Below are 57,671 nucleotides of genomic sequence, written 5' to 3'. Positions count from 1 at the left end.
ACTTTTATGATGGGGAGGTTATTTTCATTATCAAAAGGAGCGAATGGCTCAGGAAGGACCAAGTAATCAACAGTATCTTTATCTCTCAGATAATTGATTGAAACGTCGTAAAACGGTGAAAAATAGTCTTTGAGGCTTGTGTCTCTTTGATAAAGAACACCTGGAGTTAATGGTGTGTAAGATAATCCATTGCTCAAAACTAAGACAAAACAAATTCTTTTCATAAAAAATCACCTTTCCATTCGATTAAATACTAGCGTCATCTCAACAGTCAAGGATTCGTTATTCATTTAATAAATCCATTTTAATAGACAAATGGATAAAATAGTGAGCAATAGAAAAATAATTCAGTTGTTGGGTAGAAGGGAACCAACAATCACAAGTTGTTCCTTTAAAAAACAAGAGATAGGAAAATACCAAGAACAATTGTGGTTAAGATTTCTAGAGCTCTTTCCAGAAACAAATTGTTGCTTTTTAAAAATATTGTTTTCTTTTTATAAGGGAACCAAAATGACTGGTTTGCGTAGTCTGGCGGGTACACGAGATCTAAAATACCACTGATTAACAGTAATGGAATTGCTTCGAAAATATTGTCATGGACGGCTAAATAAATATAGTATGTTAACAAAGAAATTTGAGCGATCCGTAGATATCTTAGGCTGGTAACTGTATGGTTCATCAAATCATCCTTTCGTAAATGATTATCGCATATTGAATGATTTAGTCAAATTAAAATTATAAAATATTTATTTATTTTAATATTGAAAAATATTTTTTTGATTTACTAAACAATTTATAAATATCCTAAACAGAGGATATTTGATGAATTATCAAAGGGGATTTTCAGCTATTTATTTTAGAACGTCTTAGAGAGGATTCGTTTGAAAAGAGTTTCAGGATAATAAGTTAGTCTATTAAATCATTAGCAAAGTATGCACGTTGGGCGAAATTAGTAGATTAATCAATAGCGATTTTTTTAGATAATGGTTATTTTGCTAAAACAAAAAATTACCAATTTTGTCTTTAATGCTTTAAGAGCAAAATATGCAATGATATACTAAAATAAATAACCTTAATGGAATAGACACTAAACGGAGACTCTAAAATATGACCAACCAACTAATCATAGAAGATCATCATTTCAAGAAAGGTGAGCTATCTAGCATAACGACGGCATATATCGATCAGTACCCAGTCGTTTACATACTCTACAACCGAAATGAAAAGAAAAGACCTGTTGCGTACATTGGTCAAACGGTTCAAGTGAACAAACGCTTGAAGCAGCACTTGAATAACTCTAAGCGCAGAGAAATTAAAGAAGTCTTGCTGATTGGTCATGAAAAATTCAATCAATCAGCGACCTACAATATCGAAACCAATTTGATCAATCACTTCATTGGGGATGAGCAGTTTCAGTTACAAAACGTCAGTCAAACAAGACAGGTGCAGATGCATCAGTATTATGAAAAAGAGTATTATGATGAAGTGGTCTTCCAAGAGTTATGGGAAGAATTGCAAAGACGGCAATTGGCGAAGCACTCAATCGATACGATTCGCAACAAAGATGTATATAAATTATCTCCTTTTAAAGAACTGACGCCAGAACAGTTAGATATAAAACTTGAAATCATTGAGTACTGTAAACAAGCGATTCAGCAGGATGAAACACAAAAAGTCTTAATGATTGAAGGAGAAGCTGGAACGGGAAAGAGCGTCCTATTGGCATCTCTCTATAACACCCTTCAAGACTATACAAAGTCAGAGTCTGTATTAAAAAGCACCGATAACTATTTGCTGGTCAACCATTCAGAGATGTTAAAAACCTATCATACAATGGCAGAAAGTCTGCCAAATTTAAAAAAGAATCATATGTTAAAGCCAACTTCCTTTATTAATAAAACAGATAATCAGAAGTTGCGTCCAGACATCGTTATTGTGGATGAGGCCCATTTGCTTTTAACGAAGAAAGACAGCTATAACAGTTTTCACTATGAAAACCAACTAGAAGAGATTATCAAGCGAGCAAAAATCACGATTTGCATTTTTGATCCGAAGCAAGTATTGAAAATCAAAAGTTACTGGGATCAGGACAAACTGGATCAGTTTCAGAAAAGGTACAATGCTTCTCGCTTTCAGCTAAAAGATCAATTAAGAATGAAAAGTAGTCCACAAATAATTCAATGGATCGATGATATCGTAGAAAAACGTGTAACACCGATTCCAGAATCAACAGCATCTTTTGAGCTTCAGATTATGGAAACCCATGATGCGTTGAAGAATAAAATCTTTTCTCTCGATAAAAAGGAGGGTCTGTCACGGATCATCTCAACATTCGATTATGTTCATAAGAAAGACGGAGCTTCATATCTTGTAGATCCTGGTGGGATCAACCTGCCATGGAATACGACCGATACGAAGCGAACATGGGCGGAGCGACCAGATACAATCAGTGAAGTCGGTTCAATCTACACCGTCCAAGGCTTTGATTTAAACAATGTAGGAGTTGTCATTGGTCCTTCTGTTGATTACGATCCAGAGACCGACCAGCTTGTCATCGATATCGATAAATATGAGGACAAAGGGGCGTTTACGGGACGTGACGATATGAACCAAGAATTGACGAAGAAAGCCAAAGAAACGATCATCCTTAATTCATTGAATGTATTAATGAAACGAGCAATCAAAGGGCTTTACATCTATGCAATCAATCCCAATCTCCGCCAAAAACTCTTAACCCTACAAAACGAAAGGAGCCAGTCCTACCATGCAAAACCAACCCTCGTCAATGGAACGGATCAATAAATTCCGAGATGATCGCAATTGGCGACAATTCCATAATGAAAAAGATCTAGCTATTTCTATCTCCATCGAAGCCGCCGAATTGTTGGAGATTTTTCAATGGAAAACACCTAAAGAAGCCACTCAAGATTTCGAACATCTAAAAGAAGAAATTGCCGATGTTCTGATTTATTCCTATATGCTGGCAGACAATTTGGGTCTTGATATTGATGAGATCATCAAAGAAAAGCTGGAAAAAAACAACATGAAGTATCCGGTGAAAGAAAGTAAAGATTCGAAAAAGAAGTATAATGAATTGTAATAAAAAGAAGCAAGGACGCTGCAAGTTCTTGCTTCTTTTTTTGATGGAATAGGAGCAGCAACGGCTTTCTGAATTCATCTCGATTGGTTACGAACGCCAAAAATCTGTCATAATTGAGAAAGTTGAAGATAACTTCAAATTGGTTACAATTTTTCGGAAATTTGAAGTTAACTTCAAATATGCGCAATTTTTGATAAAAAATGAAGTTAGACCTAGTATCTGCTAGAGCAAAAACAAGATTATCCTATCCGAAAATGAAGACAAGATCATCGGTAAAAAATCGGCAACAATGAAGGCCGTTTTCTATCAAAAATATTTCTCCCCAAAAACCTAAAAACCTATTGCCCCCCAAGCCCACTTACTGTATAGTAAACAAGAATATTTCATGGAAATAACCAAAAATAACTAATTAAAAAGACTTTGTTATTGAAAATTGCGATTAAACGATGCTGTAAACGGAATGTAAGAAGGAGAAAACAATGACGTATTTAACAAACAATTTTGTGAATTGCATGATCACTTTAGGGTTTATCTTCATCCATCTATTTTCAAATGTTATCTCATCCAGAAAACTAAACGTGCAATACATGAGCTCCTTTGCCGCTGGGGTAGGAATCTCCTATGCGATCGTTCATCTATTGCCCCATTTGGCTTATTTTCAAACGGTGTTGATCGATGAATTTGGCTGGGATTCGGGGATTTTTTATAGTCATGGGGTCTATGGCATCGTTTTGTTTGGCTTAGTCTTCAGTTACGTGATCTACAAAATCGATGAGCGGACGTTTATGGTGTTAGAAAAGAAAGACATCACTAGTGCCAAAAACGCCTTTTTTTGGTCGGATATCGCTTTTCATGTGATCTACAATATTATGATCGGCTATATTGTGATTGCCAATACGCTATCAGAGCGTTTCTACATTTTGACCTACTTTATCGCTTTTGGTTTGCACTTTCTCATGAACGATTGGTTGCTCTATCACCATCATGGTGCCCTTTATAACAAATATGGCCGCTTTGTGCTTTCCTTCAGTATTTTCGCGGGAGCGGCGTTTTCTCTCTTTGTATCATTGCCCTACTATTTGGTAGTCATCATTGAAGCCTTGATCACTGGGGCTTTGCTGGTGAATATCATCAAATTTGAGTTACCCAATGAAGGGGAAGGCAGTATTCGTGGGCTATTGGTAGGCACGATCTGCTCTGGAATTTTGTTTGTATTTGTCTAGCGCGAAAAGGAGGACTGAATCATGGATGATTCGGTCCTCCTTTTTTGATAAATACGCAAAAAAATCAATATTTTATGCTTAAATCCGACGAATTATAATAGATTTTATATTTTATGACCATTATTTGCAATTTTATTGTCGTGTTCGCTTGCTTTTCTGAAAAACATTCTATAGAATGTAAGCGAATAGAAACCAAAAAAATAGGCACCTCGTATCTCTGCGCCAACAGATTTACGAGGCCCTGATCAGTCACTCACTATAGACAGTTGACCAATCAAGTTGCCATAATTGATCGCCAAAGGCATCAACGTGTTTATTGTACCCGATTTCCTTGTCGATTTCTAGTAGATTCAGGCAGGTTTTTGGGCAAAAACCGTGGGATGCTGGACGCTTATTTTGCTATGCCAAAGGCATTGGACAATCTTGTCCAATGCCTTTTTTTGTCGTTTGAAACGGTTCATGCGCAGGATCGTTTGCGGCAAATAAAAGATGTGAAAATCAGTTGAGAACAGTTGCATGGAAAATAGGCAGTCATAGTTGAGAAATCCAATGCCTTGCGTTCTTACTGTTGTTCATAGCAATAGCGTTCTGGCAATCAGCACTTCAATCCTAGGTTCTTGAAGGTGGCAAGCCTTGGTTTCTATTCACACTTCGAAAAGATACCTGAACGCACTCTTTCAGCGATCTTTTAAGGTTAAGGAGGAAGCTTATGAAGGATTCGTTAAAGAAATTTATGGAAGAAAAAATGCTGCCATGGGGAATGAAAATTGGCGGTGAAAAGCATCTAGTTGCCATCCGTGATGGACTTGTCACCACGATGCCTTTGATCATTATCGGTTCCATTTTTGTTATTTTATCCAACGTTCCATGGGAAGGCTTTAACCTATTTGTTACTAGTATTTTTGGCGGGGAATGGCGCAGTAAATTAGACTTTGTCGTCCAAGTGACCTTTGGTGTGATGGCGCTGTTCAATTCCTTTGCTATTGCGTATAGTTTAGCAACCACTTACCGCGTCAGCGGTTTATCTGCCGGTGTATTGGCAGCGTCGGTTTTTCTTTTAGTCACTCCGATTGAAGATGGCGGCATTCAAATGTCTTATCTTGGTAGCCGCGGGCTGATCGTAGCAATCATCACCAGCCTGATCACGGCGGAGATCTTCCGATTATTCGTACAAAAGAATATCGTGATTCGCATGCCAGAAAACGTTCCCCCGGCGGTCAGTCGCTCCTTTATTGCATTGATCCCCTCATTCTTTTGCCTCTCGCTTTTCTGGGTGATTCGTTTATTAGTGGAATCATTCGGCAACACGAATGTTCATGATCTGCTGTACAGTCTTGTGGGACAACCTTTATCGATCATTGGTGGAGGCTTTATAGGCGGTCTGTTTGCCATTATGTTTACGTCATTGTTTTGGTCAGTGGGCATCCACGGTTGGGACTTGGTCTTGAGCGTCCTGCAGCCGACATGGATTCAAATGATCGATGAAAATCGAATCGCTTTTCAAAACGGCGAAACGATTCCGCATATCATCAATTATACCTTTATGAATACCTTTGTCTGGATTGGCGGGAGTGGCGTGATTTTGGGCTTGGCGATCTTGCTCTTAGTCAGAAGTAAAAGCAAGTATTTAAAAGAGTTGGGGAAACTCGGATTTCCATCCACGGTTTTTAATGTCAATGAACCCATCATGTTTGGGTTGCCCGTTGTCATGAATCCATTGATTTTGTTCCCATATATTCTGACACCGGTCGTTTGCTATATCATCTCTTATACGACAGTTGCCATGGGGATCGTCCGACCTGCCGTCGTTTTGGTACCATGGTCGATGCCGCCAATCATCGGCGGTTATTTAGCCACAGGCGGACATATTTCGGGGGCAATCTTACAACTGGTGAATCTGACGGTTTCTATCGCCATCTATTATCCATTCTTCAAAATGTTGGATAATCGGACATTAGCCAGTGAACTCGGTTCAGAAAGTGGGGCGTAAAATGAAGACAAAACGATTACTGAATTGCACGGCAGCTGATTTTAAATCATTTGATAAAGAGCAGCTATTGGAAAGTATCCGAGGAAGTGCGGGACGGACGATCGTAGCAGAAAATGATGTCCAAATCGATCCAATGTCTAGAGGAATCACCAATGCTGAATTCGTCGCTGCATTTGGGGCGGATTTGATTTTGCTGAATCTATTTGATTGCGAAAACGGCGCTATCAAAGGATTACCGACAACGGATGACCCCATTCGCTTTTTGCAATGCTTAACGGGGCGGCCTGTTGGGGTCAATCTTGAGCCTGTCGACGATTGTGCGGAGCAGATGGAACAGTTGCCAACTATCGCTACAGGGCGTTTGGCAACAAAGAAAAACATGGCTCGTGCAGAAGCACTTGGATTTGATTTTATCTGTCTGACAGGAAATCCTTCCACTGGCGTTTCAAATAAGGAAATCACAGTGGCAATCCAACAAGCAAGAGCCGTTTTCTCTGGGATCATTATTGCTGGAAAAATGCACGGAGCTGGTGTCAATGAACCCGTGTTAGATGAAGAAATTGCGTCTGCATTCATTCAAGCAGGAGCCGATGTCATTCTTGTACCCATCGCTGGCACAATTCCTGGTCTGAGTGAACAACACATGAGTGATCTAGTGGCCTTTATCCACCAAGAAGGGAAGTTAGTCATGGGCACCATCGGTACTACACAAGAAGGTGCAGATAGAGGTACGATCCGTGCCTTGGCATTGACTAGCAAACGTGCCGGCTGCGACCTTCATCATATCGGAGATGCTGGTTTTTCTGGAACCGCTGATCCCGAGAACATCTTGCAACTATCCATCGCCATCAGAGGCAAGCGCCATACCTATCACCGAATGGCCGTCTCAGTGAACCGATAGGTGGAACAAATCGGCACATGCCTATGAAAGGCAAGAATTGTTAGAAGAATTTTTCGTTGAATGTTGAATAATGAAGCAAAACCGAAACAGAGAGTGAACTCTTTGTTTCGGTTTTTTTATAGTGAGTAGCATTGAAGTGTGGATAAAGTGTTTTTATAATAAATCTATCGGAGGTGCATATGTTTAAGATAGGTGAATTTTCAAAGCTCTCTCAAGTGAGTATCAGAATGTTACGTTACTATGATGAGATGGGCCTATTAAAGCCCGATAGGATTGATACGTTTACTGGTTATCGACTGTATTCGGCTGCTCAATTGCCTGAACTCAATAAAATACTCTATTTGCGTGATAGCGGCTTTAGTGTAGCAGAAATTGCGGTGTTGCTGAAAAACCAAGAGCAGGACTTCCTTGCAGAACAATTAGAAAGAAAACGAGATGAGATTAAGGCGACTATTGAGGCGGAAAAACAAAAACTAATCAAACTAGAAGTGGCTAAATTAGAATTGACGAAGAAACGAACAGAGCGCCATTATCAGGTTACAATGAAAGCAGTCCCGAGTTATCATGTGCTCTCCCTTCGCAAAGTCATCCCAAATTATTTTTCTGAAGAGGAACTGTGGAGAGATCTAGCCACTTTTATGGAAAATCAGAAAATAAAGAATTTCGGACAATCATTTTCGATTTATCACGACCAAGAGTTTAAAGAAAAAAATGTCGATGTTGAATTGTGTGTGCAAGTGAAAGCAGGCCTGCAGGTAGATTCCAAAGTATTTTCCATCTACGAAACGGAGGCAGTGCCAATTATGGCGTGCACGATGGTGTACGGTGCATTCTCCAACATAGCCAACGTCTATTTGTCCTTGGCTGAGTGGCTACAAGAACATCCTTATTACCAAATGGACGGACCAGACAGGCAAATCGTGCATCGCGGTCCTTGGAATGAGAAGGAAGAACGTAATTATTTGACTGAAATACAAATACCGCTCATAAAACTTTGAGTAGCAGATTTTTTCTGTTTTTTCTTGACTCTCACACTGTGTCAGGAACTATTCTGAGAGCACCAAGAGGAAATGGAGGAAAGAAAATGACAGAATATAAACTACAACCGATCGGGATCATTCAAAACAATGAGGAAGGATGCTTGCTCAAGCTTAAGAAAGAATATATTCCAGCTTTAGCAGGGATTGAAGGATTTAGTCATCTTCAATTAGTGTGGTGGTTCAGTGATTTTGCGGATGCAAAGTATCGAATGATTTTGGATGCTGAGCAACCCTATAAACATGCGCCTGAAAAAATGGGAATATTTGCTACGAGATCACCCATTCGACCAAATCCAATTGCATTAAGTGTTGTTCAAGTGTTATCAGTCGATGTTGAGAAAGGAATTCTTTCTATTCCTTATATTGATGCAAACGACCAAACGCCGCTAATAGATATCAAACCGTACACACCAAGTTTGGATCGAGTAGAAGCGCCTAGAGTTCCTTCATGGTGCCATCATTGGCCGAACAGCTTGGAAGAATCTGCTGATTTTAATTGGGAAAATGAATTTAGTTTTTAGAGGATAAAAAAATAGAGGAATCAATCGGAAGATTGTTGGCGCAACAATGAAAATTTAAGAAATGTCGATGTTCGATTCAAGCAAAGAAAAAACGCGGTTTGTTTTTAAGGAACATCCTCCGCTATAATTGGGGGAAACATTAGGAAGAGCGAAAGGAGTATACCACATGCTAACAGGCAACAAAGTCACTTTAATCCCTGCGGAAATCAAAGATAAATAGGTGGTCTATCAATGGTGTTTTCACTCTGAAACCACAAAATATCATTCTGGACCACCTTCTTATCCTAATGCACCGATCGCCACCGAAGCAGAGTTTTTTGAGGATTATCAAGAGTATTATTTTACTGGTGCTCAACCGCAAAATGGCAGAGGCTTTTTGATTCTACATGCAGGTCAACCGATTGGCTTTATTAGCTACTCCTCGTTTCATCTAAAAGACGGCATAGCAGAATTGGATATCTGGTTGAATCGGGAAGTTCATTGTGGCAAAGGATTTGGCACCGATGCGATCGTCACCCTCGGTGATCATTTACATGAAACATTCGGCATTCAAAAATTGATGATGCGGCCGTCGAGAAAAAATATTGCTGCAGTCAAATCTTACGAAAAGGCTGGTTTTACGCAATCTACCCAAGACCTTGCTGACTATTTGTTGGAAGAGTATCTTACTTTATATGCCGAAGGGGATTACGGGGCAGAAGAAACGGTGACATTGATCAAAACGTTTCCGTCAACTGCATTGAGCTGATCTATAACAGTCGGCTTCAAACGGTTAAAGGTTATTTCATGAAAACAGTCCATTTAACTTTGCAAGCAAGGAGAAATGGACTGTTTTTTACCTTTTAGCAATTTAAGGTCGTTCAAAATACTCCTTCTTCGCTCTGTCTTCTAACTTCGTTCGCACGCTAAATTCCTTCCTATACAATAGTTATCGAAAAATTGCATAAGCCCCTATCCTTGCTATTCCAGCATTGAGAACAAAACATAAAATAAACATAGTTTTTTGCAAAATTCCGAGAAACAGCGAGAATGTTTGTGCTATAATGGTCGCTCACTGTAAAAATTCAATAGAATCTGGGAGGGTATAGCATGCAGGAATACATTACGATCCGCAACGCCAGACAGAACAATTTGAAGGGCTTTGACTTGAAGATTCCCAAAAGAGAAATTACGATTTTCACGGGTGTCTCTGGTTCTGGCAAGTCATCGATCGTCTTTGACACGATCGCACAAGAAGCAGGTCGACAGCTGAATGAGAACTTTTCGAAATTTGTCCGCAACTTTTTGCCAAAATACAGCCAGCCCGATGCGGATGCCATCGACAATCTTTCGATGGCGGTAGTAGTTGATCAAAGTCGTTTAGGCGGCAATTCCCGCTCTACATTAGGGACGATCACGGATATCAACCCCTTGATCCGCTTGCTTTTTTCTCGTCTTGGTCAACCGTATTTAGGTCCTGCATGGAATTTCTCCTTCAATGACCCTCATGGGATGTGTCCCACTTGTGAAGGGATTGGGCGCATCGTCGGGTTAGATTTAGAAAAAGCACTGGATCTTGAAAAGTCCTTGAACGAAGGGGCGATCCTGCTTCCTGGCCACAAAATCGGCTCTTGGTTGCTGAAGTCCTTCACCAATACGGGCTTTTTTGACAATGACAAGCCGTTGAAAGAATATAGCGAAGAGGAAATGAACCGCTTTTTGTATGCCCAAGGAGAAAAAATCGATTCCTTGTATATGGAAGGCATGAGTTCCACCTATGAAGGCTTAGTCGCTCGTTTTAATCGCTCCAATATCAAAGGTGGCAATGAAAGCTCCGCTGCTACCCAGAAGAAAATCGCTTCTTTCATGAATGAGCAGAAGTGTCCTGACTGTCAGGGAAAACGATTCAATCCACAAGTACTCGCGTGCAAAATCGCGGGCTATTCGATTGCGGACGTTTTGGCGATGCAAGTGGATGAACTATTGACGGTTCTTCAAGAAATCTCGGAGGAGAGTGTCCAACCGCTGCTTCAAAACATCCAAGCGAGAATCATTGATCTAATCAATATCGGGTTGGATTATGTTTCCTTAGACCGTGAAACGACGACCCTTTCTGGTGGGGAAAGTCAGCGGGTAAAAATGGTCAAACACTTGTCTTCTAGCTTGAACGATGTGATCTACATTTTTGATGAACCGAGTATTGGGCTACATCCAAGGGATGTCCATCGATTGAATGAATTGTTAGTCAAACTACGGGACAAAGGAAACACCGTCATCGTAGTGGAGCATGATCCAGATGTCATTAAAGTAGCTGACCATATTATCGATGTTGGTCCTAAAGCGGGGAAAAATGGCGGCTATATTACCTACGAAGGAACCTTTGAAGGATTGCTGCGCTCAGATACACTGACTGGCAAAGCATTTGGACAGATGATGGACTTTAAAGAAGCACCTCGCCAGAGTCATCAGTTTATCGAAACGAAAAAATCAACGCTGCATAACTTGAAAAATACAGCACTGCGGGTGCCATTAGGGGTATTTACGGTGGTGACCGGTGTCGCTGGTTCTGGAAAGAGCAGTTTGGTAAATGGTGTTTTTGCCAAAGAATACCCTGAAGCCATTACGATCGATCAATCAGCGGTGGCGGGGAATATTCGCTCTAATCCTGCAACCTATTCAGGAATCATGAATGACGTTCGCAAGTTGTTTTCGCAAGAAAACAAGGTTTCAGCAGGTCTTTTTTCCTACAATTCCGAAGGTGCCTGTGAAACGTGTAAGGGCCATGGTACTATCAAGATGGAGCTGTCCTTTATGGATTCCGTCGAGGTTTTGTGTCAGGCCTGCGGCGGCAAACGGTTTAAAGAAGAAGTCTACCAGTATCGCTTGAAAGGCAAGTCGATCGATGAAGTCCTGGCCATGAGTATCACGGAAGCGGTGGAATTTTTTGAGGAAAAAGCCATCCAAAGAAAATTAAAACAGATTTTGGCTGTGGGTCTAGGATACATGACCCTCGGACAGCCATTAAATACCTTGTCTGGCGGTGAATGCCAACGACTGAAGTTAGCAAAAGAATTAAGCAAAAAAGGCAATATCTACATTATGGATGAACCAACGACCGGATTGCACATGACAGACATCAAGAGCATCTTGGCGATCATTGAACGACTAGTAGAAAAAGGCAACACGGTGATCGTGATCGAACACAACCTTGAGGTCATGAAAGCAGCGGATTGGCTGATCGATGTCGGCATTGATGGTGGGATACGTGGTGGTGAAATCTTGTACGAAGGAACCCCAGAACAACTGATTAATTGTCAATCATCGATTACTGCGCAGTATCTGTTTGAAAAATAAAACCTATCGACCACACTTGACTCTTAGAGAGAAAGGTGTGGTTTTTTTGATGGAATTAAAAATTATTTGGTCTCTGAGCGAGTAACTGTGGTTAAAGCCCACCGACCATTTTATTGCAGAGGATGGTACATAGCCATAACATAGAGTGCTGCTTTCATACCAGAAGAAGCAAAAGCTATAGTTGAAATTAAATTTGCAATTTAAATCAATTTAAGTGCGTTTTTTGTATAAAAAAGATAAAAAAAGAGCATATTTATTTCGTTTTTTGTCTTGTTTGTGTAATAGTAAAGAAAAGAAAACACCAAACAAGGAGAAAAAGTATGCGAGATTTACAGATGGCTTTTATTAGTAATCGAACGACGAGTCGCTTATTTCGAATTTTGAGTACGATAGAGCGTGATCGTATTTTCACTATTGGCGATTTAGCAGAGCAAAACCAAGTGACTCAGCGAACGATTGCCAGTGACATTAAATATATCAAAGAATATTTTGCTGAGAGTATTTCCTTGCTTTCGGGAAATAGCGGCTTTATTTTCGAGGAAAAACAATCCGAAATTTACAAGAAACGAAAACAGAATCTACTAAAAAACGAATGCTTATTTGAGATCATTGGCAATATTTTCCATGGAAAGCTGGCCAAAGTTGATGAATTGGCCCATCATTATCATTTCTCGGAAAGTACGTTCCGCCGTTTGCTTAACCAACGTAACCCCATATTAAAAAGTTATGGTTTGCAATGGACGTCCAATCCTTTAACAATTGAAGGACGCGAAGCAAATCTGCGGAAGTTTTTCAAAGATTTTTATTATGAAGGTGCTGAAACGATCTTTACGATGATTCCAGATCCTGAGTTACACGAGTTGATCCTTGAGAAATTGCAAGGACAAACAGGCGATTATGATTTAGGTTCGGGGGTAACGCCTGCGGCTTTTAACTATACGTTTTACATCGCCATCAAGCGTGCCAGTCTCGGTTGTTCGATCGATCTTCCAGAAGAGTTAGCGGAACTTGCTTATAAGAGTAGTGGTTTTTCTGCGCTTTGTACCTTAAAAGAAGACATTGAAAGAATTTACGAATTGCAATTGTCAAAAGAAGAATTTGCTTGGATCTATCTAGTAACGCTTTGTAAGCGAACGTTCAATCAAGAGGAACAAGAACAGAAATTTTATCAGCATTTCAATCGAGGATCAGAAATCGCGGACATGACAGCACTCTTTTTGAGGGGACGAGACGTACCGCAAGAAAAGCAAGCAACTACCCAAACCTTCTTACGGTCCTTTTTCCTATCAAGAAAGCTCAACCACCAAATCACCCCTGTCTTGAACAAAGAAATGAGTGATATCAAAGAAGCAATCATGCGCTCGAATTGTGAGCTTTACCAGAAAAATTTGGATTTTCTTGAAAAACATCGTGACAAGCTTGCTCTAAACATAAGTTATCTTGAGGATGTATGTGTGAGTCTCACGCTATATAGTGAATTGATTTTCGATTTTTACGCTTCCAAAAAAACAGTCTATTTTCTTTTAGAAGGGGATCATTTTGTTTGTCAGCATATCCAGATACGCGCGCTCCGTCAATTTGGAAATCGGCATTCTTTGACCTTTATTCCACTACAATACTTGACCAAAGAAGCCTTAAATGAGACCCATATCGATATGGTTGTCACAAATTATCCACGCTACCTCTCTGACTATCATATCGAAACAGAGTACTTCTTACTAAAACCACTTCCAGATGAGCAAGATTGGGACTATTTGGAAAGAAAATTAAGCTCAGCCCAATCACCTCTGTTTTAGTACAAAGCTAATGATAGGAAGCCTTAGAAAGGACAACCATTGTTATTTTCATCTATTTCAGGCGTTGATGAAAATAATGATTTTCTTTTGTTTTGAGACCACGGTATTCTAGGTGTTAGTAAGGCACACGTGTGAAACACTTACAGCTATTCTGTCTCATAAATCTTCGTTTTTAAGAGAATAGATTTCTTATGTAGTTGTTATTTGATAAAATCCTAACTTAACAACTTTTTAAAGACATTTGATAATTTCAAATGTCTTTTTTTTTCGATTCTCAAAAACGAAGATTTATGGGACGATTCTATGGGAAAAGGGGGCGAGTAGCCTAGGCATAAGGACTTCATATTACTGAATAATACTTGAAGAAAGGAGGACATGATGAAATTAATTACGTTGTTTTCTGCTTTACTACTAATAAGTACTTCTGGAATCAACACGATAGTGACATTCCAACAAGTAGTTGTGGCAGATACTGTTTCGCTTACAGAAGCGAGCGCGTCAGCTGACCTTGAGCCAACGAGTAGCTCGGATGAGTTAGCTGACTTTCCGGCAATAACGGAGCAAAGCAGTGAAGAACCCCCGGCGCCCTCTGACTCTCCCGAAGATTCGTCCCCAGCTAGTCAAGAAGACCAAGAGCTAGTAGAAGAATCATTGCCAGAAGAAAGCACGAACGAGGCAGATTTGGCAAACGAGGTTGATGATGAGGAAGATAAGGAAGAACCACAAGTCGAAGCCTTGGACACAGAAGCAGAAATCCTGGCAATTTCAGTTGAAGGTGAGGAGCAACTGCGGGCGATTTTATTAGGAGAATCCTATACGGATAGTCAAGATACTTTGTATGACTATGGACAAATCGCCAATGACCAAGCCATCCTTCTCACTCTTTCTGGCACTTTCACTTTGACTGCACCAATCAGCGAGATTCAGCGGACAAATGTTACGTTTACTGGGCAACAAGCAGTCATTTCTCAAGCAACAGCGGATGATTTGATGCAATTTGTCAATCCAGTGCAACTAACTTGGCAAGGCCTTCAGCTGCAAGGGATTTCTTCGGCCCAAGGTTTGGCTCAAACAACTGGGCAATCCACGATCGTTTTTGAAAATACCCAACTAGAGCTAACAACGTCTACTGGACGATTGGTGAATAACAATCAAGCGCACCTACATTTCAAAGGCAGTAATCGGTTAACGACCGCAGCAGCATCGATTCCGACACTATTTACTGCAAATCGCTTGACCGTCGAAGGGGAATTTATGATCGACCATCGGTCCACAAATACCACTCCGATTTTTGAACTAAATCAAGGAGTGATTGCGGAACAAGCAGTATTTTCCGTCACACGGGCGGCAAATGCTAATACTGGGACCGTCTTTCATTTGACTGGAGCAGCAGCCACACTTGTATTTGGGCAAGAAAGCGTGACGACGATTCGCCAATCTGGCGCCATGGTTTCCCTGCCAAATGCCAATCAAGATAGTCGGTTGACTTTAGCAACAGGAGCAACACTAGATGTTGGCACCGGACAAGGGCTTTCCGGAAACTCCACCAGTACGTTAGGGGAGGTACGGTTACAAGCGGGTAGTCAGTTAAAACTATCTGAGTACGGAACAGTCAGCACGACACCCGCCATCAATGTCGGACGCAGCTTCATCGTTGAAAATAGTACCGCAGACCAACCTACCATCATTGAGGGAACGCGTACGGGCACAACCACTGGAGCATTTATTCAGCTTCGAAGTGCAAATTCCGTCATCGATTTGGGGGAGCACACACGAACCAAAATCTCTCAGCAGGGACCGCTGTTTACTGGTGTGGCTAGTTCCACGATCGCGATCCAAGACCACGTGAAAATGAACAATCAGCATAGTAACGGGTTTAATGGCAACGTAGCAGTCGACAGTATTTCGATCGGTGATCAGGTGGAAATATCCATCAGTGAACCTGCTAATGCTACGGTTGGTCAAGCGTATCGAACCTTTTTCGCAACATCCTCGGTTCAAATCGGAAGTCATACAACAATTGACGTACCGAGAACGCGAACGACCTCTTCAGCAAGTACATCGAATGTCGTCATCGGCTTAGCATCAAGCAACGGGAAAATCGCCATTGGTGATTATTCAGAAATAGCTGTGAACCAGCGTGGGGCTTTCGTCAACGCAAGTTTGGCTCATGTAACATTAGGAAAATATACGAAACTTACTGGTGTGTTAGGTCATGGCTTCACGGCTGGAACGATGGTGGATCAATTTGAACTGCTTGAAGGAGCTGAAATCAATATTGCTGAGCATTCAACGAGCGCAGCAGCCAATGCTTTTTCCGTGCAAAGGCGTTTCTTCCTAGGAGAAAAAGCAGCGATCAATTATTCTCGTACGTCTTCAGCAGCCAATCCTTTCATTGCATTGGGTTCAACGTCGACGGCTTCCCAATTTTTGTCAGAAGCAAATGCAACCATCACACTCAATCAAGTAGGGCCATTTGTTACTGGTCGCAGCACAACAGATATCTATATTGGTGAAGAAAATACGATCAGTCTACAAACCGCGCAAGGCTTTACCGGCGGTACCTCATCTGCTGCTTCTTCAACCATTCGCCGGTTGCATGTGGGCGATCACTCTGAAATCACCGTTTCTGGACGAAGTAATGCAAATGTTGATTTTTTCCGGTTTAGAGAAGAAATCAAACTAGGCCGTGAAGCGAAAGTAACGGTCAATCATACTACGCGACAAGCTGCAAGAGCCGTTTTTCGTTTAACCTTGGCGAATTCGAAATTTACGATGGAAGAAGGAAGTAAAGCCGAAGTTGATACTGGGGGACGATTTCTACAGGGAGTCGGAACGACGGATCTGTTATTCGGCGAAAATTCCTATACGAGAATCAACGCAGCGAGGGGAATGACAGGAAACACCACTGTTCGTTCAGTTACGCTTGCGCAACATGCTGAAGTGCATTTGACAGAGCCAACAACAACGGCGATTCAAAATTCGGCAACAAGTCAAAACTACTCTAGAATCCAAGTGTCGCAAAGAGTGGAATTGCAAGACAATGCCACCATGACATCAAGAAGAGATCGAACGACTTCAGATTCCCGCTTTATATGGTTGACTGCTAGTAATTCATTTGTTCGGATTGGCAAAGGAGCTACCCTTGACGTGGATCAATCTGGAGGAATCTTTAGAGTCACGACTTCCTCTAATTTCATTCTCAATGATGACGCGACCTTTAAAGGGTTTGCGAGAGGGTTAAATACGCAAGGAGGCGGAAACTGGTCATCCAGTCACTCGAATTCGTTCGCAAATATTACCGTTGGAAAACGAGCGGAATTTTCCCTTACTGATAATCGAACAGGCATGGGGACATCAGCAGAATTTATCAATCGCCCGTTAGTCAATGTGCGCAATTCGTTTTCGGCAGAAGAAGATTCTACGGTTGTGTTAGAAACCATAAGAAATAAATCTGAAGTTCTTTATTTCAGACTAGCCAATGCACGATTGAATATAAACAATGTGAATTTGTTTGAAATTAGTCACCCTACGACAAGAACTGGTCAAGCCAATGCGCAATTGCAGCGTTTGATCCGCTCCGCACAAAATACGGTTGCGAACGGTTTACGAATCAATGTGGCGAGTCAAAAACTAGCAGTTTGGGAAAATGCTTCTTTAGAGGCACCTACAGAAGAATTTATCAACATTTCTGGGATCATGCGAATCAATCGAAATGGCGGGAATACCTTCCCTTATGGAGGCACAGGCAATGGCGAAGCACGTTCCAGATTACTGAGTGGTGAGCAACTAGATGGTTCTTTGGAGAGTCTGGAAAAACAAACGGATATTTACCAAGTGATTTCTAAGAATAACTTCAATAAAATTCGTTTTTCAGAACCAGAAGGTCTCGTTGCACGAATCGATGCATTGAGTGATCAATCGACCGAAATTACTGGTTCCATCTACGAGGATACCGATGTCACAATTATCTCCTATACAAATACTGATGGAGAACTCGTTGAATTGGACAAAAACTCTGAACGAATCGAATGGGGCGACTATCGAGATGAAAATCAGCTGTATCGCTATTTCCGCATTCCTTTAAGAGAAAATGAACGATTGGAAACAGAGACAGAAGTGTCGATTTTCTTATCAAAACCTTCGATTGAGACTTATGTCGATGTGACTGCTCGTCAAACCGTTATCAAAGGGGTGAACTTTGAAGCATACAATATCACCTTAGATCGCTATAAAGTTAATGAATTAAGCACGCAAGAAGAATTAGATGCCTTGATACTTCAAGAAAGTCGTGCGCAAGCCGCAAATGTATTGACGGAAGCGGATATGACGGATGACTTTCGCATCGTAGAAACGGATCTTACACGAGAAGTGGACGAAGACGGTAGCTACTTCGCTGTTCTTGAGGTGGGAAATAAAGCTTACCAGCTGATAGTCGGTATCGATGTGACATCGAAACTTGAGCATATGCGGGTGACGATCCCGACCAAAATGGTCTTCGAATCCTTGTACAACACAGCGGAATCGAATCGTAATTTTGAAAGCCAAGGGTATGAGATCCGCAATCAATCGCCACTTGCCGTGGATACCTACGTCAATCAACTGGCGATCGATGATAGTGCCAGTATTGTCTTATTAGAAGCGGGAGAAGATCCTCTCGACTATGCCGAAAGTGAAAGCGAAGAAGAGGACCCAACCCTTAGCTATGACGATATCTCAACCCCGCTGTTGCGATTGAACCTAAAAACAGATGAAACACAGATCCAACTCTATGAAGCGATGGAGGAACAACACTTGGTTCGCTTAGAAGAAAGAAGTCGCGTGCCGATTTCCTTAACGGGGGATTTCTATGGGGATTACCCGCAATGGGTCGTTGATGCAGAAGCCGATCAAGGCGGGTATTATGAAGACTTGCTCGTACCGAATTATCGCATCGTCTTACGCTTTGTCCCACGAGACTAAAAAAGATCGTACCAAATGTGAAGGAGGTGAATCCATTGGAGCAAACGAATCAAACCGAAAACAAAAAACGACGGAAATGGCTCTGGTGGTTGTTGCTATTGGCAGTACTTGCCGGTGGGTTCGGGTACTACTTTTACCAATCCAAAGCAGCAGTCCCTTTGATCAGTGCTGACTTGTTGCCGGAGTCTGGCGATGCCACCGATCAGCGAGTATCTGAACGGGCGCAGGAAATTGCAGATGCGAATTATTTTACCCTGCAAATCAATCCAGAAGCCATTTTTGAAGATGGTCAAAGCACGGGATCCATTGAGATCGTCAACCCGGGCACCAATGTGTACCCAATCGCCGTGGATATCTCTTTACTGTCGAGCGGGGAAGTCATCTATTCTTCCGGTGCGATCCATCCAAATCAATTTGTTGAAAATGTTGCCTTGGCGACACCATTGGCAAAAGGCGAGTATCCTGCCAAAGCCACCATCAATATTTACGACCCTGAAAGCAAAGAAAAACAAGGGGTCACTGAAGCTGAATTAACGATTATCGTTAAGAATTAAAAAAAAGAAAAGTGAGGAAATAAAAATGAAAAAATTTGTAGCAGCCATTCTAAGTACAGCAACAATCGCAGGAGTAATCGCAAGCGGCACCACCGCTTTTGCGACACAAACCATTGACGGACGTGAAGGGGATACGTCAGGAGATGTCCAAGTAAACGGGATCATCGGATCATTCGATAACACAACCCCTGGACCAAATCCCGAAGATTTGAACCAATGGATCAATGTGACGATTCCAACGACTGCTTTGTTCTACACCACAGAAGAATCAAGCCACAAAGAGATCGTTTCACCTACCTACACTGTGACAAATAACTCAGCAGTTGGCGTAATTGCTTCTGTTGCGGGTGTCGATACACCATTGAATATGTCTGAAGTAGACTTGTTAAACGTAAACGGGATTGAGTTGTTTGAAAACGGCACACCAACTGTAACAGAAACAGAATTGTTTACCCTTGAAGGCAACCAAGGAACGAATGAAGGGACGTTTGCGTTCACTGGTGAAGCAACACCGACCGATGCATCAGAAGAATCAAATCCAAGCTTCAAATTGGTCTTGAGCTTTGCGCCGGATGTAGAGGAAGACTAAGAATTGAAATCCCAGTAAAGAAGGGATCTATCATATGAAAAAACGAAAACGAATCGTCCTTTTCGTCGCTGTGTTACTGACTCTGACTGTCTGGGATCTATCGGAAACCAGCGTCGCCGAGGCGACGACAGGGCAAGTCTCTGTGACTGGTCGAATCGGTGAAACGGTGACGCAAGAGGAAGAAGCAGACGATGACAATAAGAAAACGATCGTCGCAGATGCTTCTCAAATTGGACAAGGGAAATTACCGCAAACAGGTTCTTCAAACACAAGCAGTTTGATTATCCTTGGGTATGCACTCCTAGTACTGTTTGTCATTGCAGCGACAAGAAAAAAGAAGCACGGTGAAAGCGTCGCTCCTTAACTATCGTCATCGCTAGAAGCGTAAAGGAGAAACTGTGAGGAAAACTTACAGTTTCTCCTTTTTAATGAAAGAGTAGAGCGGATAAAAAATGAATCAAAAAGGTAAGCAGTCCTTAGTGATACCACAAACGCTGTATAAGTGAGGTCAGTGATAGTTTTGAAAGGATACAGAAGATGAAGATCAAGAAAGAAGCGTTTGAAAGAACCATCATAAATAGTGAATATATTGGCTACTACTATCATCTGCTGACTGCAGATTCTAGCCCCTATCCCCAAGGGGAAAAAATAGATAAGATGCGTTACTTATTAGAAAATAATCACATAGAAGAAATAAAAGCGAATGCTCGCTATTTGTTCATTTTTCGTACGTATAAAGTACCTAGTGTCCTACAAAAAGAGTATCAGTTGTTGGAAGAATGCGTCTCGTACATCTCAAATTTGAACACCCATTTGTTGATGCCTCAAGAAGCAATTGAGCAAAGTCTTTCAATCAAGGCAGAAGATGAGGCGAAGGATCAAAAAGAGCATTACAAGCAGCTGGTCAGAGGGTTGCTGGATATTCTTCATTGACTACTGGACCTTGGTGTTTTCTCAGTAGCTAGAAAAAGTAGTGAATAGATAACGAGAAAGAATAGGATGAGACTTAGGAAGAAAATAAGGGGGCTTGTTCCCCTCAAAGAAAGGAGCAAAGAAGCATGACTGTATTTACTTCAAAGATAGAATATCTTGATGGATTTCAAAAGAAATTTGCGGATTCCAATCGTGAAAATGGTGCCTTAGCCTCTTATGTAGAAAAGCAATTAACGTTACTTGATCAATTGGTAGCAGAGATTTCTCCAGAAACATTTTGGGCGATCACCCCAGATATTCTGGGAATCGATGCCAAACTGGTTTTAGTCACAGAAATGATGCGATTTGACGATTTTTCCGATGACGAGATCATTCGAATCGTTGAAAATGATTACCGATTTTATCTGAAAGAACTGTGTGGTTACAATCTAGGAACAAAAGCGAAGCATTCTCTGGTTTTCAATGTGAGATGAATCAAGGAGGGGAATGATAGGAATCACTTCTAGCAAGACGAGTAGGTAAGAAGTGATGACTATTATTAATACTTTTGCAATTAGTGAAGGTGAGCGATTGAAATAGAAGGGGTGTATCGAAAAAAGAGTGGTTAGACAAAAAGCATTCAGGAATTGACTTCTTGAATGCTTTTTGTCTATTCACCTATCTAAAAAAGGTCTTTACTTTGATTTCTACTCCCTCTCATGTAAAATCACCGTTAAAACGATGCCGAACCAGCAAAAATTCTGCAAATAAAATTATTTGTGTTATATTTGAAGGGCATCTGTTCATTTTTTTAATAATCGTTTATTTTTTATCGCATATAGTGAGAAAAATAAACGACGCGATGACTAATTTTTCCGCTTTAATTGATCCGCGGGGGCAGGTTTATCCAAGTAAAACCCTTGTTGAAGAAAAATCTCTTCTTCAAGCAAATACTCGTGAATATCGGAGGTTTCCACTCCTTCAACGATAAATTGGAGCTGGCGGTTACTGGCAATATTGCGCCAGAAGTCGATCAAAAAGAAAATCTCTTTTTGGGGCAGCACGCGCAATGAGATAGGCGAAAATTTGATCACGTCGATTTTGTCCAGCATTGGCGCAATATTCGTCAGGGAATGAATGCCCGTCCCTACATCATCCAATGCGACAGAAAAGTGCATCTGTTTTATTTGGTTGATTTTGTTCATAAGAAAGGATTTGGGATCACAGGCGATGGAAGGTTCCGTATCGTCTTCGGTGATCTCAATCAAAATACGATTATGGTAAGGGGCTAAGTCTGCTAACATCAGAAAGGTTTCTGGATAACTAAGTTGTTGCGGGTGGATATTGAGACTAATTTTTGTATTTTCGTTGGGATGAAGCAAGCTGAAAATTTCATTTCGATACCATTGTAGTAAGCGAGTGTGTAGTTTTTTATATTTGATCACTTGCTGGAAGAAAGAAAGGGGAAACCTATTTCTTTCGGTACTTCGCAATAATAACTCGTAGCCAATCACTTTCTGACTATCTTGTTTCATTTGAAAGATAGGCTGGGCATCAAAGTATAATTGGGGAAATATCGATAAGAGTTCTTGTTCAATTTTTTCAGCCATTGGTTTCTGCTCCTTTCTGGGGTAGTTTTATTTTTGGTTTCATGAAGTGCAGGAAAGGAAGATCGAGTTCTTTACCTGCATTGTTAAAGAATCGAGCCTTTCAAAATCATGGGCGAAGGATTTTAAAGAAAAATCTATGAAAGAAAGAAGGAATAGTGTGTTTGTCCATCTGATTTATGCTGCGATCTATTCTGTTTTAGTTGTAAGCTTGCTCATTTCGTATGATCTGTTTATCAAGAACTTCAAAGAATTGAATTTACGCTTGTCATTTAAAATTCTTATCGGTGTCGTTCTGTTCATTTCGCAAGTCTACTTTATTATATCATTTTCTTTGAACAGTATCGGTTATGTTGCGTATGAATATACGATTCCAATCTTTATTTATTATTTTGGTATCCTCAAAGAAAAAATATATCTGATTGGGCTGGTCCCCGTCATCTTGCTAACTTTTTTTGCATTGATCAATAAGTTCGAATGGGGAGCCATGCTCTTTATTATCGGATTAAATTACATCATTTTAATCGTTACTCGCTTATTAAAGAAAAGATTTTACGGACAGACAAATCATACTGTCTTTTATCTATTTTCGATTGTGGTTACGGTTGTCTCGCCGATGGTCAACGCATTGCTTTTTCACCGCCGTGAAGTTGGTCTTTGGGATGCTGTCACTTTAGGGATTGGATCAGTGGCAATCGTTTCTTTATGGAAGTATTATCTGCAGAATCAAAAAAACTTTCTCGAAAAAATCAATACGAAGATCATTGAGCGCAATTATGATGAGTTGACGAAGGTAAAAAATTTCCGTAGTTTGAACGAAGATATTTCAAAATTGGTGATAAACGAGAAGGATCAGCTGGTCGTGGTGATGATGGATTTAGATCATTTTAAGCAGATCAATGATCACCATGGACATCAAATCGGCAATCAAGCCTTAACCTTCTTTTCGGATAAACTGACGACATTTCTCTATCAAAAAAGTCCTTCCCATTTAGTCGAAGTCTATCGGTATGGTGGCGAAGAATTTTTAGTCCTATTTAAAGAGAATACTTCCGTGTCAGTGAAAAAAATTATTGAAGAATTTCATTTGTTCTTAAGCAATGAACAGTTGAAACTAGAGGGAACACAACTGACCCTTTACTTTTCGGCAGGGATTTCAGAAGCAGCCTCTGCGTTAGACATTTCAGAAACCTTTTACCAAGCAGATCAAGCATTGTACGAAGCCAAAAGGAAGGGCAGAAACCGCACGATTATATTTTCTTGAGACGTTTTCGTTTCTAAAGAAGGTTCAGCAGTCTTTTCTCAAGTAGATTGGGTGTTGTAGGAAACCAAAAGGAAAGACAAGGCCGTATGATTTTTTTAGACGAATGCTTTTCAGAAGAAGTTTTAATAAAGAGACAATGTTCGCAGGCTTCTTTGTCCAGAGTCGTAGCTTTTTCAAAAGGAAGAGGGGAAGCAATCTGGTAAGTATAACGGTTTACTAAACGGTTTCCGATTATCTTGAGAGGTTAAGCGAGGATAGAAAGGCAAGGAGAGTGCTTTTTAAGAAGTGGGAAGAAACCACTTCTTTTTTTGCACCAAGCATTGGGTAGCCGCACTTGGCAGCATCGAATTGGTTTTCTGCGTGTTTACACCCTTAGAAAGCAATGGTATATTTATTTGATAAGTAAATAAAATTATTTTTTTTCTGTGTGTAACGAAGACTGACTAAGGAGACTTCCCTATGAAACCAATTCGGCGAACACTGTACCAAAGTGCTTTATACGTAGCTATTCCTTTGATCGTGAGTCTGCTGATTGGCTACTTAGCCAAATGCTCACTCCTGATTCCTGCATCCATTATTTACGGCGTTCTTTTGGTGTTTATGATCCCTTCCGACAGCTTTTTATCAAGCAGCGTGGACTACCAAACGAAAAGCATGAATCCAAGTTTTCGTCCTCCGCCATTAAAGAGAAGGATCGAAGGTGCGCCAGAAACGATCAATTTCCTCTTCGTTTTAACGGCACTGGTTTTGTGTTTGCTGCTCTTGTTGGTTGGGTAAAGGGAATTAATAGAAATTAAGTACTAAGAAGAATGTCGAAAAGAAAAGGAGAACAGCGATGAAATTACTCAAGCAAATTAATTTAATGGATGATAAAAAAACAATAAAGAGATTGAATCTCGCGGCGATCCCTAGTTTTATTTTTTTCTATGTGTTCTTTACACTCTTTGTCTTAGGTGGTCATAGATCAAATGCTGAAACTTCGTTTATTTTCGATCTTTTGATCTTAGTGGTTGCGTATTTTATTCTCATCATTATTCATGAATTGATCCATGGTGCCTTCTTCAAGCTTTTTGACCCTAAAGGGAAGGTAAAGTTTGGGTTCAAAAATGGGGTAGCATATGCCACGAGTCCCCATTCCTTTTATTCAAAAGGGAAATTTGCCATCATTTTATTGGCGCCATTCCTTGGCATTTCTGTGGGTCTCTTTCTATTTTATTTATTTGGCTGGTTGACGGCATCTCTTTTCACCTTGATTGCTGCCGCACATGCCGCTTCTTGTGTGGGAGACTTTTACTTTCTTTTTCTGATTGTTAAAGCACCAGCGAACAGTTGTGTAGAAGATACTGAAGTGGGGCTGAATATTTATCAAGGAGAGTAGTTTCTTTTTCAATTGATCTTGGCAAAATCAAAGAGCAAGAAAATGTATGTTAGAAAATCTCTTACAAAAAAACAAACACCTCAAAAGTGTTTGTTTTTTTGTAGGACTGTTTATAAATAACGTATATAGCAAGAAGACTGTTCGGCCGACAAAAAGAAAATTTATTTTAAACGACCGTTTTCTTACTAGCGCTTTACCGATACAACGGCAAGCTGCCAGCGACTTTATTGATACTCTTTTTCTTGCCTTTTAAACAAAGACCAAAATAAGCCAGTGTTTCTGTGGGAATCGTCTCAAGCGTCTGACGGTATTGCTCGTAAGAATTGGTGATCTGAGCAACGTCGGAAAAATCAATGATGGTTACTTCTGGATCAGCTTGCTGACTGATCGATTCACGAATGGTCTGCAACTGCTCCTTGTTCGTTTTTAAGATAGGAATGGGAAAGTTGACAATGCCAAGGTGTTTTCTGCCTGTCGAATCGTAAATATCTTCTCCGATTCCTTCGGGAAACAATTTGCCCAAGGTTGCGCCTAAAATTGCAGCAGTATTTGCAACTAAGCCAATCGGTAATTGTTCATCGATAATCATGACACATTTTTCTTGGTTATTCATACGTTCTCACTCCATCTTCTTGGTAAATTGTTTGGTAAGCTTTCGGGGTGACCCCAATCAAGCTTTTAAAGATACGGGTAAAATGACTTTGGTCACTAAAACCTGTCAGAAAAGCGACTTCTGCAATTGCTTCTTGTGATTCTAGTCTTTTCTTGGCAGCACTGATGCGCACCGTACTTAAATATTGAAACGGCGACAGCCCATACGCTTTGGTAAATTGCCGAATCAAGACGTACTGATTCATTCCAAGAACGTCACTTAATTCACTCAAGGACAATTTTTCGGCATAATGTTGATCGATATAGGCTTTTGCCGCTGCGGCTTTATTTGAAACCGGATCTGTTTGTTCGTGGGTGAAATCCGCATACTGAACAAGCAGGTCGTGAAGGAGACAAGTAAAGCGTTCTTGTTTCTCAAATTCATCGCCCTGATCTGACAGCAACAGCTGGTGCACCGCATGGAATTCCTCTTTTTCTTTTACTTGACAAATGACTGGTTCAGGAAAGTGGGGTGTCAATTGAGTGTTAAAAATTTTTTGTACTTGTACCGCCATGTTCTCTGGGGTTAAGTGGATATTGCGGTAAACCAGTTTCTCTTCCGTGAGTTGCTGGCAGCTATGGGCAGCTTTTGGTGGAATCAAAATCAAATCGCCCGCTTCAACAATATAGCAAGTATTCTGACAGGTGAATTTGCGCGTACCAGCTTCCATTAAGCCAATCACGTAATATTCATGCCAATGGTTAGGAAACTCTTGCTGGATACCGTTAAACAATAAGGCCTCTACACCAAGGGTGCTATCTTGAATAATTTGTCGTTCGTTTCTCATCTGAAACCTCCTTTTTGTAACTATAACAAAAGTGTTTTTTGGCGAATAGAACGATATTGACTTTTTGACTATTTTTTTGATGGAAGACACTTGATTGGGACTGAGAAAAAAGGCTGGAGGAGGTCGGGAATGAGCGGATCAGGCTTGAAGAGAGAACAGCGACATATTTTGACGATTCTATGGAATGAATCAAAGCAAATGAACCATGCGCCGTGAAAAAAATAATGATAAATCCTTGGCATTTGGAAGTTTCTTTGATGGAAGTATGGTACCATTTGACTGCAGTAAAGTTTGTGACGGTGGCTATCTTTGAAAGGTGGTGGTGCTTATGAATGTAAGTACTAACTCTTCAGAAAGGAGAAGCCTTTTTGTCCGCAGCGGAAGCAATCGGGCTAATGATCAGTTTTGGTACATTTACCGCCATGCTGATCTTTGGTATCCTAGCCGCAGTGAAAAATGACAAAAAAAATAACCGTCGACTTTAACAGGGAAACGGTTATCTTCTAAGTTTAAAAACCTGTCGCCGTCTTAAATGGCGCTGCAGGGGAGTTGTGGCAACAACTCCTCTTTACATAGTTAGTATAGCAAGAAGAGAGTGATTTTTCAACTTTTAACAAGGATATTCTCAAACAAAATCGACAAGCGACATAGGAAAAACCTTATTCTCAATTGGAATAAGGTGTTCGATGTAGTCATTTTTGAAAAGTGTTCGAACATCTAAAAACGAATGCAATGTTTAAAGAAAAGGGAAGCATTATTATCGAAACTAGCGGCTAATAAGTTCCAGATAAATTCTGGTACATTTATTGCCGTGCTGCTCTTTCGTATCCTAGCCACAGTGAAAAATAACAAAAAAATAACCGTCGACTTTAGCAAGGAAACGGTTATTTTTTTACTAATAAAACCCTGTCGCCTTCTTAAAAGGTGCTAGAAAGGAGTTGTGGCAACAGGTTTCTTCTATACAGATCACTATCGATCATATTCGTGAATGCTGATCTACCAATCGCTCGAGATCGTAGGAAAAACCGTTTTGCTTACTTAGTTCCTTGTAAAACAAGCCACTTTTCTTTATTGTACGTTTCTGTGTGGCTAAATCTAAAGAAACTAAGCCGTAGCGGTTTTTATATGCATTGATCCATGACCAACAATCAATGAATGTCCATAGATGATACCCTTTTATATTACAGCCATCTTGAATTGCTTTCCATAAATAGGCGAGATGATCTTGGATAAATTCAATGCGATAGTCATCAATCACCTGTCCATTTTCATCCATGAACCGTTCTTCATTAGCAACACCCATACCGTTTTCTGAGATAAAGGATTCAATATTTCCATAGTTATTTTTGATGTCCATACATAAATCATAAATTCCTTTTTCATAGATTTCCCATCCACGATATTCATTCATTCGACGACCAGGCATAATATGCGGTTCAAAGAACCATTCTGGTAAGAATGGACTTTCTAAATTAACGGCAGAAGTTCTTGCTTTGACACGGCGTGGTTCATAGTAGTTTAGACCAAGTATCTGCGCGGTATTCTCTTCAATAATTTTTAGGTCTGTGTCATTGAAATCAACGGGTAATTGGTCATATTCCTCCAGCAAAGAGACTAGTTTTTCTGGAAATACTCCTTTGACCATGGGATCTAAGAAACTACGAGTATAAAAAAGATCCGCAATTTCTGCTGCTTTTTTATCTGCTGAATTTTGGCTTCTTGGGAAAGTCGGACTCAAATTGAGAATTACTCCGATTTTGCTAGATAGCTGGTATTTTTTAAAAGTTTGAATGGCTTTTGCATGGGCTAATATGGTAAAGAACGCTGCTTGAGCACCACGTTTAAAATCAATGAGATTTGGATAGTGAAAATCTTCTAAATAAGAGCCCAAGATTGGCCCCAAAGGTTCGTTAAAGGTGAACCAATGATAAACTAAGTCGCCAAACGCTAGAAAACAGGTATCAGCAAAATTTACATAAGCTTCAACAACTTCACGTGATTCCCATCCCCCTTTATCTTGTAATTTTGCTGGCATGTCAAAATGATAGAGATTCGCAAAAACTTTGATATTATTATTTTTCATTTCGGTAAAAAGATCTCGATAATAGGCTATCGCTTTCTCGTTCGCTTTACCAACCCCATCATTTGGAAACATTCGTGCCCATGAGATAGACACCCGAAATGAATTGTGCCCGGTTTGTTTCATCAATTGAATATCTTCGTGGTAACGATGGATATGGTCTGTCGTAATACTAGGTCCAATTCGTTTATAAAAACGATGAGGTTCTTCGTGAAACCACCGATCCCATACGGTCTCTGCTTTTCCTGTTTCTCCACGCCCTTCAGATTGTTCTGCTGACCAAGCGGATCCCCACCAAAAGTCATCTGGAAATGTTAACTGAGTATGTATTGACATTATCGTTTCCTCCTGTTCGTTTTTAACAGTGTAACATTGCTTTTGATATAAATAAATACTTTTTATTAAAAATATATATCTTTTTTATGGTGGGTATGGTTTTAGCTGTAAAAAGACAATTTTTATGTTAAAGTATAAGTAATAGAGATGAGTATGAGGGAGTAAGTTATGAAGAAACAGCCAAAATATATGGAGGTTTATACGGAGGTAAAGAAAAAAATTGCCAATGGAACCTATCAAATCGGTGAAAAATTACCTACGGGCGATGAACTTGCGCATGAGTATCAAACAAGTAAGCTCACTGTGAAGAAAGGTATTGATATGCTAGTATCAGAGGGGGTTTTACGAACACGTAGTGGATTTGGAACGGAAGTTCTACGCAGACCAATTGATAATTCGAAAGTGTTTGGACCAAATGAAGGTCTTTTTGATTTAGTAGGGGAAGAACATGTGACTTCTGAAATCCATACGTTCTCAATTGAGTTGCCATCGAATGAAGTTGCAGAAATTTTAGAAATAAATCAAAAAGAGTATGTCTATAATATTATTAGAAGTCGTTTTATTGATGAACAGCCTTATTCTATTGAGCAAACGTTTATGCCACTTTCTGTTATACCGGGGTTAGAACCAAAGCATTTGAAACGTTCTGTATATGGCTACATTACAAATGAGCTTGGTCTAGAGATTAAATCTTCCCATATTTGGATCAAAGGGGATGTGGCAAATGATTTCGATGCGGAAATTCTTTCTGTAAAACCAGGCGAGTTTATGATAGAGGTAGACAAAGTGGTGTCATTGTCTTCTGGTATACCGTTTGAATATTCTCTTTCGAGACATTTATACAAAGATTTTATTTTTGAAGCAGTTTTTGTTGAGAAGTGAAGACTAACGAATTTCGTTGGTCTTTTTTTGACTTTCAAAAAAAGATATATAATTTTAAATAAAGATATTTACTTTTTAGAAGAGCTGGTGTATGATCATCCCATAAGCAATCGCTTACAACTAAAAAAGGAGACTGATTGGAATTATGAGTAAAAAAGATGCTATTTTTGAAAAGTTCGGAATAATAGCCACAAGGTTAGGGAACCAGATTCATCTTCGAACACTAAGGGATGCTTTCGCCACTTTTATGCCTTTTATGATGTTGGCGGGATTTGTTACATTGATCAACTATGTTATTTTAGAGCCAACAGGATTTATGGGAAATATTATTGATCCAGCAACATTAACGACGATTCAAGAGATCGGGACTTCCATCAGTAATGGAACGCTAAGTATAACGACACTATTAGTTGTTGCGGCAGTTTCTTATCATATGTGTGTTAGCAGAAATTATACAAATCATATTGCTGCTGTTCTAGTCGCTATTTCAACGTTTATTGTTCTCACCCCTATGATGACGATGTTTACACCAGAAGGAAGTCAAGAAGCGCTGGAAGTAGGTGGGGTTATTCCTGTCACTCATACTGGTGCGTCAGGAATGTTCGTTGGAATTTTTGTGGGCTTAGCTGCTACGGAACTCTTTATTAAGTTATCTAATAATAAAAAGTTACAAATTCAATTGTCAGGAAATATCCCTCCAGCTGTGTTGAAGTCTTTTAACGTCCTTATTCCAATCATGATTACTGTGACTACCTTCGCAATTGGTTCATTTGCTGTCAATCAATTATTCAATATGGATGTTAATTCGTTGATTACTACTCTAATCACTGGGCCTTTAAGTAGGGTAACGACAGGTTTACCAGGGTTCCTCTTAATTACCTCAATTGCAAATCTCTTTTTTGGGTTTGGAATTCATCAAGCAGTGATATCAGGTTCACTTCTCGATCCGTTCTTGATTCAAAATATGCAAGAGAATATGGCTGCTTATGCGAATAGAGAAGATATTCCACATATCATAAACATGGCATTTAAAGATACGTTTGCTGTTATGGGAGGATCAGGAAATACTATTGCTTTGCTAATTGCTATTTTTATCTTTAGTCGTCGTAAAGATTACAAAGACTTTGCAAAATTATCCGTAACTCCAGCACTTTTTAATATCAGTGAACCAATCATTTTTGGTTTACCAATTGTTTTCAATATTAGTTTGATTATTCCATTTGTATTGGCGCCGATTTTTTCCCTAACAGTTGCATATTTTGCGACAGCTGTTGGTTTGATCAATCATGTAGTCGTGCAGATACCTTGGACCACTCCTCCCGTCATATCTGGATTTTTAGCAACTGGTGGCGATTGGCGAGCATCAGTCTTACAAATTGCGATCATTGCTGTGAGTGTTTTTATCTACTTACCATTTTTACGTATCGATGAAAAAGTTACCTCAACAATAGGAAATGAAGAGGCAAATGATTGAGAAGAGGAAACTTCACAAGATTTTTTGAAGTCGTCTCAAACCAAAGGTAAGTGAAACAAATAAACTGAACAAATCTATATAACAAAAAGAGACCACATAGATGTATGTGAGTCTCTTTTTTTGTGGAAATATCGGTCGGTGAACTTGTGTTTAGACGGAAAGAATTACCTGAAGAATTTATTAGCAAGAATTTTTTTATACAAATCTATTGAGTTTCCATTCTATTTCTCACGGTTTTGGCTAACTTTTCAATAATATACATTGCCGGTATCTGGGTTGTAATATCAGCTTCATTAATTTTTTCTAGCGAAATATTATAGGTTATTGAAATATCAGCTAATTTAGAAAGTGTTGAATTAGAGCTACTGGTAATTCCTATTACTGAGCTTTCTGATAGATTCAAATGATTTAAATATTGAATGATTTCTGTGGTCTCGCCGGAAACGGATAAAGCGACGATACACATTTTTTTTGCTAACTCAGTGGATAGGTAATTAATAGGATAATTACTAGGATCTTCAATGCGAATCGCCATGTTAAATAGTGACGAGAAATAAAGAGAACCATATTCAGCAACAACATTTGAGGAGCCTACGCCAATAAAAATAATCAGCTCTTTTTCCATCAATAAGTGAACTGCCTCATCAAATTTATCTTCAAAGAATTTGTCTTGTGTTCGTGCTAAAAAATTCAAGAGTTCACTCTCAAAATCAAGTGTTTTTACCTCTTTTTCTTCTTTAAGAGATTCGAGATACGCACTAAGGTAAATTTTAAATTCAGAAAAACCGGTACAGCGAAATTTTTTACAAAAGCGTAATACGCTGGCAGTACTCGTATGACTTTTCTCAGCTAATTCTCGAATACTCATGGAAGCAACTGCATTTACCTCTGAAATAATTGCTTTATATACCTCAATATCCGTTTCATTTAAGTCTGGTTGATAGTCAAGAAACAACATAGTAATCCCCTCCTGTTACAAATTGTAACAGGATTGTAACCGGTGTCAATCGCCTGTTTTTGTAACCGTTTACTTAAAAGCGGTATTTAAGGGGATAAAAATAATCTATACTGACCATGTAGTTAAGTTAAAGGAGTGTTTCAGGATGAATAAAGGAATAAAAATTGCAACAATTGGCGGTGGATCAAGTTATACACCAGAATTGATAGAAGGATTTATTAAACGATATGCTGAATTACCGATTTCAGAATTATGGCTTGTGGATATTGAACAAGGAAGAGAGAAATTAGAAATAGTTGGGGAACTTGCTAAACGTATGGTAAAAAAAGCGAACCTTCCAATGAAAATTTATATGACTCTTGATCGTGAAGCGGCATTAAAGGATGCGGACTTCGTTACGACGCAATTTCGTGTAGGTCTTTTGGAAGCGCGAGCGAAAGACGAGAGAATTCCTTTAACATATGACACGATTGGACAAGAAACGAATGGTCCAGGAGGGCTTTTTAAAGGATTACGCACGATTCCTGTTATCTTAGAAATAGTGAAAGATATGGAGCGCCTTTGCCCAGAAGCATGGCTGATCAACTTCACTAATCCAGCTGGTATGGTGACAGAAGCTGTCTTACGCCATAGCAATATGCGTAGAGTAGTAGGTTTGTGTAATGGACCAATTGGAATAGAACGTGGCATTGCAGAAACATTAAAAGTACCCAAACAAGAATTATATGTTGAATTTACTGGGCTAAATCATATGGTTTTTGCGAAAAAGATTTATCATAAAGGGATTGATGTGACCCAAAAAGTACTTACATTGATGACGCAAGATACTGGCGATGCAGTTGGTCTGAAAAACATTGCTGATTTAGAATGGGAACCAAATTTTTTCCGAACACTTGGCATGATTCCCATAGGCTATTTAAGGTATTACTATCAAACAGCTACTATGTTGTCTGAGCAAAAACGATCAGCAGAGAAAGAAGGAACTCGTGCAGAAGTTGTGCAGAAAATCGAACATGAGTTGTTTGAACTTTATAAAGATGAACATCTAGCAATCAAACCACCTCAATTGTCAGAACGTGGGGGCGCTTATTATAGTGAAGCAGCATGTAATTTAATTAATTCCATCTATAATGACAAACGTGATATTCAAACGGTCAATACAAGAAATAATGGTGCCATCAATGATATCGATTGTGATTCAGCGGTTGAAGTAAATTGTTTGATTACAAAACAAGGACCGATCCCTTTGACTACAGGTGAATTACCTATTCCTATCAAAGGACTAGTTCAACAAATTAAGTCTTTTGAACGTATAGTGGCCCAAGCAGCTGTTACGGGAGACTATAACACTGCTTTATTAGCGATGACGATCAATCCCTTAGTTCCAAGTGATAGGACAGCAAAGCAACTACTTGATGAAATGCTTTTAGCACACAAAGAATATCTGCCGAATTTTTTTAAAGGAGAATGACAATGAAAGTAAAATACTATGTTGAGGCAAATTACCAGGAAGTCAGTAAGATCTGTGCAAAACTCATTTTAGATGTCTTGAAAGAAAAGCCAAATGGGTTATATTGCTTTGCAGGTGGTGATACACCCGTAGGAACGCTTAACATCATTGCAGAAGCAGCAATCAATAAAGAAATAGATTTATCCCAGGCAAAGTTTATTGAACTAGATGAATGGGTTGGAATCGATCCGAAAAATGAAGGCAGTTGTATATCTTATTTGAAAAGAAACTTATTCAATCGGGTTCCTATTGACCTAAAGCAACTTCACACATTTGATCCTTTAGCCGATGATTTAAATGAGGAATGCAAAAAAGCTGATAAATTTATCGAGGAGAATGGAGGATTAACACTGAGTTTGCTTGGGGTTGGAGTAAATGGGCACTTAGGTTTTAATGAGCCTGGTTCGTCCTTCGAAGATAAAGCTCATATAGTGAACTTAGACGAATCAACCCAAAGTGTTGGGAAAAAATATTTTTCAGATGAGAAAGTTGATCGTACGAAAGGAATTACGTTAGGGATAGGACAATTATTACAATCTGGAACAATGATCGTACAAGCTAGTGGGGCAAAAAAGAAATCTGCGATACAACAATTTCTATGCGGTACGATTACAAAAGAGTGTCCAGTTACTTCTCTATGGTTGCACAAAGATCCTGTATTGGTGGTTGATAAGGAAGTCGTGAACTAAAAGGAGGAAAAAAGATGCGGGTCATTGAGAATAAGGTATTGCCTATATTGCTGAAAATAGGCAATAGTAAACACTTAGTTGCTATAAGAAATGGGATTTCCATGACGATTCCTTTTACTATTGTTGGAAGTATCTTCCTAATCATTGGTAACTTTCCAATACAGTCATGGATGGATTTTGTGTCAAATTGGGGGCCGCAGTTGAATGCACCAGTCAATGTTACGTTCGGAATCCTTGGACTGATATCTGCCATTGGTATAGGCTATCATTTAGGAAAAGAGTTTGGTGTTGATGCTATTTCTAATTCGATGCTCACAACTATCGGCTTTTTTCTAGCAACATTAAACGATGACTGGACGATAAATTTGGCTAATTTTGGTGCTAGTGGTATGTTTACCGCGATCATTGTTGGGGTCTTTGTTACTCATGCTTTTAAATGGTTTGTCACTCACAATATTGTAATAAAAATGCCAGAGGGTGTGCCGCCCACTGTAGCAACCTCTTTTGCAACGTTAATCCCAGGGGCATTTATTCTGACCGTTATATGGATCGTCAGAACTTTATTAGGGGTTGATATCAATGAAATCATTACTATTGTTTTCCAACCTTTAATGCAAGGGATGGGAACACTCCCAGGCATGCTGTTATACACACTTCTCGTTTGTTTGCTATGGATATGTGGAATCCACGGAGACAATGTTTTGTCTGGAATTGCGACCCCTGTTTTCCTAAGTTATCTTGCTGATAATACGGCAGCTTTTCAAAGTGGTGCAGAAGTACCTCATGTTTTTGCCGATGGATTTTGGATTGTCTTTATGTGTTTAGGCGGAACTGGAGCAACACTCGGTCTAGTGTTAAATATGCTCCATTCCAGAAGTAAGATGTATAAGTCGATTGGACGATTATCTTTGCCGTCAGCTATTTTTTGTATCAATGAACCGGTTATTTTTGGTTTGCCTATTGTGATGAATCCTGTAATGCTTATTCCGTTTATAGCAACGCCTATGGTCCTATGTATCGGTACGTATATCTTAATGAATATTGGTATAGTGGGACCGATTGTTATTCAAGTTCCATGGACTATTCCTCCTATTATTGGTCCTTATTTAGCTACTAATGGTAGTATTGGAGCAGCCGTTTGGTCTTTTGTATCGATTTTCATTTCATATTTTATTTATATGCCATTTTTCAAAATATTGGAAAAGCAGCAAGTGAAAAATGAAACCGCAGAGGCGCAAGAAACGGGAACAACGATTCCTGTGAGTATAAGTGAGTAGATAGAAGAAGCCTATTTTCCATCATTCATTAAGATAAGTATTTTTAGGTATTAGAAAATAACTTTAAAAAAGTATATTGGAAAAAAGACGATTGTCCTTCATGATTCTGATAGTTTCAATAATAAAACAACAAATAGCATCATTATCTAAGCGAATCAGTAAATGATTCGCTTTTTTTAATGTTGTATTTTTTATCATTTGCTTCTATCAATAAAACCTTCTCGAATACTTTATTGGATGTTATGGTAATCCTTGAAATCTCCTCTTCGGTCCATCGTTTAAAAAAAACGGAGTTTCAGTTGTACCGATAAATGATGGCGATTTCATTTTGTGCAAGCTATAGTTTAGGTGGGGGTAGCAAATATGATTCATTTCAAATTGACGTATCTGTTTTCAGAACCAAATATTGAGGCGTTTCTTCAGTTGACGAAGTGGAGGGATGAGGAATTTTTGGCGGAGATTGCCAAGATCAATCAAATCACTGAACAGCGGTTGAATCAACGAATCACGATGCATGAGGGAGAAGTTTTGATTCCTTCACTGATTCAACGAAAGTGGCCGGAAATTCTTTTCAATGTCCAGAAGAATACGTTGTTTTTTTCGGAAAAAGAGCGACGGTCCATGATTTATCTTCTGACTTTTTCAGGAGTGCAAGATTTATCTGTCTATCAGTTTCAAGAGCTGTTCTATGTCAGTAAAAATACGATTTTGAAGGATGTAAAGGGGATCAGAGAGGAACTTGCAGCTTTAAAGATTCAACTATTGTACTCTCGAAAATATGGCTTTTATCTAGAGGGAGAGGAATATCAGATTCGTGCTCTTGCTTTTCGAAAAGTCAGTGCGTTATCCAATACGAAAAACGGGAATTTGCTCTTATTTGAGGGGATTTATGCGCAGAATAAAACGATTTATGTTCGGATCAGAGATCATTTGTCCGCAACACTGACTGCCTTCAATCTGGTGATCGTGCCGAGCCGCTTCGAAGAAATGCTTTATTTTCTTAATTATTTATCCTTTCGGATGGCAGAAACGGCTGTTTCTTTAGCGGGGACAGAAATACCGCTGCTCCAGTCGCTGCATGTCCATCAAGTCAGTCAGCAGTTTTTAGCAGAATTTCCTGCGATCAAAGATCGGGAAACAGAAGCGCTTTATGTAACGATTCTGCTAAAAACGATTCTGCAAGGAGATATCGAAGATACTTCATTAGAGTTTTTATTGGAATGTGCCAGTAAGATCATTCATGAAATGGAACGACTGGCAGCTATCGAGTTTGTGGACTATCGCACCCTTTTGATGAACACATTCTATCATCTTGTCCCGGCGTATTTTCGAATCCGCTACGGTTTTCCACTGGAGAATGTACTGATTGAAGAAATCAAGCTGCAATACAATGAGTTGTTTGAACTGACGAGACGAGCACTGGGTTCCTTAGAAGACCTAGTCGGTACGATCCCTGATGAAGAAATCGGTTATTTTACGATTTTGTTTGGTGGGGAAGTCAGTAAACAAAAGGCCAAACGTGATTACTTCCAACTGAATGCATTAGTCGTTTGTCCCAGTGGCATCAGTTCATCCTTGATTTTGGAATCAGAATTAAAGGAACTGTTTCCCCAGATCCATTTTATGCCGGCTCGTTCGATCGAAGAGTATGAAAATGTTCGCTTCAATGAAGAGATTGATCTGATTTTTTCCAGTGCCCCGATCAAAACCAAACGACCCTGTTATGTGATCAATCCGATTATGACGCCCATTGAGAAGGATGAACTGCTTAGAAACGTACAAGCGGCATTCTTTCCTTCAAAAACTGGCTTGCATTCCATTGACGATGTGTTAGAAGTGATTTTGCCCTATGTTGATTTAAAAGCAGGCATCAGTAAGCAAAAGCTGAGAAAAATTTTGCAAAGAAAAATCAATCGAGAATTGAATAGAAGGGAAGACCAACGTCCGATGTTATCAGATTTATTAACAGCAGAAACCATCCAATTTACCGAGGTGCCGCTGACTTGGCAAGAAGCCATTCGAGAAGCTGCTGCGCCATTAAAAAAGACCAATAAAATTGAGGAACAGTATATAACCGCCATGATCAATAAAGTGGTAGATCATGGGCCTTTTATCCATATTGGAAAAGGCATCGCTTTGCCCCATGCACGCCCAGAAGATGGGGTCAATGCGATCGGGATGTCGTTATTAAAAGTCAAAGAACCAGTACTTTTGAATGATGATCCGCAACACCCCATTCAAGTGTTTATATGTTTGGCGGCGGTTGACAATGAGCTCCATCTAAAAGCGTTAGCGAGTTTAACCAAAATTTTGTCGAATAATGAAAAACTAACTGCGTTACTTTCCGCAACCAATGCGGATCAAATAATTGAAGTGATCAGAGAAGGAGAAGATGAAAAATGAAATTTGCAGCAGTGTGTGGGTCAGGATTAGGATCAAGTTTTATGGTGGAGATGAATATCAATTCTGTTTTAAATGAATTGGGTGTCTCAGGTGTGGAAGTGTCCCATTATGATTTAGGAAGTGCCGCACCCGATATGGCAGATGTTTTCTTCGTTGGTGGTGATTTAGCCGATAGTGCGCAGCATCTAGGTGAGATCGTGGTGTTAGACAGTATTATCGATCTCGATGAATTGAAGCAAAAGGTTCAAGCCGTTTGTCAGGAAAAAGGATTACTATAAAAAGGAGTAGACAGTCATGAACGAATTTTTAGATATTCTTGTTGATATCGCGAGTACCCCAGCGATCTTAGTTGCGCTGATCGCTGTTTTGGGGAATGTACTGCAGAAAAAAGACATTGCCACGATCGTCAAAGGGGGCATCAAAACCTTTGTTGGGTTTCTCGTGGTCACTGCCGGGGCTGGGGTGATCGAAAGCTCTCTGGCGCCATTTGGGGAGATGTTCCAAGCAGCCTTTAACATGCAAGGGGTCGTTCCTAATAACGAAGCGATCGTTGCGCTGGCTTTGACGACTTACGGCACCTATACCGCACTTATTATGTTAGCCGGCATGGCCTTCAATATTTTGATTGCCCGTATCACTCGCTTCAAATACATTTATTTGACTGGACATGCCACATTGTATATGGCTTGCATGATTGCGGTGATTTTGAGCGTTACTGGAATGAATACTTTTAATCTAGTTTTATTTGGCGGCTTAGCGTTAGGGATCTGTAACACGATTTTCCCAGCGATCGCACAACCGTTTACTCGAGAAATTACTAAAAATGATTCCGTCGCATTGGGGCATACGGGGAACTTCGGCTACGCATTGAGCGGGTTGATTGGGAAATACGTCGGCAATAAGGAAAAATCTACCGAAGACATCAATTTTCCGAAAGGCCTGTCTTTCTTGCGGGACTCTACTGTTAGTATCACGATTACGATGGCTGTTGTATACGTGATCGTAGCAATTTTTGCTGGGAGTGAATTTATTACAGAAAATCTTAGCAATGGCACGAACTCGATCATTTATTCGTTGCAGCAAGCCGGTTCGTTTGCCGCTGGTGTCTTTGTGATTTTAGCTGGTGTCCGTCTGATTTTGGCAGAGATCGTACCAGCCTTTAAAGGAATTTCCGAAAAGCTTGTTCCTAATGCGATTCCTGCATTGGATTGCCCGATCGTCTTTCCTTATGCGCCAAATGCTGTTCTGATTGGTTTTCTAACCAGTTTTGTCGGTGGGATCGTTAGTTTGATCATCATGGTCTTCACAGGAACAACCGTTATTATTCCAGGTGTCGTGCCCCATTTCTTCTGTGGCGCAACGGCCGGTGTTTACGGCAATGCAACGGGTGGTGTGCGAGGCGCCGTCATTGGTTCCTTTATTCATGGGATCATTATCAGCTTCATGCCGATCTTGTTGATGCCAGTCATGGGGGATCTTGGGTTCCAAGGCTCAACTTTCTCTGATACCGACTATGGAGTTGCAGGGATCTTCCTAGGAAACTTAGCCAATATGGGCGGTCAAATCGCCATCTTCTCAGGGATAATTGCGGTAGTCGCGGTCTTGATCGGATTGACGATTTTCAAGAAAAACAGTCGGGCAAAATCTGTTTCTGAATAAATAGAGGATGGAGGGATAAATAGTGGCAATCAGTGAACAAGAATACCAGGAACTCGAAAGATTAGCGGCAAAGATTCGTTTAGATACCCTTTGCAGCATCAAGAAAATGGGGCAAGGCCATCTGGGCGGTTCCTTTTCAATTGTTGAACTATTGGCCGTTTTGTACGGCAAACAGCTGCGAATCAATCCACAAGATCCACAGTGGGCGAACCGTGACCGACTCGTTTTATCAAAAGGGCATGCCGGCGCCGCACTGTATAGTGCATTAGCAAATAGTGGCTATTTTGATCGGTCGTGGTTATGGACGATCAATGAGGGCGGCACGAGACTACCTTCCCATCCGGATCGCTGGAAAACGCCAGGGGTTGATGCCACCACAGGTTCACTGGGGCAGGGGACTTCCATGGCTGCTGGGATCGCGACGGGTCTGCGCTTGGCAGGGAAGGACAATTTTGTTTATTTGATCGTCGGAGATGGCGAACTAAATGAAGGACAGTGCTGGGAAGCCTTCCAATACATTGCCCACTTCAAACTGAATCACTGTATCGTCATTATTGATGACAATAAAAAACAGCTAGATGGGCCAACCAAAGACATTCTTGATCCCTTTGACATCCAGCAGAAGATGACTGCTTTTGGCTTTTATACAGAAAAAGTTCCAGGGGCAGACATGCATGCCATTGATGAGGCAATCGAGCGTTGCAAAGCAATCGAAGACCAAGCGGTTTGCATTGTCTTGGACAGCGTGAAAGGACAAGGCGTTCCTTTCTTTGAAGAACTAGAGGCCAATCACTCCGTGAAGTTTACCACGGATGAAATCAATCAAGCGGCAGAAGCGGCAATCAAAGAATTGACGATAAAAATCGAAGGAGGACGCTAAGGCATGTTTACATTAAGCAAAACCACTGCTGCTGGTAAAGAGCTGCGAACATGTGTCGTTGACACATTGGTGGAACTCATGGATGAAAATAACCAGCTAGTTGCGTTAGATGCCGACCTTGGCTCTGCCAGTGGCTGGACAACGATTGCCAACAAACATCCCAAACGCTTTGTCAACATGGGGATCGCGGAAGCCAATATGGTTGGCGTTGCGGCTGGCTTGAGTTTAACTGGCTATACACCTTTTATCCACACCTTTGGGCCATTTGCGACGCGTCGGGTATTCGATCAGTTGTTTATTTCTGGCGGCTATGGCGGCAATACGATCAATATTTACGGTTCTGATCCAGGGTTTGCAGTCGGGCACAACGGCGGCACCCATACGACATGGGAAGATGTGGCTTTGATGCGAATGATTCCCCAGTCGATCGTCTGCGATGCAGCGGATGAAGTCCAAATGGCATGGATCATAAACACCTTTAGCCAATTATCAGGCATTCATTACGTACGAGGCAATCGGAAAGCGGTTCCGACGATTTATGAAAAAGGCTCGACCTTTGAACTAGGAAAAGGCAATATTTTAAGACCAGGCGATGAACTATTGTTGATTGCCAGTGGCCAATTGGTTTCTGAAACACTGCAAGTGGCAGAAGAATTAGCAGAAGTAGGAATCAGCTGTGAAGTGATCGATATGTTTACCATCAAACCGATTGATAAAGAAATGATCATCCGTGAAGTTCAGGGGAAACGGCAAGTCATCACCATCGAAAATCATTCTATCACCGGTGGACTAGGGAGTGCCGTCGCCGAAGTGCTTGCTGAAACTGGCAGTGCTGTCTCCTTAAAACGTATTGGTGTCAACGAACGATTTGGCCAAGTCGGCACACCCGATTTCCTGCAAAAAGAATATGGCTTAGATGCTGCTTCAATCAAGCAGCAAATCGTCGAGGGTAAGGACAGGGGATAGAAAAAGGAAGCATCAACGAATCAATGGTTGATGCTTCCTTTTCATTCCTTTCAGGTCTTGTGAAAAAACGTCAAACAGCGCGTAAGTCTGCTGTTTGACGCTTTTTTTGTGTGAACTAAGACAAAAACCAGCGCCGTAACTTTTCTGCTTCAGTTAATGGAAAGTAGAACAGCTTACTTTCGGTGAGAGTATCTTCGGTTTTGATGGTCAGCTGTGACTTGCCAAGCCCTTTTTTGTGCTGCCAATACGTCGTGGTGACGGTGAAATCTTGGATTTTATTTTTCTTCAGATAAGCGGTCACCTTTGTTAAGCCGCGAATCGTTTGACACAACAATACGTGGTTGTCTAAAAATTGATAGCCTTGTATTTTGCCCCGCCAGATGCTTGATAACACGAAGGAACCAAAGAACACGAAGAAAATCAGCGCTAACCACCAGAAAAAGAAGGCGGAGATTCCTACAGCAAGCAGCCCGACAAGCAGTGGCCAACGGCAAAAGTACCAAAAGTTGGGTCGCGGATTTTTCACTAGAGCGGTTTGTTGAAACGACCATTCGGGTAAAAAGCGGGTCAATGTTTCGGTCAGCTGCGCCTCTTTCAAAATGGGGAACAGATAGACCGTATCATCGCTTTCTGACGAACTGCCAGCAGCCAGCAGTAATTTGACGGAGCTTAGATGAAAGATTCTTCGATAAAGGTTTTGTTCGACACTCAGCCCTTGGATCCTAGCGAGGGGTATCGTTTGGTGTCGTTTAGAAAACAAGCCTTGCGTGATCAGCAGCTGTTGCTGGTTCGTTTCCACCGTAAAGCCATAATAGCGGAAAAGATTTCTAGCGATCGCAAGGAAGAAAAACAAAATCAGCAGCCCCAACAAAAGCGCAGCACCTAATAAAAGACCAAGTTGCTGCAAATCCGATGCATAGGCAAAGAGATTGGGTATGTTGTCGAGCACGTTGTAGCCGATGACTAGAACCAAGGTGAAAACAGAAAAATCAGTGATAGAAAACAAGAAAATCTCCTTGAATTTCAAAGTGAATGTTTCTAACGGCGGATTTGCTGTTTCCTCACCCGAAAAAACAGTAGCGTAATCGTGGGTTGTTTCTTCTCCACTAACTGCTTGGGTAGTCGGCTGTTGTAGTGTCGCAGCCGCTTTTTTTGACGCTTCGATGGAGGCAATGAGAGCCAGCGGCAATGCAGGGAAAAGAATTTCGGCTTCGCCATTCGAACTTGCGGCGCTTTCCAACTTCACTTCAGCTAGTTTAAACGGACGTAAATAAAAGTAATGATTCTCTTGAATCGTTTGGATGCGTTCAAACGGCAAAATCGTTTGCTTTTGGATAAAGAGTCCTTTGTTGACTAGCACACTCGTTTGGTCGATTTGAAAGGTAAAGCGGGTGTAAGACAGTACCGCAAAAATCAGACAGACCAGTAAAAATAGCAGAATGCCACCCAGAATTATCGGCAAAGAAGGGGCGTCGTTGAATAATTTGAATACAAGCAGAAATGCTAGTACCAGAAAATTTTTGCAATTTTTGAACCAATAAAGACCGATACACAGCAACGGCAGTCGTTGTTTTTCATAGATCATCTTTGACCACCTCGACTAAAGTCATAATGGTTTCTCGCAAGCGTTCGGCTTGCGCCACTGGTAGGCCTTCAATGGTGTGGTTGGTGGCAGCCGTATGGATCTGTAAGGAGACTAAGGAGTATTTTCGCAAAAAAATCCCTTGGTCTGTTTCGATATGCTGGATTCGGCGGATCGGAATATACGTGGTGCTGCGAAATAGATAGCCGTGTTGAATGGCGATATCATTTTCTTGGATCTCGTAGCGATGGAATTTGTAACGGTAGCTCATCAGCACAAAAGAAAGCAGATGGCTGATCAAAGTCAGCGCCAATACGCTTGACCAAAGGGCGATCACCCAGAAATGCAGCCAGTTTTGCGTGGCTAGAAACCAAAAAGAAGCAGCGAAAAGCAGGCTGAAAATAATCAGTGACGTAATCCTTCGCAACCGCCAAACACGAATGATGGTTTGAGGCATTTGTTCATTTAATAAGGGATAATTCAAGGGAAACATCCTCTCTACATAGAAATAAATAGGGTTACCCACAAATATAGTGGAGATAGAAGAAAAAAACAAGGTCAGGAATTAAAAATAGTTAATTGTGATTTAAATAGTGTTGGGAATAGGTACAAAAAAGAAAAAGCCACGTTTGGCTAACCAATGAGTATGAGTTTGTTCGTTATGAAAAAAGGCGACCTTACTATTGACTCTCCCTCAAGAGGAGCCAGTATGCGTTAGTAGAAAGAGGCGATTGCTATGGAAAATGATTGAGGTTGCTGGGCTGTCAAAATAAATCAATGGACGCAAAACAATTGATCAACTGACCTTTTTGGTAGGGGAATACCGCTGGTCGTACTATTTTTGACCAACATGATTGGTGGAGGTCAAGTGAGGAGGGGCTGTTTCTTATACATCCCAAGATAGTGATTTGACCTTCAGGCCAGATAGAAGAAGTACTAGAAGCAGTTTGTACGGTCCATAATGGAGCCTATGCTGCAGTTATTCAGTTTGTTGAAAACAACGGCTATCGAATCACAGGGCCTTTTCGTGAAAGCTATATTGATGGCATTTGGAAGAAAGAAAGTGAAGAGGAAGGGCTGACTGAGATCCAGCTTCCTGTTGAAAAAATCAGCAGGCGACAGTAAGCAGAGACGTAGTTTGATGCAATTTTTTTGTTAGGCAAGGTGTGAATTGCAGTAAGAACTTCTTTTATCGAAGGAAAGCAGGCGAATCTCATTGACAAATCGGCTGGCTCCTTCTAAACTAAAAGCAGAAAAACAAGAGAAAAAGGTGATGGCTCCGGCCTATCTGCTGTTATTCCTTCGTTAACAGGGGTAGGACTGAAAAAGAGTAAATAAAATCAATTTCATAGGCAAAAAATTGACTGCATGCAGTTTTATTTGAAGTGTCTATCATTGATTTTATTTTACTCTTCGCTTTTTGATCTTCATCGTTTGAAGGTTGACCGCAGAGTGAAATCTGCGGTCTTTTTTGTTTTTCAATTATTTTGAAAGGGGAAAAGAAGATGTACCAAGAATTGAGAAAAGCAATCGAGCGGCCACCGCTCTATAAAAAATGGCAGAGGCGTTTTGGGACGATGCGTATATTTCCAAGCAAATGTTGAAGGCTCATTTGGATCCTGATTTTGAGGGAGCGAGTAGAAAGGTTGACTTTATCGACGAATCCGTTCGATGGATCAGTCGCCTTGTGCCGCCAGAAAAACAGACGCAACTTCTTGATATCGGTTGTGGGCCAGGGATCTATGCGGAAAAATTTGCAGCGCTGGGCTATGAAGTGACAGGGGTTGATTACTCCAGAAGGTCCATCGCCTATGCGAGAGATTCCGCGAGTAAGCAGCAATTAAATATTACCTATCTATTTGATAATTATTTGGAGATGGCGTTACCTCAGCAATTTGATTTTATTACCTTGATTTATTGCGACTATGGTGCCTTAAATCCAGAGGAACGCAAACTACTGCTAAAAAATGTGCTGGCGCATCTAAAACCGGGGGGCAAATTTTTGTTCGATGTATTTACGATTGCACAGTTTTTAACGCTTAATAAAGAGCAGACCTGGGAAAGTCACGAATCAGAAGGGTTTTGGCGGGGGGAGCCCCATCTTGTGCTGAATCAACGATGGAAATATCCTGATCACGTCTTGCTGGAGCAAACAACGATTTTATCAGAAGATGAGGTCACAAATTATTATTTATGGACGACCTATTTTTCAAAAGATGCATTGATAAAAGAAGCTAGGACTGCCGGTTTTGATATTTGTGAGATATTCGGTGATGTCAAAGGTAGTCCTTATAGCGAAGAAGGCTCGACAATGGCGATGCTACTGAAAAAACCATTCCCTATCTGAAAGAGTGGTTTTCTGTAAATAGAAAAAAGAAACGACGATTTTCTGTCGTTTCTTTTTGTTTGGCTCCGGCACTGATCAATCAATTTTTTTGTTCTAATGATCGGGCATATTCAACACCACTCATTCAGCGAAACGTCGAACCATCGTAATATCTGTTTCCAAATAGCCCATTTTTTTGTATAGCTGATACGCAGACTGATTATGGGCAAAAACGTGCAAGCCGATTTCAGTGATGCCTTGCTGGAACGCCCACTTTTCCAAAGCCTGTAACGCTTTGGTGCCATAGCCTTTTCCTCGCTGGTCTTCCTCGATGATAAAGTCATAGATGAAGGCTTTCTGGGCAGCTGTGTTGACCCAAATCACCCCGATCGGTTCACTAAAATCAGCTGCAAATAAAGAAAACAAGTGATTGTTTTCGGTGGCAGTCCCTTGAGGAAGCAGGGAAGCAAAGCTTTCTTTGGCTAGGGCGAGGGCCTCGTCTTTGGCCCATGTGCCTGCTTGGACTTTGTCATTGGCGTATTCGAAAACTGCATTGGTTAAGTAAGCAGCATAGTCGCTGTCTTTCATTGGGATTAAGTTCATCTGTTTCTCCTTTTGTCCTTTTCGGCTCTTCTTAACCTACAGAATGATTGTAGGCAATGAGAAACAAAGACATTTGATATGAAACGGTTTGTTTCCCCTTCAGATGAAGGTCTCTGACAACGGGTCTCGTCGTTGAAACAAAAACAGATCATCCGGGGAAAATTGGTGGCGTGCATCGCAAGTATAGCCTCGCAACCAGTCACAACCATCGATGCGGCGAACGTAGAATCCTTTGGGGAAATCGTCGGCTTTTTCCAAAGGCATAGAAGCAATCGTGATTGCAGCAGCTGGCGCTTTTCCGTGGGATTTCAGTCCGGTACTATTTGCCAGTTGACGATAGCCGAGGCGAAAGTGTAAGGCCATTTCCAAGGTACAATCGGTCAATCCGTAAGAAAATGCAGCTGCAAAAATCTCCGTCAACGAGCCACCTTGTGTGAGTCCCAGTTCTTTAAGGGAAACAATCACACAAGTAGCACGCTGTTTATCGGCACTGAGGGAGAGATGGGGATGGCGCAAGAGCTGGTTGCCATACGCGTTTAAGTGAATCTGCTGTTCTTCCAACTGCTGGCAAAGGCGGGCTAGCGAAACCCCGCCATAGTCTACGATCACTTCTTTCAAATCAAACACTCCTTTCAACTAGGGATCCTTTTCTTAAAAAATCAGTTCGCACCCTCGTTCTTAGACAAATTGGCATAAATCGCAGCAACTTCTTCTTGGTAACGATTCTTTAGTCGAGGGGGACTTAAAATACGCAGGCTTTTTCCAAAAGAGAACAAATAGGGCACCACCCAGCTTTCCTCGGGTAACTCAACGGTAACCACAGCAGTGCCTTCCTCCGTCAAAGTAATATCCTGATGATCGAACTCATCATATACCCGATAAAGAACGTCGGCTTGAAAGAATAGACGAGCGGGATAGGTGTCAACAGTCAATTCAATGGCAGAATTAGGCGCAGTGACCGGAAAAAAATGCTGTTCAGTGACGTGGACCTGACTCATACGGCTGATTTTAAATGTCCGAAAGGCATTCTTTTGCTGGTCGAAGGCTTGCAGATACCATGCTTGCGAACGAAAAAGCAGTTTGTAAGGCTGACAGACGCGTTTTTGCGGTCCCTGTTTACTGATATAGTCAAAGGTGATCACGTGGTTCGTTAAAATACTCTTTTTTAATAAATCAAACGTGTCGTTGCCATTTTCTCGCCGATGCCAAGTGGAAAAATCAACTTCTAGCCAGTCTGTATAGTTTTGCTGGAACAAGGATTGTAGTTTTGCCAATGATTCTCCGCTGATCTGTGGCGTTAGCTGGCGAATCCCTTTCAACGCCAAAAGTAGGTTTTTTCGTTCTTCCTCTGATAATAACACTTTATCCAACACAAAACTGCTTAACAGATAAACGCCGCCATTTCGACCCGTTTCGGTATAGATGGGCACACCAATACTGCTTAGGGTATTGATATCTCTGGTGATGGTGCGAGTCGAGACTTCAAATTGTTTGGCTAATTCAGATGTCGTTGCTTTTTCATGATTCAACAGGTGGTAGATAAGGCCGAACAGGCGTGTCGTGCTCACTTGATTTACTCCTTTTATAAAAAGATGATAAAACACTGACACAAGGTGTCTAGGTTTCTATCGTATCATAAAGACAAAGAAGGAGGAACACTAATGAAATTTTCGATAATGGCAACGGAAAGAACCAATAATTTTACTGATCCGGCGATTCAAGCAAAAATCACTGGCTTATGGGAGAAAAACAGCGAGGCGGTCAAGAAAGCCGCAGAAAAAGGAACGGTCATCGCTTGCGTTTACCACGAGTATGAGTCAAACTATCAAGGAGACTATGCCGTTTCGCTTTGTTTCGAAGAAACGGAGCAAGCAGACTTTGATACAGAAAAATATACTTGGAAAATGTATCCGGTCGATCGGCGCGATGCGCAGGGCATTCTGACTACTTGGCGTCAAATCTGGTCAGAGGAAGAAAACCAGCAGCTACAGCGCAAGTATTCCTTTGATTTTGAACAGTATGCACCAGACGGCGAAGTGACGATTTTTATCGCCATTGAAGAAAGCGACAAAGAGTAACCATTTTCCTGAATAGGAGGACAGTCAATGAGACAGTACGAAAGCAAAGCAGACTTGATCCAAGAGATCACAGAACGTTACCAAAAATTTCGCCAAGAATTTGTTGAAATTCCCGAAGCGTTACGAAATCAGCGAACAGCTGGGGTCGATAAGACGCCTTCAGAAAACCTGTCTTACCAAATCGGCTGGGTCAGTTTGTTATTGTCATGGGAAGCACAGGAACAACAAGGGATGAGCGTTCACACACCTGCTGAAGGATATAAATGGAACAACCTTGGCGGATTGTATCAATCTTTTTATCAGACATACGGCAGTTTGACCTTAGCACAGCAGCAAGAATTCTTAGATCAAAAGGTGACGGCCCTTTGCCAGTGGATCGAAGGCTTATCCGATCAGGAATTGTTTGAAGCAGGGCAACGGGATTGGGCAACCACCAAAGCACAGTGGCCAGTCTATAAATGGATCCATATCAATACAGTAGCGCCGTTTACCAATTTCAGAACGAAAATCCGAAAATGGAAAAAAGAAGCACTGCATTGATCAACAGAGAAATGAATGAATCGAACAGGAAAATCACACCCTTTTCATAGTGTGATTTTTTGCTGTACATAAAAAACGGTTCATTGAGAAACAATGGCAAAGAAGCGCCAGTGGCTTGCTATCAATTGTGAGAGACTGAAAATCGTGCTATGATGGCGTTAATCAGAGCAAGGAGGAAAAAGCAGATGTGTGGTGGCATTATTTCCCAAAAAATTGCCTAAGCCCATGTAGATCAAGACCAGCAAAAAACGATTTACATGGGAGGAATAAATGATGAAAGAAAACAAATATGATGACCAAACGTTTTTTACGAAATACAGTGAAATGACTCGTTCGCAAAAAGGCCTGCAAGGAGCTGGGGAATGGCAGACGCTAGAAAAAATGTTGCCTGACTTCGAAAAAAAGCAGGTACTTGATTTAGGCTGCGGGTATGGATGGCATTGCCAATATGCTGTAGACCATGGAGCGGCAGCAGTACTAGGAACTGACATTTCTCAACGGATGCTTGAGGAGGCCAAGAAAAGGCACCCTGATCCGAAAATAACGTATCAATGTGTCGCAATGGAAGAAGTGACACTTCCTCCAGCCTCAATAGACGTTGTTTTAAGTTCATTGGCGTTTCACTATGTGGCAACGTTCGAAACATTGATCAAAAGTATATCGGTCTGGCTGAAATCTGGTGGTGTGCTGGTATTTTCGGTGGAGCATCCGGTTTATACGGCGGAAGGATCGCAAGATTGGCAGTATGATAGGCAGGGGGAAATCCAGCATTTTCCAGTCGATCATTACTATTATGAAGGCAAGCGGCAAGCGCGATTTTTAGGTGAAACGGTGACCAAATACCATCGTACCCTGACAACCTATTTAATGACCTTATTGCAAAACGGCTTTATTTTAGAAAAGGTGATCGAGCCACAACCACCAGAAGAATTACTGGAAGTACCGGGAATGAAAGACGAAATGCGCCGACCAATGATGCTGCTAATAGCTGCTAGAAAAAGCTGACTTAAAGAATTGTTAAACAGTTGATCTGTGAAGATCAGCTGTTTTTTTGTTTTGTGTCATCGTAAGAAATAACTGGAGAAGCCTGTGACCGCTTAATGTCTAGTTAGTGGAGTTAATAAAATAAACTGTTATTTTAAGTGCTAAAGTGACGCGAAGGTGACAAAAATGAAACGCCAATTCGTAAAAGGGTATGCTATATTTTAAACAGTACTTGTTTTTTTACAGAAAAAAAGCGGGGAGTCGATGGCGTATCTTACGCAATCGACGCCAATTGGTTTTATAGAAAAAACACAAAACCATTCCCAAGTCTGATGCAAGTTTGCTGAATATTCAGCAAAATAAAAGTAAATGACTAAGAATAGAAAGGGTGAGGATCATCAAAAACAACCAAACCATTGGCTTGACGTCAGGAGAAGTCAAGGCGCGGGTGCAGCGCGGTCAAGTCAATAAGACAAAAAAGGATACGACAAATACGTACCCGAAAATCCTTTTTACCAATATCTTTACCTTTTTCAATTTGATCAACTGTGTCCTATTCTTTCTCGTCTGTTTGACGGGTTCTTATCAAAACGGGTTGTTCGTCTTTGTTGTCTTCAGCAATGTGATCATCAATCTCTTTCAAGAAGTTCGTTCCAAACGAACGCTGGATAAGCTGGCACTGCTAAAAGTTGCCAAAGCCGATGTTTATCGGGATGGCAAGCTGGAGAATTTGCCGATCCACAAGCTCGTAATGGATGATGTGTTACGACTGAAAAGCGGGGATCAAGTGCCGACGGATGCCAAAGTCATTCAAGGATCTTTAGAAGTCAATGAATCCTTGCTGACTGGTGAAATGGATACGATCCACAAGCAGCCAGCAGACGAGTTGTTTTCTGGCAGTTTTATCACTGCTGGCGAAGCGTTATGCCAAGTGATCCACGTAGGCACTGACAACTATATCGCAAAAATCAACAAAGAAGCCAAGACTATCAAACGACAAAAATACTTGATCCAAGGCAGTTTGAATAAAATCATTCGTTGGATCAGTCTGATTTTGGTGCCGTTATGTACCCTCTTGTTCGTCAAGCAGTTCTATTTCTCTCATGCAACTTTTAACACCGCCATCTTACGGACGGTAGCGGCAGCTGTGGGGATGTTTCCCGAAGGCTTGTTTTTACTGACGAGTGTCACATTGACCATCAGTGCTGTCTATCTGGCGCGCAAAAAAGTGATGGTGCAGGAATTGAACTGTATTGATGCCTTAGCACGGGTCGATGTGCTTTGCTTAGATAAAACCGGTACGATCACCGAAGGCAAGATGACGGTGGAAAAGACGATTTCCTTTCAATCGGACACACCGCTGGCAGAAATCACCGGTAACTTAATGGCGCAGCTACCCGATCAGAACCCAACGGCAATGGCGCTGCGAACCTTTTTCCCAGAAAAAACGACGTACCAGATGCAGCAAGTCGTCCCCTTTTCATCTGACCGCAAATTCAGTTGTGTCACGTTTGAAGGGCAAGGCACTTATTTCATCGGAGCTGCGTCGATTTTACTAGGAACCAACCATGAAGCTGTCTTAAAACAGGAAAGACAGCTGGCAGAAGAAGGCTACCGGGTGATCGTTTTGGCGCACAATACGCAAGGCTATGAGGAGGCAGGACTGCCGACAGATATTGAACCGCTGGGCTTTTATTTGCTGTCAGACACGATTCGGGAAGATGCCAAAGAAACCTTGGAGTATTTTCGTTCACAGGCAATCCAATGCAAGATCATCTCTGGCGATGATCCAGTGACAGTCAGTCAAATCGCGAAAAAAGTCAATCTACCAGGGGCAGCTGATTTTATCGATGTGTCAAAATTAACAGCGACCGAATTAAAAGAAGCTGTCAGCAACTATCAGATTTTTGGTCGAGTGACGCCTCAGCAAAAGAAAGAAATGGTGCTCTACTTGAAAGAACAAGGGCATACTGTCGCGATGACTGGCGATGGCGTCAACGATGTTTTGGCACTAAAAGAAGCCGACTGCTCCATCGCGATGGCTTCTGGTGTTGATGCTGCGCGTCAAGTGTCAAATCTGGTGCTTTTGGAAAATCAATTTGATGCTTTGCCATCAGTCATGGATGAAGGTCGCCGAGTGATCAATAACATTACTCGCTCTGGTTCATTGGTACTAGTGCAAGTCTTATTCTCCATCATGATCACTATGGGGACGTTGCTATCAGGAACGACGTATCCTTTTGAGCCGATCCAATTAACGATCATCAATGCCTGCTTTGTCGGCATTCCGACTTTCTTTTTGAACTTTGAACCAGACTTCAATCGGATCAAAGGGGACTTTATGACAACGATTTTCAAAAATGCTTTTCCAACAGCCTTGACGATTACGGTAGGAACTCTGCTGATCATCAACTTTGGCTATTGGTTCAACAGCAGCAGTAAAGCTCTATCGATTATGAGCATTATTTTTACTGCTTGGAACTATCGCTTGATCCAGAAAAAAGTCTATCCAGCGATCAACAGCTATCGAACGATGATTTTTTTCAGCACTCAGATCTTGTACTTTGCTGCTTTGATCGTCGGTCGTGACCTCTTTAATCTAGGCAATACCAGCTATCTCAACCTCATTCTCTTGATTGCCTTGTTGAATTTTTCCGCCTATATGCAACGCTTTGTGGATAAGGGCATCGAGCTACTGATGCGAAGATATACGAAGAAACGTAAAAGCTTGTCAAAAGAAATGATTCAGTAAATGGTAGGAAAAACTGATTGCTTAAGCAGCTCTTATAGCGTGCTAGGCAGTCAGTTTTTGTTTTCAAATAAATTTTTATTTAAAAGGAGTTTGTCTCTTGCTATGAAACTCGTTTCATACCGTACAATCAACCAAGGGACCATTTCAGAAAATTTGTCGAAAGTGGAACAGAAAATTTTCTATGGTAGACTTAGGTCACTAGCAAAACAATCAGATAGGAATGAAAGAAATGGCAACGATTCGCGATATAGCAAAAATTACTGGTTTTTCGATCACGACAGTTTCTCGTGTGATCAATGGCCATCCTTATGTTGATGAGCAAAAGCGAGCAGCGATTTTGGCGGTGATGGAAGAGCTGGATTACAAACCGAATAAAATCGCCCAAAAACTTAGCTCGGGGAAAACCTATAATATTGGAGTCATCGTACCGTTTGTCAATCACGCCTTCTTTGATGGGATTTTAAATGGCATTATGGAAGAAGCCTTTGCCCAAAAATACAAAGTGACGTTATTGCCGACCAATTTTGATCGGAAATTGGAATTAGAGTATCTAGAAGAATTCGCTGCAAAGGGATTTGATGGCTTGATCGTCATCACTCGGGCAAATCATATCGAGACGTTTTATCCCTACATGGAAAAAGGACCGATTGTTTTTTGTGAAAATTCGACCGGTACTGCCGTTCCTTTCGTTGCGATCGATTTGGTCGGCTCTGTGACAGCCAGTATCAATTATTTGAAGGAACAAGGCGTAAAACGCTTGGGGTTGACGTTAGGGCGCAGCAAACGCCTCAGCTGCAATTCAGTCAACACCATCGCAAAAGCCAAGGAGCTGTTTCCTAATTTTTCTGAAGCAGATATTTATTGGGATTGCATCAAAGCACAAGATGGGATTCCCGCAGCCGCCTTTTTTAAGGAACGAGGAATCGATGGGGTGATCACAAATGGGGACGAGATCGCAGCGATGATCTTAAATCAATACCCTCACGGGACAGCACCCATCGTGATTGGACAAGAAAACCTCCTCATCAGTCAAATGCTGCACTTTCCTTCCGTTGAATTTCATCTGGATCGGTGTGGGAAAGAGGCGTTTCGCTTGTTTCGAGAAAGAAAACAAGAGCAGATTATTCTGCCATATGAACTTATCATTCGTGAATAATCATTGTTATAAAAATAGAACAAAAAGAGAACACCATTTTTATCGTGTCGTGTTCTTTCTTGTTATGAAAGGAAGACTGAGTAAGTGGAAATGAGACAGGAAAGAAAAAATCAATTTTGAATGCTTGCTTTTCACAGAGTAAAGGGCTACCATTGGTCTGTGGCTTTTTCGCCACAAAAATAGGAAACGTATCAGACAAGAGTACTTGGGGAAGATTCTCTTGGGGGAAGCCTGATACGTTTCCTTTTGTTCATTCTAACACTATTTATATATAAAGTAGAGAGATATTGAGTAGATAAATAAAAATACTAATGTAATTGATGAATAGGAAAAAGCCAATCATTCAAAAGGCGAATTTTAGATCGTTTTCCTATAACATGTTGGAGGGCAAATGGCTCCCCATGTTTTGGTTAATAAAAGAGAATCAACTAACTAATTGTGTTGTACCAACAAGAAAATTACATAGCTTGGCAACACCAGTTTCAGCTGTTTCTTTGATTAGAACAGTTGCAGTATTTTCGTAAACATGAATCACACTAACTTCTTGTAAACCGGTAAAGCCAATAACATTTGCCTGATAGTTTTGACCAGGGAACACTTGGTATTTTTCCATGTTTTTATCTCCTTCATTAATCTTATTTCAAAAGAATAATAATTAAAATTTAAGAAAAAGTAAAGTGAAACGATTTTTCATTCAAAAATACAGTCCTTTGGCGTTTGTTTCGAGCAGATTCAAGCTTTTTCTGCAATTTTCCATTATTTTTTTCAATAAATATGCGGTGAATTGTTGAACATTATTCAAGAAAATATACCTTTTATTTAAGGAGTGTTCACAGATTTTAGCTAAACGACAGGGCGAGAGCAGCAACTGAATTGTTTGTTTTGTGACGGCTTGGGGCTTATAATAAAGATAGGAAGAAGGATCGGCGTCACCACTTCCTAAATCAATTGAAAAGGGCGTGCAAGTTATGGAAAACGTATACCGAAATAACTTTGTCAAAAGAACTGTTCAACTGATGTTTGCACCAAAAAAAATCAGAAAGCGTCCGCCAGAACAATGGATCAAAATGCCTACCAGCCGAGGTATTCGGAGAAAGGACGCGTGATCCAGCATCTCGCAACTATGCGTGAAATAGTCTTTAAAGAGAAAAGAAATGCAGGAAGTTCCGAAGACGGGACTTCCTTTTTTATGTCATTGAAATAGGGTGCTTATCGAAAAAGCAGTTGTCAACACGTTCTCTTGTGGAGGACCACTTTCGGAAGAGGATACAAAAGGAAGCTTGCGAGAGCCCAATAGACGAATGAAAGAAATCAATAGATGTGTTAGTGGATAAAGAATCAAGATGGTTCTTCCTAACTGTTTTTCCAAAAATAATGATATTCAAAAAGACATTAGTCTATCTGCGTGGGCAGAATTGATGATTGATGTAAGAAGAGGGAACACAAAAGCCACTTTTTTCATACTTGAATTCTGTTAAAATACATATATAGGTTCAAACATGAAAAATAATCTGATAATTTTTAAAGAAGGTGAAAGCATGGACTACCAAGAAATCGCGCGTCATTTTCAGACGACATCCTTTGATCCCCAACCGTTTGTGCAAACGGCGATCGATGATCGAAAGGTAAGGGAGAAACTAGTGGAGAATGTCGTTGATGGTCAAAACCATATCAATGAGTATTTTAATAGTTATTTGATCATTAAAGAAGTAGCCATTAAAAACCCTGAGTTGATTTATGATGAGTGGGAACGGATCTGGGCGTTGCATACCCATAAAAACTCCTATCATCGGTGGATCGCCCACGATTTGATCACGCAACTTCTGGTGATCGATCATGAAGACAAGTTTGAAGCAATCAAGCAAGAATATGTACTACTGCCTAAAGAAGAAAAAATTAGCAATTTCTTGAAGATGATTGAAAATATCAAGGAAGCCAGTCGACACAAAGACCTTCAGCATGAAAAGAAACGCTTGCTTACGGATCAAGTATGGCTTTCAAACTTCAATGAAAAACAAATGAAGCGTATTGATAAAGTCCTTCAAACTCTTTTGACCGAATGAATCAAGAAAAGCAATTGAACTTGTTTCAGAAGGGGGGGGGCTTGCTGTTTTCCCCCACTTTTTTTTCTTGATTACTGGGAATAGTCGGGAGGAATGAGGAGCATGCTGCAATGATAGTTACCAATTAGTTGCATGTATCGCATGCAAAATCTCCCTTAAGTCCTTGTAAGAAGCCAAGTGAAACTTTATACTAGAATGTAATACTTATTCAAAAAAAGGACAAATAAAATGAGGACATGAGCTTTTATGAAGAAATATTGTAAGGAAAATGTGCTGGAAGCGGCGATGAATCGTCTGGAATATATTTTTGATACGTTTCCCCATGTGTACTTTTCGTTCAGTGGCGGAAAAGACAGTGGTGCTATGATCCAGTTGGCCGATCAAGTCGCCCGACAAAAAAAGAAAACCTTCGATCTGCTGATTTTAGATATAGAGGCAAATTATGATGCTACACGAGTATTCATGGAAAAAATCAAAGCGTTACCAAGTATCAATCAAACTTACCATTTTTGCTTACCCTTTTACGAGGACAACAATACCAGCGTATTTCAGCCACAATGGCTGATGTGGGATGAACAAGAACGGGAGAAGTGGGTACAGCCAATGCCCAAAGATGCGATTTCACTTGGTGATTTAGATGAATCATTGATGGAGATTTATCAGAGTGCAAATATGAATCCTGATAAGTTCTTGCGAAACTTTGCTCATTGGTACGCAAGTCACCATGGCTTTGAGCCCGTTGCTTGCGGTGTAGGTATTCGGACACAAGAAAGTCTGTATCGGTATCGATCAATCACATCGCCAAAGTATAACTTTCGGAAGCAATGCTGGATCAAACGGCAAGTAGCAGATTCAATGGTTGTCAATTTTTACCCCATCTATGATTGGAAAACCGAAGATGTCTGGGGAGCCTATGCTCGATTTGACTGGCCGATCAATGGCTTTTATGAAAAGTTGTATGATCATGGCGTTCCGATCCATCAAATGCGGATCTGTCAGCCTTACGGCATGCAGCAACGAAAAGGCTTGTACCAATATGCTTTGGTGGAACCGGAAACGTGGGAGCGCGTCGTAAATCGTGTGTCAGGAGCCAATTTTGGTCGCTTGTATGCCCAGACAGGATTGCTAGCGCATTACAATACGAGAAAACCCAGTCATATGACTTGGCAAGAGTATGCGGTCTTTTTACTGGAATCAATTGGACTTTATTCAAAGAAATTACAGGATCATTATTACCGCAAAATCACGATTTTGATTGATCATTATCGAGAAAAGCACGGGATCGAAGTGGAAGATATACCCGATGTGAGCAAACGTAAGGACTGGCTAAAAAACGAAGTACTCTGGCATGACTGGAAAGGGATCGCTCGTGCGTTAGAAAAAAATGATTTTTCCTTAAGCACGCGACAATACAGTTTGACGAAAAAAGATGAGTCTGAATTGTATGAGTTGGCGGTGGATTTTGGGGCGGCGTTGGGGATCGAGCATTTACCAAAGTATCAGTTGAAAAAATTGAATGCCAAATACGAGTATCTAACGAAAAAAATCACCTAACGATGGACGAATGGGTTCGTAGAGAGGAAGGGTTTTGTGAACGAACGATTGGTTTTATTTTTCCCACCGTATAAGAAAAGCCAATTCTATCAATTGATGGGAGCTTTCTTTGCAGAGCGAGTGTATCAGCAACAATTTCCGTACTTAGTCAATGATGAGAACTGTTACTGGTACGTGATTCTTGATGATGAAAAACGAGTGACCGCTTTTTCTTATTATGAAAAAGGCGCCAACAAAGTGGAGCTAGGGGAATTTTATGAAAAAGATCCAGCTGCTCAATTTAAAAAGTTTCTTTTACGGAAAATGTTGG

General features: G+C 40.7%; 50 protein-coding genes and 1 pseudogene (2 of these 51 cut by a window edge). 39 read left to right on the top strand and 12 right to left on the bottom strand.

From position 1 onward, the window contains the following. Window positions 1–224: the 5' portion of a hypothetical protein gene (locus tag IAE45_RS10810; RefSeq protein WP_008377858.1), read on the bottom strand. It extends 85 nt beyond the left edge of the window; 224 of the gene's 309 nt are visible here — the first part of the coding sequence; its start codon is at window positions 222–224; the stop codon falls past the left edge of the window. 883 nt (window positions 225–1,107) lie between these two features. Between IAE45_RS10810 and IAE45_RS10805 the strand changes: the two genes are divergently transcribed. From IAE45_RS10805 to IAE45_RS10730, 16 genes are all read left to right on the top strand, one after another. Next, complete coding sequence (locus IAE45_RS10805) at window positions 1,108–2,802, top strand: DUF2075 domain-containing protein (protein ID WP_200126157.1); 1,695 nt, start codon at window positions 1,108–1,110, stop codon at window positions 2,800–2,802. Next, complete coding sequence (locus tag IAE45_RS10800; RefSeq protein WP_034857870.1) at window positions 2,765–3,100, top strand: nucleotide pyrophosphohydrolase; 336 nt, start codon at window positions 2,765–2,767, stop codon at window positions 3,098–3,100. The genes IAE45_RS10805 and IAE45_RS10800 overlap by 38 nt, the downstream gene beginning before the upstream one ends. A 479-nt stretch (window positions 3,101–3,579) precedes the next feature. Next, window positions 3,580–4,323, top strand: a complete 744-nt coding sequence (locus IAE45_RS10795; RefSeq protein ID WP_008377866.1) for a hypothetical protein — start codon at window positions 3,580–3,582, stop codon at window positions 4,321–4,323. A 709-nt stretch (window positions 4,324–5,032) separates the two neighbouring features. Continuing rightward, on the top strand, window positions 5,033–6,313 hold the full coding sequence (gene celB, locus IAE45_RS10790) for a PTS cellobiose transporter subunit IIC (RefSeq protein ID WP_077453683.1): 1,281 nt from the start codon (window positions 5,033–5,035) through the stop codon (window positions 6,311–6,313). Between the two features lies 1 nt (window position 6,314). After that, complete coding sequence (locus IAE45_RS10785) at window positions 6,315–7,214, top strand: DUF7916 family protein (protein WP_200126155.1); 900 nt, start codon at window positions 6,315–6,317, stop codon at window positions 7,212–7,214. Between the two features lie 179 nt (window positions 7,215–7,393). Further along, window positions 7,394–8,212, top strand: a complete 819-nt coding sequence (locus IAE45_RS10780) for a MerR family transcriptional regulator (protein WP_200126153.1) — start codon at window positions 7,394–7,396, stop codon at window positions 8,210–8,212. A gap of 86 nt (window positions 8,213–8,298) precedes the next feature. Beyond that, window positions 8,299–8,775, top strand: coding sequence for an SAM-dependent methyltransferase (locus IAE45_RS10775; protein ID WP_200126151.1), 477 nt, complete (start codon window positions 8,299–8,301; stop codon window positions 8,773–8,775). Between the two features lie 220 nt (window positions 8,776–8,995). Further along, a complete protein-coding gene (locus IAE45_RS10770; protein WP_325123420.1) occupies window positions 8,996–9,523 on the top strand; it encodes a GNAT family N-acetyltransferase in 528 nt (175 codons plus the stop codon). Window positions 9,524–9,864: 341 nt separating this feature from the next. After that, window positions 9,865–12,108 (top strand): ATP-binding cassette domain-containing protein, encoded by a 2,244-nt coding sequence (locus IAE45_RS10765; RefSeq protein ID WP_200126149.1) that lies wholly within the window; start codon window positions 9,865–9,867, stop codon window positions 12,106–12,108. A 320-nt stretch (window positions 12,109–12,428) separates the two neighbouring features. After that, on the top strand, window positions 12,429–13,904 hold the full coding sequence (locus IAE45_RS10760) for a helix-turn-helix domain-containing protein (RefSeq protein ID WP_200126147.1): 1,476 nt from the start codon (window positions 12,429–12,431) through the stop codon (window positions 13,902–13,904). 375 nt (window positions 13,905–14,279) lie between these two features. Then, window positions 14,280–18,866 carry a hypothetical protein gene (locus IAE45_RS10755; RefSeq protein WP_200126145.1) on the top strand — a complete coding sequence of 1,529 codons (4,587 nt, stop codon included), beginning with the start codon at window positions 14,280–14,282 and terminating at the stop codon, window positions 18,864–18,866. Window positions 18,867–18,901: 35 nt separating this feature from the next. Continuing rightward, window positions 18,902–19,420: a hypothetical protein gene (locus IAE45_RS10750; RefSeq protein WP_200126143.1), complete on the top strand. Its 519-nt coding sequence runs from the start codon at window positions 18,902–18,904 to the stop codon at window positions 19,418–19,420. Window positions 19,421–19,445: 25 nt separating this feature from the next. Further along, window positions 19,446–20,009 carry a hypothetical protein gene (locus tag IAE45_RS10745; RefSeq protein ID WP_200126141.1) on the top strand — a complete coding sequence of 188 codons (564 nt, stop codon included), beginning with the start codon at window positions 19,446–19,448 and terminating at the stop codon, window positions 20,007–20,009. Between the two features lie 34 nt (window positions 20,010–20,043). After that, window positions 20,044–20,373, top strand: coding sequence for an LPXTG cell wall anchor domain-containing protein (locus IAE45_RS10740; protein WP_081118996.1), 330 nt, complete (start codon window positions 20,044–20,046; stop codon window positions 20,371–20,373). Window positions 20,374–20,546: 173 nt separating this feature from the next. Beyond that, window positions 20,547–20,942, top strand: coding sequence for a hypothetical protein (locus IAE45_RS10735; RefSeq protein WP_200126139.1), 396 nt, complete (start codon window positions 20,547–20,549; stop codon window positions 20,940–20,942). A gap of 125 nt (window positions 20,943–21,067) precedes the next feature. Further along, window positions 21,068–21,415, top strand: coding sequence for a DUF7006 family protein (locus tag IAE45_RS10730; protein ID WP_200126137.1), 348 nt, complete (start codon window positions 21,068–21,070; stop codon window positions 21,413–21,415). A 372-nt stretch (window positions 21,416–21,787) separates the two neighbouring features. Here IAE45_RS10730 and IAE45_RS10725 read toward each other — a convergent pair whose 3' ends face one another. Beyond that, window positions 21,788–22,531 carry an EAL domain-containing protein gene (locus tag IAE45_RS10725; RefSeq protein ID WP_081118999.1) on the bottom strand — a complete coding sequence of 248 codons (744 nt, stop codon included), beginning with the start codon at window positions 22,529–22,531 and terminating at the stop codon, window positions 21,788–21,790. A gap of 136 nt (window positions 22,532–22,667) precedes the next feature. Between IAE45_RS10725 and IAE45_RS10720 the strand changes: the two genes are divergently transcribed. From IAE45_RS10720 to IAE45_RS10710, 3 genes are all read left to right on the top strand, one after another. After that, window positions 22,668–23,792 (top strand): GGDEF domain-containing protein, encoded by a 1,125-nt coding sequence (locus IAE45_RS10720; RefSeq protein ID WP_233619016.1) that lies wholly within the window; start codon window positions 22,668–22,670, stop codon window positions 23,790–23,792. 459 nt (window positions 23,793–24,251) lie between these two features. Next, on the top strand, window positions 24,252–24,569 hold the full coding sequence (locus IAE45_RS10715; RefSeq protein ID WP_008377898.1) for a hypothetical protein: 318 nt from the start codon (window positions 24,252–24,254) through the stop codon (window positions 24,567–24,569). Window positions 24,570–24,627: 58 nt separating this feature from the next. Then, complete coding sequence (locus tag IAE45_RS10710; protein WP_200126133.1) at window positions 24,628–25,170, top strand: DUF3267 domain-containing protein; 543 nt, start codon at window positions 24,628–24,630, stop codon at window positions 25,168–25,170. 193 nt (window positions 25,171–25,363) lie between these two features. Here the strand turns inward: IAE45_RS10710 and IAE45_RS10705 are convergent, their stop codons facing one another. Then, window positions 25,364–25,783, bottom strand: coding sequence for a DUF2000 domain-containing protein (locus tag IAE45_RS10705; RefSeq protein WP_086372605.1), 420 nt, complete (start codon window positions 25,781–25,783; stop codon window positions 25,364–25,366). Continuing rightward, complete coding sequence (locus IAE45_RS10700) at window positions 25,776–26,609, bottom strand: helix-turn-helix domain-containing protein (RefSeq protein ID WP_200126132.1); 834 nt, start codon at window positions 26,607–26,609, stop codon at window positions 25,776–25,778. The genes IAE45_RS10705 and IAE45_RS10700 overlap by 8 nt, the downstream gene beginning before the upstream one ends. A 368-nt stretch (window positions 26,610–26,977) precedes the next feature. On the opposite strand from IAE45_RS10700, the gene IAE45_RS10695 reads away from it, so the two are divergent. Further along, entirely contained in the window at window positions 26,978–27,094 is a 117-nt protein-coding gene (locus tag IAE45_RS10695) for a putative holin-like toxin (RefSeq protein ID WP_233619015.1), read from the top strand. Window positions 27,095–27,585: 491 nt separating this feature from the next. On the opposite strand, the gene IAE45_RS10690 is transcribed toward IAE45_RS10695, so the two are convergent. Then, a complete protein-coding gene (locus tag IAE45_RS10690) occupies window positions 27,586–29,025 on the bottom strand; it encodes a glycoside hydrolase family 1 protein (protein ID WP_200126130.1) in 1,440 nt (479 codons plus the stop codon). Window positions 29,026–29,193: 168 nt separating this feature from the next. Here IAE45_RS10690 and IAE45_RS10685 point away from each other — a divergent pair, with 168 nt between their 5' ends. Both IAE45_RS10685 and IAE45_RS10680 read left to right on the top strand, forming a co-directional pair. Beyond that, entirely contained in the window at window positions 29,194–29,907 is a 714-nt protein-coding gene (locus tag IAE45_RS10685; protein ID WP_016611336.1) for a GntR family transcriptional regulator, read from the top strand. 145 nt (window positions 29,908–30,052) lie between these two features. Continuing rightward, on the top strand, window positions 30,053–31,381 hold the full coding sequence (locus IAE45_RS10680) for a PTS sugar transporter subunit IIC (protein WP_005227522.1): 1,329 nt from the start codon (window positions 30,053–30,055) through the stop codon (window positions 31,379–31,381). A 205-nt stretch (window positions 31,382–31,586) separates the two neighbouring features. Here IAE45_RS10680 and IAE45_RS10675 read toward each other — a convergent pair whose 3' ends face one another. Continuing rightward, the gene (locus tag IAE45_RS10675; protein ID WP_005232077.1) at window positions 31,587–32,339 is read right to left on the bottom strand and encodes a MurR/RpiR family transcriptional regulator; all 753 of its coding nucleotides are present in this window, start codon (window positions 32,337–32,339) and stop codon (window positions 31,587–31,589) included. Window positions 32,340–32,484: 145 nt separating this feature from the next. Here IAE45_RS10675 and IAE45_RS10670 point away from each other — a divergent pair, with 145 nt between their 5' ends. From IAE45_RS10670 to IAE45_RS10635, 8 genes are all read left to right on the top strand, one after another. Beyond that, window positions 32,485–33,810: a 6-phospho-beta-glucosidase gene (locus tag IAE45_RS10670; RefSeq protein WP_200126128.1), complete on the top strand. Its 1,326-nt coding sequence runs from the start codon at window positions 32,485–32,487 to the stop codon at window positions 33,808–33,810. A gap of 2 nt (window positions 33,811–33,812) precedes the next feature. Further along, the gene (locus tag IAE45_RS10665) at window positions 33,813–34,538 is read left to right on the top strand and encodes a glucosamine-6-phosphate deaminase (protein WP_008377914.1); all 726 of its coding nucleotides are present in this window, start codon (window positions 33,813–33,815) and stop codon (window positions 34,536–34,538) included. A gap of 14 nt (window positions 34,539–34,552) precedes the next feature. Beyond that, window positions 34,553–35,815 (top strand): PTS sugar transporter subunit IIC, encoded by a 1,263-nt coding sequence (locus IAE45_RS10660; RefSeq protein WP_200126126.1) that lies wholly within the window; start codon window positions 34,553–34,555, stop codon window positions 35,813–35,815. Window positions 35,816–36,178: 363 nt separating this feature from the next. Continuing rightward, window positions 36,179–38,218, top strand: coding sequence for a BglG family transcription antiterminator (locus tag IAE45_RS10655; RefSeq protein ID WP_200126124.1), 2,040 nt, complete (start codon window positions 36,179–36,181; stop codon window positions 38,216–38,218). Beyond that, complete coding sequence (locus IAE45_RS10650) at window positions 38,215–38,496, top strand: PTS sugar transporter subunit IIB (protein WP_005227537.1); 282 nt, start codon at window positions 38,215–38,217, stop codon at window positions 38,494–38,496. The genes IAE45_RS10655 and IAE45_RS10650 overlap by 4 nt, the downstream gene beginning before the upstream one ends. Window positions 38,497–38,512: 16 nt before the next feature. Further along, window positions 38,513–39,877 (top strand): PTS ascorbate transporter subunit IIC, encoded by a 1,365-nt coding sequence (locus tag IAE45_RS10645; RefSeq protein ID WP_005232062.1) that lies wholly within the window; start codon window positions 38,513–38,515, stop codon window positions 39,875–39,877. A gap of 22 nt (window positions 39,878–39,899) precedes the next feature. Next, the gene (locus IAE45_RS10640) at window positions 39,900–40,757 is read left to right on the top strand and encodes a transketolase (protein ID WP_200126122.1); all 858 of its coding nucleotides are present in this window, start codon (window positions 39,900–39,902) and stop codon (window positions 40,755–40,757) included. Between the two features lie 3 nt (window positions 40,758–40,760). Then, complete coding sequence (locus tag IAE45_RS10635) at window positions 40,761–41,723, top strand: transketolase family protein (protein WP_200126120.1); 963 nt, start codon at window positions 40,761–40,763, stop codon at window positions 41,721–41,723. 115 nt (window positions 41,724–41,838) lie between these two features. Here the strand turns inward: IAE45_RS10635 and IAE45_RS10630 are convergent, their stop codons facing one another. After that, complete coding sequence (locus IAE45_RS10630) at window positions 41,839–43,308, bottom strand: PH domain-containing protein (protein WP_200126118.1); 1,470 nt, start codon at window positions 43,306–43,308, stop codon at window positions 41,839–41,841. Further along, window positions 43,298–43,789, bottom strand: a complete 492-nt coding sequence (locus IAE45_RS10625; RefSeq protein WP_170920162.1) for a PH domain-containing protein — start codon at window positions 43,787–43,789, stop codon at window positions 43,298–43,300. The genes IAE45_RS10630 and IAE45_RS10625 overlap by 11 nt, the downstream gene beginning before the upstream one ends. A gap of 1,021 nt (window positions 43,790–44,810) precedes the next feature. On the opposite strand from IAE45_RS10625, the pseudogene IAE45_RS10620 reads away from it, so the two are divergent. Next, window positions 44,811–45,652 (top strand): annotated as a pseudogene (locus tag IAE45_RS10620) (class I SAM-dependent methyltransferase). Between the two features lie 120 nt (window positions 45,653–45,772). Here the strand turns inward: IAE45_RS10620 and IAE45_RS10615 are convergent. The 3 genes from IAE45_RS10615 to IAE45_RS10605 form a co-directional block, all read right to left on the bottom strand. Further along, on the bottom strand, window positions 45,773–46,234 hold the full coding sequence (locus IAE45_RS10615) for a GNAT family N-acetyltransferase (RefSeq protein ID WP_200126109.1): 462 nt from the start codon (window positions 46,232–46,234) through the stop codon (window positions 45,773–45,775). Window positions 46,235–46,333: 99 nt separating this feature from the next. Next, complete coding sequence (locus tag IAE45_RS10610; RefSeq protein WP_442784173.1) at window positions 46,334–46,843, bottom strand: helicase; 510 nt, start codon at window positions 46,841–46,843, stop codon at window positions 46,334–46,336. Window positions 46,844–46,893: 50 nt separating this feature from the next. Continuing rightward, the gene (locus tag IAE45_RS10605; protein ID WP_200126105.1) at window positions 46,894–47,802 is read right to left on the bottom strand and encodes a helix-turn-helix transcriptional regulator; all 909 of its coding nucleotides are present in this window, start codon (window positions 47,800–47,802) and stop codon (window positions 46,894–46,896) included. Between the two features lie 93 nt (window positions 47,803–47,895). Between IAE45_RS10605 and IAE45_RS10600 the strand changes: the two genes are divergently transcribed. The 5 genes from IAE45_RS10600 to IAE45_RS10580 all read left to right on the top strand — a co-directional run bounded on the left by IAE45_RS10600 (window position 47,896) and on the right by IAE45_RS10580 (window position 53,744). Next, window positions 47,896–48,312, top strand: coding sequence for an effector binding domain-containing protein (locus IAE45_RS10600; RefSeq protein WP_081119016.1), 417 nt, complete (start codon window positions 47,896–47,898; stop codon window positions 48,310–48,312). 27 nt (window positions 48,313–48,339) lie between these two features. Further along, window positions 48,340–48,852 carry a ClbS/DfsB family four-helix bundle protein gene (locus IAE45_RS10595; protein WP_081119017.1) on the top strand — a complete coding sequence of 171 codons (513 nt, stop codon included), beginning with the start codon at window positions 48,340–48,342 and terminating at the stop codon, window positions 48,850–48,852. 273 nt (window positions 48,853–49,125) lie between these two features. Beyond that, complete coding sequence (locus IAE45_RS10590) at window positions 49,126–49,857, top strand: class I SAM-dependent methyltransferase (RefSeq protein WP_185946528.1); 732 nt, start codon at window positions 49,126–49,128, stop codon at window positions 49,855–49,857. 367 nt (window positions 49,858–50,224) lie between these two features. Continuing rightward, entirely contained in the window at window positions 50,225–52,588 is a 2,364-nt protein-coding gene (locus IAE45_RS10585; RefSeq protein ID WP_200126103.1) for an HAD-IC family P-type ATPase, read from the top strand. A gap of 229 nt (window positions 52,589–52,817) precedes the next feature. Beyond that, on the top strand, window positions 52,818–53,744 hold the full coding sequence (locus IAE45_RS10580; RefSeq protein WP_200126231.1) for a LacI family DNA-binding transcriptional regulator: 927 nt from the start codon (window positions 52,818–52,820) through the stop codon (window positions 53,742–53,744). Window positions 53,745–54,168: 424 nt separating this feature from the next. Here IAE45_RS10580 and IAE45_RS10575 read toward each other — a convergent pair whose 3' ends face one another. Beyond that, on the bottom strand, window positions 54,169–54,357 hold the full coding sequence (locus IAE45_RS10575; protein WP_081119023.1) for a hypothetical protein: 189 nt from the start codon (window positions 54,355–54,357) through the stop codon (window positions 54,169–54,171). A 925-nt stretch (window positions 54,358–55,282) separates the two neighbouring features. On the opposite strand from IAE45_RS10575, the gene IAE45_RS10570 reads away from it, so the two are divergent. From IAE45_RS10570 to IAE45_RS10560, 3 genes are all read left to right on the top strand, one after another. After that, window positions 55,283–55,807, top strand: a complete 525-nt coding sequence (locus IAE45_RS10570; protein ID WP_081119024.1) for a hypothetical protein — start codon at window positions 55,283–55,285, stop codon at window positions 55,805–55,807. Between the two features lie 246 nt (window positions 55,808–56,053). After that, window positions 56,054–57,361 (top strand): DUF3440 domain-containing protein, encoded by a 1,308-nt coding sequence (locus IAE45_RS10565; RefSeq protein WP_200126101.1) that lies wholly within the window; start codon window positions 56,054–56,056, stop codon window positions 57,359–57,361. A 36-nt stretch (window positions 57,362–57,397) separates the two neighbouring features. Continuing rightward, window positions 57,398–57,671 carry the 5' portion of a hypothetical protein gene (locus IAE45_RS10560; RefSeq protein ID WP_200126099.1) on the top strand. The gene runs 218 nt beyond the window's last position, so 274 of the gene's 492 nt are visible here — the first part of the coding sequence; it begins with the start codon at window positions 57,398–57,400; the stop codon falls past the right edge of the window.

Origin of the sequence: Enterococcus sp. S53 (assembly GCF_016516865.1) — a bacterium.
Lineage (GTDB): Bacteria > Bacillota > Bacilli > Lactobacillales > Enterococcaceae > Enterococcus_D > Enterococcus_D innesii.
Note: the sequence above shows the minus strand (reverse complement) of the source record. Positions and strands in the feature narration are given on the sequence as shown.

Bases quoted from the DNA above. Each gene is read 5' to 3' on its own strand.
- IAE45_RS10775 (WP_200126151.1), top strand. From the start codon at position 8,299: ATGACAGAATATAAACTACAACCGATCGGGATCATTCAAAACAATGAG.
- IAE45_RS10575 (WP_081119023.1), bottom strand. From the start codon at position 54,357: ATGGAAAAATACCAAGTGTTCCCTGGTCAAAACTATCAGGCAAATGTT.
- IAE45_RS10670 (WP_200126128.1), top strand. From the start codon at position 32,485: ATGAATAAAGGAATAAAAATTGCAACAATTGGCGGTGGATCAAGTTAT.
- IAE45_RS10690 (WP_200126130.1), bottom strand. From the start codon at position 29,025: ATGTCAATACATACTCAGTTAACATTTCCAGATGACTTTTGGTGGGGA.
- IAE45_RS10715 (WP_008377898.1), top strand. From the start codon at position 24,252: ATGAAACCAATTCGGCGAACACTGTACCAAAGTGCTTTATACGTAGCT.
- IAE45_RS10735 (WP_200126139.1), top strand. From the start codon at position 20,547: ATGAAGATCAAGAAAGAAGCGTTTGAAAGAACCATCATAAATAGTGAA.
- IAE45_RS10745 (WP_200126141.1), top strand. From the start codon at position 19,446: ATGAAAAAATTTGTAGCAGCCATTCTAAGTACAGCAACAATCGCAGGA.
- IAE45_RS10600 (WP_081119016.1), top strand. From the start codon at position 47,896: ATGAAATTTTCGATAATGGCAACGGAAAGAACCAATAATTTTACTGAT.
- IAE45_RS10630 (WP_200126118.1), bottom strand. From the start codon at position 43,308: ATGATCTATGAAAAACAACGACTGCCGTTGCTGTGTATCGGTCTTTAT.
- IAE45_RS10615 (WP_200126109.1), bottom strand. From the start codon at position 46,234: ATGAACTTAATCCCAATGAAAGACAGCGACTATGCTGCTTACTTAACC.
- IAE45_RS10650 (WP_005227537.1), top strand. From the start codon at position 38,215: ATGAAATTTGCAGCAGTGTGTGGGTCAGGATTAGGATCAAGTTTTATG.
- IAE45_RS10705 (WP_086372605.1), bottom strand. From the start codon at position 25,783: ATGAATAACCAAGAAAAATGTGTCATGATTATCGATGAACAATTACCG.
- IAE45_RS10580 (WP_200126231.1), top strand. From the start codon at position 52,818: ATGGCAACGATTCGCGATATAGCAAAAATTACTGGTTTTTCGATCACG.
- IAE45_RS10805 (WP_200126157.1), top strand. From the start codon at position 1,108: ATGACCAACCAACTAATCATAGAAGATCATCATTTCAAGAAAGGTGAG.
- IAE45_RS10755 (WP_200126145.1), top strand. From the start codon at position 14,280: ATGATGAAATTAATTACGTTGTTTTCTGCTTTACTACTAATAAGTACT.
- IAE45_RS10795 (WP_008377866.1), top strand. From the start codon at position 3,580: ATGACGTATTTAACAAACAATTTTGTGAATTGCATGATCACTTTAGGG.
- IAE45_RS10765 (WP_200126149.1), top strand. From the start codon at position 9,865: ATGCAGGAATACATTACGATCCGCAACGCCAGACAGAACAATTTGAAG.
- IAE45_RS10785 (WP_200126155.1), top strand. From the start codon at position 6,315: ATGAAGACAAAACGATTACTGAATTGCACGGCAGCTGATTTTAAATCA.
- IAE45_RS10590 (WP_185946528.1), top strand. From the start codon at position 49,126: ATGAAAGAAAACAAATATGATGACCAAACGTTTTTTACGAAATACAGT.
- IAE45_RS10655 (WP_200126124.1), top strand. From the start codon at position 36,179: ATGATTCATTTCAAATTGACGTATCTGTTTTCAGAACCAAATATTGAG.
- IAE45_RS10665 (WP_008377914.1), top strand. From the start codon at position 33,813: ATGAAAGTAAAATACTATGTTGAGGCAAATTACCAGGAAGTCAGTAAG.
- IAE45_RS10740 (WP_081118996.1), top strand. From the start codon at position 20,044: ATGAAAAAACGAAAACGAATCGTCCTTTTCGTCGCTGTGTTACTGACT.
- IAE45_RS10660 (WP_200126126.1), top strand. From the start codon at position 34,553: ATGCGGGTCATTGAGAATAAGGTATTGCCTATATTGCTGAAAATAGGC.
- IAE45_RS10635 (WP_200126120.1), top strand. From the start codon at position 40,761: ATGTTTACATTAAGCAAAACCACTGCTGCTGGTAAAGAGCTGCGAACA.
- IAE45_RS10710 (WP_200126133.1), top strand. From the start codon at position 24,628: ATGAAATTACTCAAGCAAATTAATTTAATGGATGATAAAAAAACAATA.
- IAE45_RS10800 (WP_034857870.1), top strand. From the start codon at position 2,765: ATGCAAAACCAACCCTCGTCAATGGAACGGATCAATAAATTCCGAGAT.
- IAE45_RS10645 (WP_005232062.1), top strand. From the start codon at position 38,513: ATGAACGAATTTTTAGATATTCTTGTTGATATCGCGAGTACCCCAGCG.
- IAE45_RS10595 (WP_081119017.1), top strand. From the start codon at position 48,340: ATGAGACAGTACGAAAGCAAAGCAGACTTGATCCAAGAGATCACAGAA.
- IAE45_RS10730 (WP_200126137.1), top strand. From the start codon at position 21,068: ATGACTGTATTTACTTCAAAGATAGAATATCTTGATGGATTTCAAAAG.
- IAE45_RS10565 (WP_200126101.1), top strand. From the start codon at position 56,054: ATGAAGAAATATTGTAAGGAAAATGTGCTGGAAGCGGCGATGAATCGT.
- IAE45_RS10780 (WP_200126153.1), top strand. From the start codon at position 7,394: ATGTTTAAGATAGGTGAATTTTCAAAGCTCTCTCAAGTGAGTATCAGA.
- IAE45_RS10725 (WP_081118999.1), bottom strand. From the start codon at position 22,531: ATGGCTGAAAAAATTGAACAAGAACTCTTATCGATATTTCCCCAATTA.
- celB (WP_077453683.1), top strand. From the start codon at position 5,033: ATGAAGGATTCGTTAAAGAAATTTATGGAAGAAAAAATGCTGCCATGG.
- IAE45_RS10685 (WP_016611336.1), top strand. From the start codon at position 29,194: ATGAAGAAACAGCCAAAATATATGGAGGTTTATACGGAGGTAAAGAAA.
- IAE45_RS10760 (WP_200126147.1), top strand. From the start codon at position 12,429: ATGCGAGATTTACAGATGGCTTTTATTAGTAATCGAACGACGAGTCGC.
- IAE45_RS10675 (WP_005232077.1), bottom strand. From the start codon at position 32,339: ATGTTGTTTCTTGACTATCAACCAGACTTAAATGAAACGGATATTGAG.
- IAE45_RS10680 (WP_005227522.1), top strand. From the start codon at position 30,053: ATGAGTAAAAAAGATGCTATTTTTGAAAAGTTCGGAATAATAGCCACA.
- IAE45_RS10700 (WP_200126132.1), bottom strand. From the start codon at position 26,609: ATGAGAAACGAACGACAAATTATTCAAGATAGCACCCTTGGTGTAGAG.
- IAE45_RS10570 (WP_081119024.1), top strand. From the start codon at position 55,283: ATGGACTACCAAGAAATCGCGCGTCATTTTCAGACGACATCCTTTGAT.
- IAE45_RS10720 (WP_233619016.1), top strand. From the start codon at position 22,668: ATGAAAGAAAGAAGGAATAGTGTGTTTGTCCATCTGATTTATGCTGCG.